Annotated in this window: 40 protein-coding genes (1 of these 40 running past the window's edge); 28 read left to right on the top strand and 12 right to left on the bottom strand. The window is 63.5% G+C overall.

Annotated features, from left to right (window positions below; genetic code table 11):
• The 6 genes in view from ABZ319_RS04215 to ABZ319_RS04190 are tightly spaced (at most 9 nt apart) and all read right to left on the bottom strand, a layout consistent with a single transcriptional unit that may run on beyond the window.
• Nucleotides 1–3,498, bottom strand: partial view of a MupA/Atu3671 family FMN-dependent luciferase-like monooxygenase gene (locus ABZ319_RS04215; RefSeq protein ID WP_354984853.1) — the 5' portion only. The gene continues 579 nt to the left of window position 1, outside the view; 3,498 of the gene's 4,077 nt are visible here — the first part of the coding sequence; its start codon is at nucleotides 3,496–3,498; its stop codon lies beyond the left edge, outside the window.
• Nucleotides 3,495–3,746, bottom strand: a complete 252-nt coding sequence (locus tag ABZ319_RS04210; protein ID WP_354984852.1) for a phosphopantetheine-binding protein — start codon at nucleotides 3,744–3,746, stop codon at nucleotides 3,495–3,497. Before ABZ319_RS04210 ends, ABZ319_RS04215 begins: the two co-directional genes overlap by 4 nt.
• Nucleotides 3,734–6,652, bottom strand: a complete 2,919-nt coding sequence (locus ABZ319_RS04205; RefSeq protein WP_354984851.1) for a condensation domain-containing protein — start codon at nucleotides 6,650–6,652, stop codon at nucleotides 3,734–3,736. Before ABZ319_RS04205 ends, ABZ319_RS04210 begins: the two co-directional genes overlap by 13 nt.
• On the bottom strand, nucleotides 6,649–7,620 hold the full coding sequence (locus ABZ319_RS04200; RefSeq protein WP_354984850.1) for a TauD/TfdA family dioxygenase: 972 nt from the start codon (nucleotides 7,618–7,620) through the stop codon (nucleotides 6,649–6,651). Before ABZ319_RS04200 ends, ABZ319_RS04205 begins: the two co-directional genes overlap by 4 nt.
• Before the next feature lie 9 nt (nucleotides 7,621–7,629).
• Entirely contained in the window at nucleotides 7,630–9,351 is a 1,722-nt protein-coding gene (locus ABZ319_RS04195) for a non-ribosomal peptide synthetase (RefSeq protein ID WP_354984849.1), read from the bottom strand.
• A complete protein-coding gene (locus ABZ319_RS04190; protein WP_354984848.1) occupies nucleotides 9,348–10,181 on the bottom strand; it encodes a hypothetical protein in 834 nt (277 codons plus the stop codon). Before ABZ319_RS04190 ends, ABZ319_RS04195 begins: the two co-directional genes overlap by 4 nt.
• Before the next feature lie 526 nt (nucleotides 10,182–10,707).
• Here ABZ319_RS04190 and ABZ319_RS04185 point away from each other — a divergent pair.
• Both ABZ319_RS04185 and ABZ319_RS04180 read left to right on the top strand, forming a co-directional pair.
• Nucleotides 10,708–12,000 (top strand): hypothetical protein, encoded by a 1,293-nt coding sequence (locus ABZ319_RS04185; RefSeq protein WP_354984847.1) that lies wholly within the window; start codon nucleotides 10,708–10,710, stop codon nucleotides 11,998–12,000.
• Complete coding sequence (locus ABZ319_RS04180) at nucleotides 11,997–13,319, top strand: MFS transporter (RefSeq protein ID WP_354984846.1); 1,323 nt, start codon at nucleotides 11,997–11,999, stop codon at nucleotides 13,317–13,319. The genes ABZ319_RS04185 and ABZ319_RS04180 overlap by 4 nt, the downstream gene beginning before the upstream one ends.
• Here ABZ319_RS04180 and ABZ319_RS04175 read toward each other — a convergent pair.
• From ABZ319_RS04175 to ABZ319_RS04160, 4 genes are all read right to left on the bottom strand, one after another.
• A complete protein-coding gene (locus tag ABZ319_RS04175) occupies nucleotides 13,237–15,045 on the bottom strand; it encodes an acyl-CoA dehydrogenase family protein (protein WP_354984845.1) in 1,809 nt (602 codons plus the stop codon). The two genes, ABZ319_RS04180 and ABZ319_RS04175, sit on opposite strands and share 83 nt — an antisense overlap.
• Before the next feature lie 440 nt (nucleotides 15,046–15,485).
• Nucleotides 15,486–16,070 carry a hypothetical protein gene (locus tag ABZ319_RS04170; RefSeq protein WP_354984844.1) on the bottom strand — a complete coding sequence of 195 codons (585 nt, stop codon included), beginning with the start codon at nucleotides 16,068–16,070 and terminating at the stop codon, nucleotides 15,486–15,488.
• Nucleotides 16,071–17,354: 1,284 nt separating this feature from the next.
• A complete protein-coding gene (locus tag ABZ319_RS04165) occupies nucleotides 17,355–18,503 on the bottom strand; it encodes a pyridoxal-dependent decarboxylase (protein ID WP_354984843.1) in 1,149 nt (382 codons plus the stop codon).
• Between the two features lie 142 nt (nucleotides 18,504–18,645).
• On the bottom strand, nucleotides 18,646–19,293 hold the full coding sequence (locus ABZ319_RS04160) for a MerR family transcriptional regulator (RefSeq protein WP_354984842.1): 648 nt from the start codon (nucleotides 19,291–19,293) through the stop codon (nucleotides 18,646–18,648).
• Between the two features lie 716 nt (nucleotides 19,294–20,009).
• On the opposite strand from ABZ319_RS04160, the gene ABZ319_RS04155 reads away from it, so the two are divergent.
• From ABZ319_RS04155 to ABZ319_RS04070, 18 genes are all read left to right on the top strand, one after another.
• Entirely contained in the window at nucleotides 20,010–20,909 is a 900-nt protein-coding gene (locus ABZ319_RS04155) for an ROK family protein (protein ID WP_354984841.1), read from the top strand.
• Between the two features lie 113 nt (nucleotides 20,910–21,022).
• On the top strand, nucleotides 21,023–22,153 hold the full coding sequence (locus ABZ319_RS04150; protein WP_354984840.1) for a GAF domain-containing protein: 1,131 nt from the start codon (nucleotides 21,023–21,025) through the stop codon (nucleotides 22,151–22,153).
• Between the two features lie 67 nt (nucleotides 22,154–22,220).
• The gene (locus ABZ319_RS04145) at nucleotides 22,221–23,222 is read left to right on the top strand and encodes a conjugal transfer protein (RefSeq protein WP_354984839.1); all 1,002 of its coding nucleotides are present in this window, start codon (nucleotides 22,221–22,223) and stop codon (nucleotides 23,220–23,222) included.
• A 14-nt stretch (nucleotides 23,223–23,236) separates the two neighbouring features.
• Nucleotides 23,237–23,500 (top strand): hypothetical protein, encoded by a 264-nt coding sequence (locus ABZ319_RS04140; protein WP_354984838.1) that lies wholly within the window; start codon nucleotides 23,237–23,239, stop codon nucleotides 23,498–23,500.
• Nucleotides 23,500–24,018, top strand: coding sequence for a hypothetical protein (locus tag ABZ319_RS04135; RefSeq protein WP_354984837.1), 519 nt, complete (start codon nucleotides 23,500–23,502; stop codon nucleotides 24,016–24,018). Before ABZ319_RS04140 ends, ABZ319_RS04135 begins: the two co-directional genes overlap by 1 nt.
• 2 nt (nucleotides 24,019–24,020) lie before the next feature.
• Nucleotides 24,021–26,540 (top strand): ATP-binding protein, encoded by a 2,520-nt coding sequence (locus ABZ319_RS04130; RefSeq protein ID WP_354984836.1) that lies wholly within the window; start codon nucleotides 24,021–24,023, stop codon nucleotides 26,538–26,540.
• A gap of 86 nt (nucleotides 26,541–26,626) precedes the next feature.
• The gene (locus ABZ319_RS04125) at nucleotides 26,627–28,882 is read left to right on the top strand and encodes a hypothetical protein (RefSeq protein ID WP_354984835.1); all 2,256 of its coding nucleotides are present in this window, start codon (nucleotides 26,627–26,629) and stop codon (nucleotides 28,880–28,882) included.
• A gap of 12 nt (nucleotides 28,883–28,894) precedes the next feature.
• Nucleotides 28,895–29,800, top strand: a complete 906-nt coding sequence (locus tag ABZ319_RS04120; RefSeq protein ID WP_354984834.1) for a hypothetical protein — start codon at nucleotides 28,895–28,897, stop codon at nucleotides 29,798–29,800.
• Nucleotides 29,801–30,048: 248 nt separating this feature from the next.
• Nucleotides 30,049–30,918 carry a transglycosylase SLT domain-containing protein gene (locus ABZ319_RS04115; protein ID WP_354984833.1) on the top strand — a complete coding sequence of 290 codons (870 nt, stop codon included), beginning with the start codon at nucleotides 30,049–30,051 and terminating at the stop codon, nucleotides 30,916–30,918.
• 113 nt (nucleotides 30,919–31,031) lie between these two features.
• On the top strand, nucleotides 31,032–33,401 hold the full coding sequence (locus ABZ319_RS04110; RefSeq protein WP_354984832.1) for a hypothetical protein: 2,370 nt from the start codon (nucleotides 31,032–31,034) through the stop codon (nucleotides 33,399–33,401).
• A 702-nt stretch (nucleotides 33,402–34,103) separates the two neighbouring features.
• Complete coding sequence (locus ABZ319_RS04105; protein WP_354984831.1) at nucleotides 34,104–35,522, top strand: hypothetical protein; 1,419 nt, start codon at nucleotides 34,104–34,106, stop codon at nucleotides 35,520–35,522.
• A 203-nt stretch (nucleotides 35,523–35,725) separates the two neighbouring features.
• Complete coding sequence (locus tag ABZ319_RS04100; RefSeq protein WP_354984830.1) at nucleotides 35,726–37,021, top strand: hypothetical protein; 1,296 nt, start codon at nucleotides 35,726–35,728, stop codon at nucleotides 37,019–37,021.
• Nucleotides 37,018–37,353, top strand: a complete 336-nt coding sequence (locus ABZ319_RS04095) for a hypothetical protein (protein ID WP_354984829.1) — start codon at nucleotides 37,018–37,020, stop codon at nucleotides 37,351–37,353. The genes ABZ319_RS04100 and ABZ319_RS04095 overlap by 4 nt, the downstream gene beginning before the upstream one ends.
• The gene (locus ABZ319_RS04090) at nucleotides 37,350–38,078 is read left to right on the top strand and encodes a hypothetical protein (RefSeq protein ID WP_354984828.1); all 729 of its coding nucleotides are present in this window, start codon (nucleotides 37,350–37,352) and stop codon (nucleotides 38,076–38,078) included. Before ABZ319_RS04095 ends, ABZ319_RS04090 begins: the two co-directional genes overlap by 4 nt.
• Complete coding sequence (locus ABZ319_RS04085) at nucleotides 38,071–38,463, top strand: hypothetical protein (RefSeq protein WP_354984827.1); 393 nt, start codon at nucleotides 38,071–38,073, stop codon at nucleotides 38,461–38,463. The genes ABZ319_RS04090 and ABZ319_RS04085 overlap by 8 nt, the downstream gene beginning before the upstream one ends.
• 24 nt (nucleotides 38,464–38,487) lie before the next feature.
• Complete coding sequence (locus tag ABZ319_RS04080; RefSeq protein ID WP_354984826.1) at nucleotides 38,488–38,793, top strand: hypothetical protein; 306 nt, start codon at nucleotides 38,488–38,490, stop codon at nucleotides 38,791–38,793.
• Between the two features lie 62 nt (nucleotides 38,794–38,855).
• Nucleotides 38,856–40,919, top strand: a complete 2,064-nt coding sequence (locus ABZ319_RS04075; RefSeq protein ID WP_354984825.1) for a hypothetical protein — start codon at nucleotides 38,856–38,858, stop codon at nucleotides 40,917–40,919.
• 141 nt (nucleotides 40,920–41,060) lie between these two features.
• Nucleotides 41,061–43,559, top strand: coding sequence for an AAA family ATPase (locus ABZ319_RS04070; protein ID WP_354984824.1), 2,499 nt, complete (start codon nucleotides 41,061–41,063; stop codon nucleotides 43,557–43,559).
• Between the two features lie 102 nt (nucleotides 43,560–43,661).
• On the opposite strand, the gene ABZ319_RS04065 is transcribed toward ABZ319_RS04070, so the two are convergent.
• Nucleotides 43,662–43,904: a hypothetical protein gene (locus ABZ319_RS04065; RefSeq protein ID WP_354984823.1), complete on the bottom strand. Its 243-nt coding sequence runs from the start codon at nucleotides 43,902–43,904 to the stop codon at nucleotides 43,662–43,664.
• Here ABZ319_RS04065 and ABZ319_RS04060 point away from each other — a divergent pair.
• From ABZ319_RS04060 to ABZ319_RS04045, 4 genes are all read left to right on the top strand, one after another.
• The gene (locus ABZ319_RS04060; RefSeq protein WP_354984822.1) at nucleotides 43,903–44,454 is read left to right on the top strand and encodes a hypothetical protein; all 552 of its coding nucleotides are present in this window, start codon (nucleotides 43,903–43,905) and stop codon (nucleotides 44,452–44,454) included. The two genes, ABZ319_RS04065 and ABZ319_RS04060, sit on opposite strands and share 2 nt — an antisense overlap.
• Nucleotides 44,455–44,467: 13 nt before the next feature.
• Nucleotides 44,468–46,213 (top strand): type VII secretion target, encoded by a 1,746-nt coding sequence (locus ABZ319_RS04055; protein ID WP_354984821.1) that lies wholly within the window; start codon nucleotides 44,468–44,470, stop codon nucleotides 46,211–46,213.
• Nucleotides 46,214–46,694: 481 nt separating this feature from the next.
• Nucleotides 46,695–47,609 carry an NlpC/P60 family protein gene (locus tag ABZ319_RS04050; RefSeq protein ID WP_354984820.1) on the top strand — a complete coding sequence of 305 codons (915 nt, stop codon included), beginning with the start codon at nucleotides 46,695–46,697 and terminating at the stop codon, nucleotides 47,607–47,609.
• Between the two features lie 112 nt (nucleotides 47,610–47,721).
• Nucleotides 47,722–49,554 (top strand): hypothetical protein, encoded by a 1,833-nt coding sequence (locus ABZ319_RS04045; protein WP_354984819.1) that lies wholly within the window; start codon nucleotides 47,722–47,724, stop codon nucleotides 49,552–49,554.
• 12 nt (nucleotides 49,555–49,566) lie between these two features.
• On the opposite strand, the gene ABZ319_RS04040 is transcribed toward ABZ319_RS04045, so the two are convergent.
• The gene (locus tag ABZ319_RS04040; RefSeq protein WP_354984818.1) at nucleotides 49,567–50,523 is read right to left on the bottom strand and encodes an NlpC/P60 family protein; all 957 of its coding nucleotides are present in this window, start codon (nucleotides 50,521–50,523) and stop codon (nucleotides 49,567–49,569) included.
• A 158-nt stretch (nucleotides 50,524–50,681) separates the two neighbouring features.
• Here ABZ319_RS04040 and ABZ319_RS04035 point away from each other — a divergent pair, with 158 nt between their 5' ends.
• The 4 genes from ABZ319_RS04035 to eccCa form a co-directional block, all read left to right on the top strand.
• Complete coding sequence (locus ABZ319_RS04035; protein ID WP_354984817.1) at nucleotides 50,682–51,749, top strand: hypothetical protein; 1,068 nt, start codon at nucleotides 50,682–50,684, stop codon at nucleotides 51,747–51,749.
• Between the two features lie 858 nt (nucleotides 51,750–52,607).
• Complete coding sequence (gene eccA / locus ABZ319_RS04030) at nucleotides 52,608–54,368, top strand: type VII secretion AAA-ATPase EccA (protein WP_354984816.1); 1,761 nt, start codon at nucleotides 52,608–52,610, stop codon at nucleotides 54,366–54,368.
• Between the two features lie 6 nt (nucleotides 54,369–54,374).
• Nucleotides 54,375–55,928, top strand: a complete 1,554-nt coding sequence (gene eccB / locus ABZ319_RS04025; protein WP_354984815.1) for a type VII secretion protein EccB — start codon at nucleotides 54,375–54,377, stop codon at nucleotides 55,926–55,928.
• Nucleotides 55,929–56,035: 107 nt separating this feature from the next.
• Nucleotides 56,036–57,671, top strand: a 1,636-nt coding sequence (eccCa, locus tag ABZ319_RS04020; RefSeq protein WP_354984814.1) for a type VII secretion protein EccCa, incomplete at its 3' end; no start/stop codon positions are given.

Here is a 57,671-nt window from a genome sequence, read left to right as displayed (position 1 = left end):
GGTCGTCAACCGAACTCGTTCCCCGACACCGTTGACATCCGCGACGCTACGGCCGCGCCACAGGTCACGAACCTTCTCGATGTGTTCGAGTGTGATCGCTTGCTTGTCGCGGTAGCCGGTCTGGTTGAACACGAAGTCGATCGGTTGGAAGCCTGGAGCGAAGCCCAGACCCACGCGGCCATTGGATAGGTTGTCGACAACGGCCCACTCCTCGGCGATCCTCGCCGGGTGATGCAACGGTGCGACGATACTCCCCGACCGCAGGTGAATTCGGCGCGTGATGGTGGCCAATCCCGCGGCCAGGACCGCGGGATTGGGGTGTAGCTCGCCGAACCTGTGGAAATGGCGTTCTGGCATCCAGAGTGCGGTGTAGCCGAGTTCATCAGCGGTGCGGGCACATTCGCGGATCAGCGCGTACCTGTCCTCGGACGCCGACGCCGAGGCCAGGAAGAATAGGCTCATCTGCAGGTTGGCGCCGGTCGCACGTGTGGTCGAGTTCGGTGCGCCCTTCGTCGCAAAGACCGTCGAGCACTCCGAATCGGTAGCGCGGGAGCGGGCCGCCCCACACGACGTGATCTCGGAGTGGTCCGGACCGTTCGTGACGGCAAGCCTGCTCGACAGCAAATCGACCAACTGTGCGACGGAGGGGTTATCGACGAAATCACGCAGCGAGAGTGGGCAATCGATCTCATTGCGCAATCCCAATACCGCCTGAACTGCGCTGAGCGAATCACCTCCGACTTCGAAGAAGTTCGCCGAGTCTGCGACCGAGGCGCCGATCACCTCGGTGTACGTACGTCGTACCGCGTTCAGAAAAGGGCCGGACGTGGGGGAGAGCGCACTTTCGCTGCGGCTGAGCGGTTTCGGCGCGGCGGGGTTTCCGGCCGCGGGACCTGGCGCAGTCGTCGGTTCGGGTTGCGACGTCGGCCAGAAACGGTCCCGCTGAAACGGATAGGCAGGCAGCAGCTGGGGTCCAGAGTGCGGCCACAACGCAGCCCAGTCGATGTTCACGCCGGCTGCCCAGCCAGCTCCGACCGCGCGACAGAAGTCCGTCACTTCCGCTTCCCGTGCGCTGGTCATCGCGGACACCACGCACAGGTTTTCAGGTTTGTCGGGATGGCGTGTGGCCAGGCGCGCCAATCCGTGACCGGGCCCAACTTCCACCAGTAGGTCGATCGATGACTTCAGCATCGTGCTCAGGCCATCGTGAAAGCGAACAGTCCCGCGAGACTGTTGGCCCCAGTACTGTGGGCTGAGGGCTTGCTCATCGGTGATCCAGGTGCCGGTGAGGTTGGAGACAAACGGGATCTGTGGCGGGTGCAGGCGCGCCTTCGAATACGCTTCACCCAGCGCGCCGAGTTGCTCATCGAGCATCGAACTATGAAAGGCCCTGGATACCGCGAGTCGTCGAAACGCGGTCCCATTCGCCGCCAATTTTTGCTCGACAACCGCCATGACCTGAATCGGCCCGGACAAGACGCACGAACCGGAGCTGTTGACCGCCGCGAGGTCAGCTCCCGGCTCCAGAAACTCCGCAACATCCCGCTCGCGGATCGCGGCTGCCAGCATCACGCCCGCAGGCATCTCGTGCATCGCTCGCGCACGTGCTGCGACAACACCGCACGCATCCTCCAGACTCATCACGCCCGATAAGGTGGCCGCGGCGTACTCCCCGAGGCTGTGACCGAGCAGGCAGGCCGGTGTGATCCCCACCCGCGCGAAGAAACGTGCCAATGCGACTTCGACTGCGAATAACGCAGGTTGAGCGGTCAATGTCTGTTCCGAAGTCATTCCCTCGGGGTCGAGTAGTGCGGCAACCGGCTGACTGCACGCTTCCGACAGCATCGCGAGACACTCGTCGTGCTCTCGGCGAAATTCGTCGAACTCCGCGCGGAGCCCCCAAGCCACCGCGCGGTACCCCGCGCCCTGGCCCGGGAAGAGAAAGCCCACTCCGGCGGAGTTCTGGGCCGGGATCATCGTCCCCGGAGCAGGGGTATCCACCAGGGCTTGGATCAAATTGGCCCGTGAATCGGCAATTACAACTCGTCGATATGGCAAAGACCCATCGCTGGTCCGCGAGCTACCCGCCAGGTCTTGTGAATCAACCTCGGGATCCTCGATCAAGATCTGTCGCAGATCGCGTGTCCGCGCCGCCACCGCCGCAGGCGAGTGCGCGGACAACGTCACCATGTGCGTGCGGTGGGCTGTCCCGCTGCGCGGTCGAGCGTTCCAACCCGACACCACAACGTGCGCGTTGGTGCCGCCGATCCCGAGGGCGTTCACACCGCACACGCGTTGCCGAGGCGACTTCGTCCACTCGATCGAATCGGAATTGACCATGAACGGGGTCCGGTCCCACGCGACGTTCGGGTTGGGACGGGTGAAATTCACCGTCCCGGGCACGATCCCGGTCTCCACGCACAGGACCGCTTTGATCAACCCGGCTACTCCGGCCGCTGCGTCCAGGTGACCGATATTGGCCTTGATGGACCCCAACAGGCAACTCCTCCCGACCGCGGGTCCCTCACGATGCAGTCGAATCGCTTCGGCCAATGCCGACACCTCGATGGGATCGCCGATCAGTGTGCCGGTGCCGTGTGCCTCCACGAAACCGATATCGGCGCCGCTGACTCCGGCTTGCCGCAACGCCGCCGAGACCGTTCGCACCTGGCCCTCCCAGCCGGGTGCGGTGTATCCCACTTTGAGCCGACCATCATTCGCCACAGCAGAGCCCAGAATCAGCGCTCGGATCGGATTGCCGTCGCGCACAGCGTCTTCGGCTCGCCGTAGGACCACGGCGGCGACGCCGTTCCCGCCCACGGTGCCCGACGCGGCCGCGTCGAACGGCCGACAATAGCCATCAGCGGACAGGATCGCGCCTTCGACGTGCTCGACCGGGAAGCCCTGCGGCACAGTAATGCTGGCCGCCCCGACGACCGCGACGCCGCAATCGCCGGCCGCAAGGCTTCGCGCAGCCATGTGGACAGCCACCAGCGAGGAAGAACACCCGGTCTGCACGTTGATACCCGGCCCACGCAGGTCCAGTTTGTAGCATGTTCGGGTGGCCAGGAAATCCTTGTCGGTAGCGAGCATCATGCGGTGCTTCTCGGTCGAGTTGGCCGTCACGAACCGAGGCAGCAGTGGGCCGAGCAGATATGTGGTCGTCGAGGACGAGGCGAATACGCCCGTCTGAGCGCCGAACCGGTGCGGAGGGCATGCGCCGTTCTCCAGGGCATGCCAAGCGGTTTCGAGGAAGAGTCGATGTTGGGGGTCGAGCATCTCAGCTTCAGCGGGAGAGAATCCGAAAAACCCGGCATCGAAGAGCTCGATGTCGGACAGCACACCGAACGGACCAGTCAGAGCCGGCGGATCTCCTGGGTCGGGCCGGGCTATTGATTCTTTGCCGAGCAACAGGTTGCTCCACAACTGGCCGACGTCCGCGGCACCCGGAAACCTGCCGGCCATGCCCACCACCGCGATCGCCCCTCCGAGGTTCATGACTTCACCCCGTAGATGTGGTGGGTGATCTGAGAGATGGTCGGATGCCGGAAGAACGCCACAAGATCTGTCCGGACACCCAACATCGCGTCGAGGCGATCCTTGACCATCAGCAACTGAAACGAGTTACCGCCCGCATCGAAAAAGTTCTCTTCATATCCGATCGCGTTCCGAGACAGCACGCTGCGCCAGGTCGCGGCGACGGCAGCCCGTACCCGCTCGAGTTCTTCGGGTGTCATGGACGCCATGTCGCCAACTCCTGCAGAAAGGTTCGGATAAAACGCTGAGCGGTACAGTCGACGAACAGATCGGTGCTGTACTCGAGAATCCCGGTGGGACGGTCGCCATCGGCGAGCTCGATTGTCAGGTCCGTGCGTGCGGTGGCCGGCAGGACTGCGAAAGGCTCGAGAACCGCCCCGGACAGCTCGAGATCCTCGAGTGGCTGCGGTCCATAGGTGAACACCGCGGAAAGCAGAGGAACCGCGGGACTTCCGGATCGACTCAGCTCATGGACGATCCGGTCCAGCGGAACATCCTGGTTGGCGTACGACATCAGCAGTTGACGCCGTACTCTCGCGAACGCTTCATCCGGCGGGGGGTTGCCGACGAAATCTGCTTTGACGGGAATCGTATTGGCGAAGTACCCGATCGAGTCGCCCAAACTCGCGCGTGTTCGTCCCGTTACCGCTGTGCCGACGATGAACCGGCCTTGGCCGCTGACCCTGTGTAGCATCGTTTGAAACGCGGTCATCGCCACCATGTGGACGCTTCCACCCAGTCGTCGCGCGGCCGCTCGCACTGTGTCCCAAACCCGCTCGGGGACAGTGAAGGCGATCGAAGCGCCGGCCTGACTGGGCGTCCCGGGCCGGGGTCGGTCAGTCGGCAGTTCCAGCAACGGCCAATCTCTATGTGCGCTATGCCAATACGCGATCTGAGCGCCCCATTGCCCCGAGTTCAGGCAGTTGTGCTGCCACTCGGCGAAATCGCCGTACTGTATGGTCAGTGGTACCAGGGGTATCGGATCGCCCGTCAAGTACGCGTTGTAGAGCTGGGAGAGCTCGCGGGCAAACACGCCGAAGGACCACCCGTCGGACACCGCGTGATGCATGACGATGACCAGGACTTGATCGTCAGAACCAAAGCGACCCACATGTAATCGAATCAACGGTAGTACGGAAAGGTCGAACGGAACGCTGATGACCGAATCTACGAACGATCGTGCGTGGTTGCCGGACCAAGCATCGCCGAGGTGGCTGACCCCGACCTCGATTCGGGACTCGTCCTCGACATGCTGTTCCAGCACATCGGCATTCGAACGCAGACGTGTGCGCAACACTTCATGTCGAGCCGCAATATGGCCGATGGCTCGCCGAACGAGCTCCACGTCCAGCGAGCCTCGAACCCGGACGGCGTAGGGCACGTTGTAGGTCGACGAGCCGGGAAACATGTTCTGCATGAACCACATACGATGCTGACCGAAGGATGCTCGTGTCGGTTTCCGCGTGGCGGCCACGATAGGGTCCCGGTCGGCTTCGGCGCCGTGGTACAGGTGTGACAGTCCTGCGATCGTGGGCACGCGAATGAACTCCGACAGCTGGAGTTGGGTTCCTGTGCGGACCTCGATACGAGCGAGCAGTCGGACAGCCAGTAGCGAGTCGCCCCCGGCGCTGAAAAAGTCGGCCTCGACGCTCACAGGTGCATGCCCGAGCACACTCGCCCAAATGTGTTCGAACACCTCCCGGAGTTCGCTGGTAGCGGTGCTCGCCGGAGGCTCGACGACTTCGCCACTCGCCTCCTTCGGAGGCGTGATGGTGCGAATCGCACGGTTCGCAGCGAACACAGGTGCGTCGGGATCCGCAATCGCTCGCGCCAGTACGCTATTGAACGCATCCACCCACTTCGAGGCGCGATGTCTCTCCACCAGTGTGCTGGGATAGAGGAGGTAGCTCAGTATTGTGTTCCCGGTGTCGTACATGACCAGGTCGATATCGGTGTGAGCCCCTCCCGAGGGTGCAAGCACCATGTGGTCGATCTCTACGCCGGGCAAGCGAAGCTGTGCCAGCGGATGAGCGCAGAAGGTGAGAATCGCCTGGAACAACGGGGTACGAGCCGAGTTTCGCGGTGGATTGACCGCGCGCACGATCTCGTCGAACGGGAGATCCTGATTCTCGTAGGCGCGCAGTGCGGTTCGTCTCACGCGCTCGAACAGGATGGTGAAACTCGGCGTGGTCGAGCAGTCCGCTCGCAGAGCGATGGTGTTGGCGAAGAATCCGATCAGTTCATCCACCGCGGCGGAGCGGCGACCCGTGACCGTTGCGCCCACGGTGAAGCGCTCCTGGCCGGTGAGGTCGCTCAGGAACACTTGGAAGGCGGTCATCAGCGCCATGTGAACGGTGCCGCCCAGTCGACGCGCCAAAGCCCTGAGCTGTTTCACAGTCTCCACGGACAAGGCGAAAGGAACAGCCCCACAGCTGGAGTTCCGTACCGCCGGGCGGTTCGAATCTATGGGTATCTGCAACTCCAGTGGCCACTGCGACAACTCCTGCCGCCAGAACGTGCGCTGATCGTCGAAACGCCCTGAGCCCAGTACATCCCGTTGCCATTCGGCGAAATCGCCATATTGAACGCTCAGCTCGCCGAGCTCGGGTGCCTGGCCCGCTGCCAGCGCTGCGTAGGTCTGTGACAGTTCACGGCTCAGGATTTGGAATGACCAACCGTCGATCACGGCGTGGTGTGCGTTGATCAGCAGCAGATACGACATCGCAGCCGTGCGTACGAGCGTGACACGAAGCAGCGGACCGCATCGCAGATCGAAGGGGGATATGGCGAAAGCATCGATGAATTGCGTCGTTCCGGCTGGAGTCCAGGTGCGAGCGTCGAGAACCTCGATGGAGACTCGCGTGCCGTCCACGTGCTGCCGAGGGACACCGTCATCGTCGACAATACGCGTACGCAGAGATTCGTGACGATCGACGACCACATCGAGGGCGCCTTGCAGGCACCTCATTTCGAGCGGGCCGTGCATCCTCGCAACGAACGGAGTGTTGAACAGCGGCCGAGCGGGCTCCAATTTCTGGCTGTACCACAACCGTGCTTGCCCGAACGAGGTGTCGTAGGAAGGAAACTCGGTGCCATCAGAAGGGTCGCCGATCATGTCATCGCCACCACGACTCGTCGGTCTCCGCGGAACGGAGTCCGGCCATGGGCAATGAGCACATTGTCCACGATCAGCAGATCGCCACGCCGCCAAGGTATCGTGACCGTGCACCTGCGATACGCATGCTCGATCGAATCGATATCCGAGGCCGAGATGCTGGTTCCGTCAGCATGGAAGACATTGCGTGGTAAGCCGTTCCGTGAATACGCACCGATGAGTGCTTCTAGCACATCCTCTTCGAGAGCCGATTCGTGCCATAGGTGTGCCTGGTTGAACCAGATGTCCTCACCTCTGCGGGAATCCACCAGGGATGACCGGCGATAGGCGTGGGTACGCAAGGCGTCGTCGGTCCGGACAAGCTGTTGATCATGGGTTCGGCAGTACTCGGCCACCTCTGTCAGAGAGTCGGTCCCGAACGTATCCTGCCAACTCAGGCCGATTCCCTCCCGGAAACTACGGATGTAGAGCACCCCATCCTGGAATCGCTTTCTGATCGCAGGATCGATCAGTTGGTAGACCGTACGACTGTCGGCTATCGGGGTGTGGCCGCCCAACGCAGCCGGTTCGATGCACAGAAAGAACAGCAACTGCGGCCAACGATCGGTGTACGAGTTCTCGTTGTGCATCCGTATCCGCTGGTCGGCCGGGTATTCGGTGGATGTGTACACCTCGCCGTGCACGCGGGAGCGCGGAGTCGAGGCTTCGGTGTAGGGCAACATCGGTCCCCCGATCGTGTGTACGATCTCGGCGAACAAATCCAGATCAGTAGGAAGACCACGCAGGAGCACCGCGCCCGTGGTGTCGAGGACGTCGCGTAGCAGGCGTCGATGCTCGCGTAGCCATGGCATCAATGTGGGTACGTGCGGCTCGGCCGGGACAACCGCCACCCCGGAGTAGGCACTCCCGGCCATCCGCCCCGTGACCGAAGAGAGATCGACACAGTCGATTGGCTGCCCGGCGCTCATAGTTCTCCTTCAACGCGTGAAACTCGGGCCCAGAACCTTGCGAACAGTGCGATTGCGCAGCACGTCGGTGAGACCGAAGGTGAATCCGTGTGCCCGGGCTCTGGTGACCAGCCGTGCGGCCGCCATACTCGTCCCGCCCTGCCCGAAGAAGTCGTCGTCCGGTCCTAGATTCACACCACCGAGCACGTCGCTTGCCAAGCGGCACAACATGTCTTCGTCAGCGGTGAGTACGGCACCGGTAGCGGACGCACCGGCCGGCACGAACTCGCGGGACAATGCCGCCACATCGGTCTTGCCCGTGTGGGTCAGTGGAATCCGGGCGAGTATCACGACATGTGCCGGCACCAGGTGCGACGGCAGGCGCTCGGCGAGAAATGCTCGCAGTTCCATCGGGCTGCACCTCGCGCTCGGCTGAACGGTCACAAACGCCACGAGTTGTACTGCGCCGTAGTCTGGTTCGTGCGAGATCACCGCCGCCCTCGCTACCCCTTCCGCGCACATCAGCGTTGCCGCGACCTCCTCCGGCTCGATCCTGAAACCGCCGATGGTGATCTGCCGGTCCGCACGGGCGACGTACTCGAGTACTCCGTGTCGTCGTCGCACCAGATCGCCGGTGCGGTACATGCGGCTCCCCGAGGTGTCGAACGGGTTCGCCACGAATCGGCTCGCGGTCGCGGCGAACCGCCCCAAATACCCTCTGGCTATTTGAGGTCCGGCGATGTATAGCTCGCCGAAGTCCGCAGGCTCGAGTCTGTCGTCCAGGACGTAGGTTTCGGTGCCGAGCAGACCTCCACCGATGGGCACCGAACCCGATTCGAGAACCTGACCGGAGTCGACCACGTGGAGGCAGCATCCGACCGTGGTCTCGGTGGGACCGTACTCGTTGACGATCGTGACATCAGGGTTGGAAGCGCGCCATGGCGCGAGCACCGACGCGGTAGCTGCCTCGCCCGCCACCATCAGTGTTCGTGACGGCCACCACCCGGGAAGGTAGTGCCGTACCAATTCCAGATGTCCCGGCGTCAGCTTGACGAAGGTGTACTTCTCGTCGGCGGGGTTCGTGTCATCGAGATCGGCGTCCGTGCGGACCACAAGGGTTCCGCCCGATGTGAGTGCTCCCAGTAGGCACGTCAGCGAAAAGTCGAACGCCGGCGACGAATGCACAAGGACCCGGCCGTCGAGGCCTGGACATTCCCGGGTCGCAGCAAGCAAATACGACGCCAGAGCGCCGTGCTCCACCAGGACGCCTTTCGGTGAACCGGTCGAACCCGAGGTGAAAATCAGGTATGCGAGGTCATGGTGCGACAGTGTCACAGGTGACAATGTCGAACCGGCACTCTGTCCCAGGCAGGCACCGCCCACATCGATAACCGGGACTGCCGCGGACACAGGGCAGGATCCATCTCGCGTCAGGCAGAGTACCGGCCGTGCCGCAGTCAGTAACGACTCGATTCGCTCCTTGGGATCGCGAGGATCGACGGGGAGGTAGCAACCCCCGGCCTTCATCACCGCGAGCAAGGCGACGACCAACTCGAGAGAATTCTCGATCAGCACGGCGGCCAGGTCACCCCGACCTATGCCTCGTCGGCGCAGTTCTGCGGCCAGACAGGTCGACCAGCGATCGAGTTCGTCGTATCGGCAGGAGCTCATACCGTCGACAACAGCGGTCCGGGACGGTGCCCGGGCCGCCTGAGCCTGAAAGATAGTCAGGAAACTCGCCGCCGGTGTCATCGCTCGACTCCACCCAGCAGAATGTCTCGGACCAAGCCGGCGATTTCGCGCGAACGAAGCAGATCGTCACGTCTGACCCCTGTCCGGATCACAGTGCCCGTGATGTCTGCCAGCGGGTCACGATCCGCGGAGAGGATCGTGATCGCCGGGGACCACTCCGCTCGTGTCGCCAGGCTCTGCGCAGCGCGCAAGTACCTTGTGTACGAATCGAAGACAGACACCAGCTCGGCTCCGGCGGATAGATCTATGCCGGCTCGCTCGAACGCGACCCTGCTCGCCCACTCATAGGCAGCTACTACCGAGTCGACCATGCCACCGAAGTCGCCGCCCCATCGGTCCAGTTCCGAGGTCACACGCGCCGTGAGGGCCCCATGTTCCTGTTCTGACAGCGTTGCCAGCGCGATGACCGCCCGGCGAAAATCGTGCTCCAGCGACATCCGATCGGGTCGTCCCGGATCGAGGAGAATCAAGGACGGACGCGTGCCCTGGCGATCGGCGATCCGGTTGGCCAGGGCGGCAGCGAATACGCTGCCGGAGCAGAAACCCAGCACGGCCGTTACCGGTGGCGGACTGGGGAGGTCGAAACTCCACCACCGAAGATATGCTTCGGCGGAGGCGCTGCCATCGGCGGTGACGGGCGGGTGGACACCTTGCCACAGCGAACAGCCGACCGGAAGCAAGGGAGCGAAGTCCGGGAAGCCCGCGATGGGCCTGGCGCTGAGCTCGCAGTCCAAAGCCAGGACGGTCCATTCATCACCATCGACGAGTGGTCGCCAACCGATACGTCGATCGCATGCGAACTGCCGAGTTGTCTCCAGGTCGGATCCCATAGAGCCTCATCGAGTGAAGGGGCTGTTTTCCCCAGGAGACCACAGGCGCGCAAGCCGTCCGGTTCCCATGGCGTGGAACACGACTCCCCGGGAATAATCCCTCGGCAGAACGAAAAAAGCTGCGCCACATACCAGTTCGAACAATCTGACCATGCCGGCACCATGGTGTGTGGCGCGCCGAGTCTGCCACCGGCAGTGATGATCCGGTGCTCCGGAGTACACCTGCTGCGTTATATCCCCACATTGGGGAAGTGGTTCGATATCACGGTCAAGGTCGCTCTGATACCTTGCCCGGCATGCAATTTCACGGCCGTGCTCGGCGGAGCACGGTTTCCGCGGTTGCACCTGAATTTCTTTACCGGCCATTGATTTGCGAGAGCACGACTCCAGATGGCATCCCATTCGCGGACTTGCCAGGTTGTCGGGCAACCGCTCGAACTTCGCAGCGTCACACATCTGAACAGAGGTTGCCGCATCGGGCAACCGTCCCGATGTGCATACGCCACTGGAACAGTAGGGAGCGAACGTGGTAACCGTGGTAGTCGCAACTCGCCCGCAGGTGGCCGCCCTGTATCTGGCTCGCCTGAAAGGCCCTGTTCATTGCCTTATTCCTGTTGGGACAGAACAGAGTTGGCGTGCAGCTGTACCGGAAACACCTGTTCATGCCGTCCCCTCGTGGACGGACTACACCGCACTCGCCGCAGCGACGGCCCGGCTTCCTGTCACTCGAGTCGTCGGCACCGATGAAATGACAATCGCTGCCGCCGGGTACCTACGAACTCTGTTGGGAATTCCTGGTCAAAGCTGGTCGCAGGCAATCGCTTTCACCGACAAGGCGACAATGAAGAGCGCCCTCCATGCGGCCGGTATTCCTGTAGCCCCGTGGTCGGTGGCACACTCTCTGCAGGACGCCGTCACCATTGGTGACGAGCTGGGCTGGCCCATAGTGCTCAAGCCACGTCGAGGCTTCGGTGCAGTCGGAACCACCCGGGCCTACTCGCCACAGCATCTGTTCGACCTCGCCGCACAAGGCCATTTCGAAGGACACGATCCGCTGAGCGACGCGGAACGTGCCTTTCAGACGACGGGGATCTACAGCGGCTTGCTCTCCTCGCCGAACGGATTCCAAGTCGAGCGGTGTATCGATGTCGCAGCAGAATTCACGTGCGATTGTGTGCTCTGGAACGGGGAACCGCGGTTGACGCTGGTGACCAGGTATACGGACACTGTGCTCGACGCGGTGGAACAAGGTGGCGCGTGCGAGTTCCTCACCATGCCTGACGGCGACCCCGACACGCACGCTGTCACCGAGTTGACCCGTCGCGCGATGACCGCCCTGCAGCTTCAGACCGGGCAAGTGCACTGTGAAGTGTTCCGCACGGCGGACGGTAAGCATGTTCTGGGCGAAATTGCATGTCGCGCAGGTGGTGGTGCGCTGCCGGCACTGTCGGAACTGTTGTTCGGCGTCAACACCTTGAGTGTCGGTGTCGACCTCGGGGTGGGTACCGAACCGAAGGCAGCCCAACCACGTGCTCACACCGCACTCGGGGTGGTAGGAATCCCCTTTCCCGCCGGAATCATCGAGCAGGCGCCGACGGAGGAGGAACTGGAATTGCTGCCGGGCGTCGTGCGCGCAGACGTTCGTGTACGCACCGGTGACATCAGCGGCGGCGGATTGGGCTCGGTCGGCGCGGCCGCGTACCTGTTCATCGAGCCACAGCCCGGTCAGACTGTACATACACAGATGAGTATGGTCCGCGCCCTGGCGAAACCTCGATTCCGGATTGCTCCACTCGACACCGAGCTGGTGAAACAGTGATCGCTCGGATTCCCCCTTCGACGGCGGCGCCGCTCGATCAGTCGCGCCGCGGGGAAGTCGTCGCGATGGCCCTGGGAGCAAGCAGCCTCGCCGTCGTGGCCAGCGGTATCGTAGCGCCCGTTTTGCAGCTCATTCGAGATGACCTGCATCTGACCACCACCGCAGCCGGACTGGTCGTAGGCTCGAACGGTGCGGTGGTGGCGCTGGCAAGCCCTGCGATCGGGCGGGCGATCGACCGCTGCGGCGCCTGGAGAGTGCTCGGTATCGGATTGCTCGCCTACGGCATCGCCGGGGGCATCGGCGGCCTTGCCACCTCGCTGACTACGTTGCTTGCGAGCCGCCTGTTGCTGGGAGTCGGCGTGGCAGCGGTTTTCTCCGGCACCACCGTCGCTCTCCTGGGCTACGGTGCCGATAGCGACCGCGTCGCGGGGTGGCGAACCGCGGTAATGACGGCGAGCGGACTGGTATGGCCGGTCGTCGCCGGCTTGCTCGGCGGGTTCGGCTGGCGTACCAGCTTCGTGATCTATCTGATCGCTGTGCCCCTTGGCGCGGCGATCCTGATCCGGCCGATCCCGATCGTGGACCAGAGCTCGAGTACGGGGAGCGCGCGTGGACTACTGAGGCACAACCGCATGGTCGTTCCATGGTTGCTTCTGATCGCGGTAACCAATTCGCTGGCTTTCACTCTGCTGATCTTCATGCCTCAGCGATTGTCGGAGCTGGGCGTACATGCGCCCGTTGCGGTCTCGCTGTTCATGACGCTGTTCTCCGTTGCAGCCAGTACCGCTGGAATCGCGTATCCGAAGGTTCGCAGGGTGGCCGGTCCAGTGCTCCTGCTTCGTGTAGGCACCGTATGTTGGACTGTGGCCCTGGTGATCCTGGGGGCAGGCCATCAGCTGGTGGCCGTGTTCGTTGCCGCTGTCATCGCAGGGGTGGGCTCGGGCCTCGGATTCACGGTACTGACGCTCACGATAACGCGGATGACGCCACCGAACTCGCTGGGTCGAATCACAGCGCTGTCGACAACGGCGATTTTCGTCGGCCAGTTCACCGGGTCACTGTCACTTGGGCAAATCGCAGACAGAGTGTCGATCGCCGCTGTGTTCTTTATCAGCGCGGCCATCTCGTTGGCCGCGTTTCTCATGGTGTTACTCCTCGTTCCAGACCTGGAGCACGGAGGCGAAACTGATCGTTCGATCAACCCGTGTAACAGCAGATACCTCGAAATCCGAACGCTCACAGGTTGTTTCGATCGGCAGGAAAGGACGCTCGCGCCCAACCGGCATACTCCATCCATGCATCGATGTAGTCACCGCTGAACAGCGGCCCGGGCAACGCAGGGGTCGCGAACGCTGCCACCAGAGATGAAAGATGCTCGGCGACAACACGAAGGTTGCGGTCCAGTTCCTGTGTGATCAACTCGGCGCGCGGCGTGTCCAGTTGGTCGTTTGCCGCGTACCAGGTTCCGCGGTCGTGCACGCGGCCGAGTGCGTAGGCGGCTGCTGCCGACTCGAGCAGCTTCCGCGCAAGGGGGTCCGTGACCGAGTGCGCTTCGGTCACCAGTGCGGCTACCGCGAGCCTCTCACCGGTCGCCGTCGCCAATTCGATCGCCCGTGCATCCCGGCCACGCGCGGGGACACCATGGCCGGCCCGTCCTTGCGCCAACACCCGTTCCCGATCGACGAGCATCCCCATATACCAGGGCATGTCGACCTCCTGCCCTGGCAACCGCAGGGCAGGCAGCTCCGCGCCCCGCCGACCAGCGACGACCTGCATGATCTGGTTCTCTCCTTCGGCTGTCCGCATCGCTGCCAGATTGCCGATCCAGTCGACGAGGTGATTGATGCGCAGGGCACCCTGCGCGGCAGCCCGATCGCGACACATCATGAGCACCTCGAGCGCCGTATTCGTCAACAACGGCTTGGCCAGCATCGACCACAGCACCGGTTCCGTTCCAGACTGACTCACACGCATATCGCGCAACCGCCGGCCCAGCGCGCTCATCGCGTACACCGCGGCCGCCGCCGCGGCCAGATCCCGCCGGACCGCGTCACGGTCGACCAATAACGTACCGTCACCGGGACGACGCTGGCAGGCGTAGTTCACCAATCCCGACAGGCTCGCACGAGCGCTCGCGATCGCCGCATTCGCCAGATCGAGCCGCCCATCGCCCAATACCCCGATCGCGCGATGAAACCGCACCCGAGGAGGGAGCCCGCTCTCCACGCGGCCGTTGACGTCGATACGCGCGAAGTCGCCACCCAGCAGCGCATCGCGGGGGAGCCACACGTCGTCGAACCTGATCAACCCGTGATCCATCGGCGCTGACACCTTGTCGGGCAGACGTGCCACGTGCACGCCGTCAGCCAACCCTCGTCGGGTACGCAACTTCAATAGGAAAGGCAGCACCCCCTCGTCCCGGCCGTCGACAATCAATCGGGCTGTGACGACCGCTGTCTTCGGGATTGCGGGGTCGGCCACATTCGGCATCATCTTCACTGCCTCGGGGCCGGGTGTACCGAGTGTGAAACCCTGCGACTGTCGATCCCAAACCGCCACGGTTCGCTGGTCAGCGCCATTGGTGCCACCGAGTTCCGTCAGCATCAACACGCCCAGCGCGGCACCGGTATCAAGCTCGGCCAGGCACTGTTGTTGATACGCCGAGCCATTGCCCAGCGAGAGTATCGCGCCGATCGCCAGATCGAAATGACCTGTCAGTACGAGGAGCAATCGCGGTGCTGCCACCTGCGCCCAGTCGCACAATGCGCCCCGCATCTGAGCATCGGAGGAAATCTCACGCGCCGAGCAGCCGAGTGCGGCGATTACTTCACGCAGCAGGCGAGGACCGCGCGCGGCTTCCTGATCGAAGGTAACTCCGGACGGAGCGATATCGGCAAGTCCGACGACAACGTCTCGAACCCGCATGTGCAAGTCGAGCTGATCACCGAAGATCACCTCGAACAGCGCTTTCTCCGTGGTCGAGATATCTCGGCGGCGTGTGGGCCCACAGGAGGATTCACCGGTGGAAAGGTCTGTAGTTGTCATTGCACTCACCTGATACTGCGTGCCGTGCAATCCGATAGCGGAAGACACGGGTGCTGCGCCCAGGGGGTCATACCAGCCGCTGCCCGGGCCTTCTTCGATACTTCCCGCGCGGGCTACTTCATCTACCGTCTCACCTGGCTTGATTCGGGATCACGCGACGACTGCGGATTGAACTGTGTTACCGGACAAGCACGTTCCGGAACCGGTGTCAAGGGGCATCGAGGCGATCGAGCGCATTCGGGGGAATGTCGAGCGGAGGACAACGCGCTGTCAATCACGCTGTACGGCAATTGCTTTCGTCAATAGGGCGAACAGTGAAGCCAGGATAGGCGGGCACACGGCGGAGGAGCGACGCCGAATTCCCGCGGGTGGCAAGTGGGAGGCCGTAAACGGTCTGTACCGACCTGTGGCCGAGGGGCTCGCTCCACCGATAGCGCCCATTATGATCGTGCCGACGACTTACGCGACGGCCATCGCAACGCGAGCTTTCGCGGACCGAACAAGGGGTCGTCATCGCTGGCGAACACCAACTCCGCCAGCGCGACCGGCCAAGGGTTCGCAAGTGCCGAGTCCCCGTACTGGGAGGCGAACGTCTCGCTCCACACCATTCCGTACCGTTCGGATCTGCGGTCCACGAACGTCCATTCGGTGGATCCACCGCGCGAGTCTTGCGCGACCACACCCACTTCATTCGCACTGCGGCGGAACACGCCGCTCAACAGCAGGTTCGGGTCAGGCCATGCAGTGTTCACGTGGGAATCGGGCGGGCCGATGATCACCGGCAGAGGATAACGACGAGCAGTGATCGCGGTCAGTGCCAGATCGGTGGGCCAGTCAGGGGCGCGACGAGTGACCGAGGTGAGGTGATCGTCGATGTACTTCTTCGAACAGCGCATCAACGGGATCCGGTCGCCACGGTCCATGGTGAAACGATATGTTCTCACTTCGCGGTGCTGATCTGCGACGGCGAGATCGACATTGTTGTCGTCGCACACGACAACAGATCGGAACTGGAACGGCGACATCGGCCCCAACCTCACAGTGAGCTCTGCTGTGAGACAGCACAATCGAGAAGCCGCCGTGGCTGATGCTCGAGCATTCTCACCGCTGGTGAGCGAGTCGGGACAGGTTCCTCAGCTCAGGACACCGTCGAGGCAGTTGCTCGAGCTCCTCCAGGTGCCGTCAGCGACAGCATCGCCCCCGCTGTACTGCCACTCCCGAAGTGGCGCCGCGTATTTCCATTGCAGAAAGCCATTCGGATGTGCCACCACCTGGTACACATCCTCTGATCCGTCGATAAGCTGGCTTCCGACGCAATAGTCGTTATACGACGTACCCGGCTGGCGAGCACCCGGACTGAAGTGTCCCGCGGGATTGGTCACGGCGCCCGGATTCGCGACGGTACTCTCCGATTGTGTCCGCTCACCTCTGATCCACACGGGTGCGCCCCAACTGTCCGTGGCGCACGTGAAGTGCCAGCCGCCCGCAACCTCCTCGGCTCCGCGGGGGTAGGCAACGTCCGCCCAGAGGCACGGCGCACCGTCCGGAGCGGCCTGCGCCTGCGAGATATGCGTGGGTGCCAAGCCCAGCGCCACCGCGCCGGCGCACAGAGCGAGCGTGCGCCAACAGGGTTGCGCCAAGCGCCTTGTGATCCGTCCAAACATCGCAACTCCCTGTGTAGCGCTCGGAGGCTGTGGTAACTCCACATTTAATGTACCGCTGCATAACGGGCCGTCTTCTCACTGCTGGGACTTGTCGGCGCATTCGAGCAGGTAAGCGGGCATCGATCCGCTGCTATCCTCCAGCTGCTCCCATCGACGGAGGGTCGAGACGCTATATAACGGTACATAATTTGAGTGAATTCGCAGTCACGGCCCGTCCGAGGCGCTGTGAGCGATCGCGCACAGGAGTGCACCCATGGCCATAAATACGACCGAGATTCGGTACTGGGCAGGTACCGCCCTCATCGCCGGACTACTCTTCGCCGTACTACCCACAGTCATCGCGGCCGGTGGCGCCGATGCGGACAGTTCGCGAGGGTCCGGATACGGTTACGGCAACAATTCCTACGGCACCCGGGATCGCAGCGGGTACCACTTCCATCACGGATCCACCGGGCAGAGCTTGCATTGGGGAGAAGGCCCCGCGCCCTCGGTCCACAGTCGCGATGGCGCCGGGCGGGCGGGCGGGGATCGTGCGGGCGGTTCCTACGTCTGTCGTCCACAAGCTGTTTGGTGCCAAGGGAAACGCTGATTTCCAGGTGCCGTGAGGTTGGGCGGGTGGCGCGAAATACTGCCCGCCGAACCCGATCAGGTCATGTGCTGAGCCAAATCATCGGCGATCGTCCGGCAGAACTCGTCGATCAGGTCTTTCGTCACGTGTCCCACCGTGGTGACAGCGGCACGGGAGCCGGCGGTGGTCAAGTGGTAACGCTGACAGATCCACTCCGCGGGGCGGTCGAACGAGACCACGATCGACGACCCGTGCACCACAGGATCGAGCCCGAGCAGTGCCAGAGAGTCCGCCGCGTAGGCGGCCGTATCCAGAGCGCGCCACGCATTACGCGCCAAGCCCGCGGTGCCGCTACGTGCCAGCGCGTACCAGAGGAGCACACCGGGCGAACCGCTGCGCGACCCGCTGATCGTGGCGTCGCTCGACCCGGCAAAGCCACTTGCGTCAGCATCGAGAACGTCTGTGCGGCACAGGGCGACCGCACATTGCATCGGCAAGCCCAGCACGGTGTGCGGGCTCAACGCGATACTGCCGACATTCGAGTGTGCGAAACCCCAACGGCTCCGGTCACTGGTGAACGGCGCGATCAGCCCGCCGATGGTCGCGTCCAAATGAATGTGGACATTGCCCGCGCCCATCGCCGCGGCGCCGATCGCGGCAACGTCGTCGACAGCGCCTTCCAGCGGGGTCCCGACGGTGGCAACGACAACAGCCCCTTCGCCGTCCGCGGTCCGGCACAGTTGCGACAGATGCCGCATGTCCATCGCACCGCTGGCGTCGCATTCCACGAGCACGAGTTCCCTGCGCATCAAACGCGCGCATGCGGCGATCGAAGAATCCGCGGCCTCGCTGCAGTACACCCTGGCGTCCGGCAGGATGGTACAGCCGCGATCGATTCCGAACTGGTTCGCTTCGCGCACACCGGAAGTGATGTATCCGAAGGTCGAATCCGGATCACCGTTGGACAACTCGGCCAGGTACATGACGACCGCCAGCTCCATCGCCATGGAAAGTGTCGGTGGACGACCTGAAACACCGAGATCGCCTGTGTGACAAGGGAATGCATTGAGCAGCGCGGATAGGTGACTAAAACTGACATTTCTGTTCACGGAAGGGCCGAGGGTGTATCGGTCGTCAACACGCGATTCGTCGATGATGGCATCGAGATGCTCGAGAAGTTCGTTCTCGGAGGAGGGAAACCGACCAATTCTCAGTCGGGATTGCATAGCTCTGTTCACGCGCACCGCCTGAATTGCTGCTCAGATCGTCCGTACGAGCCGTCGATGAATACGACACTAGCAATCGCGTGGCACACCATCGGTGCGGCGACTTTCCTGTGGTGGGAAAACCGCCAACCCTATTCGGTGCTCAGTTGCCTGGTATCCCGGGCGGCGAGTCGCAGTAGCGATCGATGGCACGGTCGATGAGTTCTGCGGCGGCTTGTGCGACCACAGTCCTGGCCGCAGCCCGCTTCGCCTGCAGTCGGCGTCGCTCGCCCATCGATCGCGGCACCTCTTCGTGTGCGGCACCGAGTAGCCGCAGCAGCAGTTCGTTGGCGCAATGCTCAGCCAGCCGGCCGCAGTCCTCCGCCAGCTGCTGGAGCAGACGCTCCACATCCGATGGAGTCGCGCCTATCTCCGTCAGCCGCGCCGATAACTCCGTACACCACGGAGCCGGCGCGTTCGTCACGGATTGCCAGAGTGGTTCGAACTCGAAGGTGTGGCCACGGTCAGGCGGGTTTTCGTGAGTCGATGTCACACCGAGTACTTCGCCCAGCCCGTCGCCGCGGTCCCATGCTTCCAGCAGTTCCCGGATTCCGTTCAGTCGCATTCCACGTCCCAGCAGACGGCTGATCGTCTGGAGCCGGTGAAGGTGATCACTATCGTAGTAGCCCACGCGACCACGTACCTCAGGTGACGGCAGCAGGCCCCGTTCGTGGTACACGCGGACGCTGCGGACCGTCGTGTCCGCAGCGCGTGCCAAATCATCGATCGTGTACTCCGACTCGCCAGCCATCTCTCTACGGTAGCTAACGATGTGACCGTATCCAATGATACGTACAAGATTGTGCCGTTAAATAACGGCTCAAAGTATTGCGTCTCGTTGTGAGGTCGGTTACGGTCCGAAGACCAGCCGATCGGCTGGGGTTCCCGGGGACTGTTGAGCAGCCCTGACGAAGGCTAAACGCGGGGCGCGCTGCCAATCGCGCTCCAGGTACCCCGGAGATGGCGATGAACACGAAACGAAACCGGTGGTTGGACGTCGGATCATCCGAGTCCGAGAGTGCTCCACCTGTGAACACCCCAGCCGCCCGACGGCCTCCCTGTGCGGACAACCCCGACACCTGGGACCTCGATACCGGCAGTCCCGACCTGTGGCGAGTGGCGACACAAATCTGCCACGAGTGCCCCCTGCGCGCCGAATGTCAAACTCTCGCAGAGACACTCATATCGCGTGGCGAGGGTCCGCGAGCGATGATCTGGGCCGGGATCGGCTACGACAATGCCGGCAAGATTGTGCTGAACTTGGAACGCTACCGAGGGGCGCCGAGCGAGAGCCGCCGACCTCTGCGGATCATTCGCACCGGCACCGAGCCAACGCGTTCCGAACTCACGTTCGCCGCACCGGCTCGACGGATCGTGCTGGGCCGGCAATCCCCGCTGCGACTGCCGCGGACCGGTACCGATGACTGTTGAAATCCGCTCCGCTCGGCCGCGCGTACGGGCAACCCGATGACGATCCTGGCGCTGGAGATCGGCCCGTCACGCTTCGCGGTCGGGCGCATCAGCGAAACCGAAGGCACGCAACAGATGCGCGTGATCGCGCCGCCGACGCGGGATGTATGGGCCGCTTGCCGTGACCTGCTGATTGAGGTCGCGGGAAACGATCGCATCACCGCGGTCGGCATCGGCGCTTCCGGACCCATCGACATGGCGGCGGGCATTATCGCCTCTGCTGCCATACCCGAATGGAGAACCGGATTCGCCATCGCCGCCGCCGTACGGGAGGTGTTTCCGCACTGCGTGGTCATGCTCGCACTCGACGGTGCATGTCACGCGATGGCGGAAAGCAATCTCGGTTCCACCCGTGGCGAACTCGATACGCTGACCGTCCACGTCTCGGCCCGTGTCACCGGGGGTCTCACCGTCGGAGGTCTCACCGTCGTCGGGCGTACGGGCAACGCCGGGCACATCGGGCATGTACTGGTCCCGGGCTTCGACGATATCTGCGAATGCGGTGGCCACGGATGCCTGGAAGCGGTGGCCGGCGGAACCGCCATGGTGCGTTGGTCCCGAGCCCGTGGGTGGGGCGGATCGAGTGAATCGGCTCTCATCGACGCGGCGGAGGCCGGTGACCCGACCGCCCTGGCCGCGCTCGAACGCGCTGGGACTGCTCTCGGTCGAGCGATCGTCTCGGTAGCGGCCGTGCTCGATGTCGGCTTGGTCGTGGTGGGTGGAACCGTCGCTGATGCCGGCTCTGCCCTGTGGAGCCCACTGGGCCGGGCGATCTCGGACCGGGCACGCCTGGGGTTCCTCTCCGGGCTTCGAGTGGTTCGTTCCGAACTCGGCGAGGACGCGATTCTGGTTGGCGCCGGCCTCATCGCAGTGGCTGTCAAGGCGAGCAGCCAATAGATGATCACCTGTTGAATGAACCGTCCATTAACGGTACATTTCAAATAGGCTCGCTTCTAGATGTGCAATAGCAGGAGCGTCCGATACGGAGTGAACGCGACGAGAGAAGCACGATGGTGATCCCATGGTTGACACTGGAGACACTGGCCGCGGATATCGTTTCGGTGGCCTCTCTGGGTGACGCCCCCCGTAACTTCGCCAGCTGGTACCGCGTGGTGCAACGTCTGCTCTCGAAAATTCCCGCTTGCTATGACACCCTCACTACCCGCGACATAGCTGACAAAGTACGTGCCACACGGCAGCGCGGCGAGGGGGTCGACCTCACGATCCCCACCAATTCCGGCCGATACCGGCTGTTGACTCGGCCGATCTTCGGGCCGACCGGAGAGGTGCACGCTGTCCGGGTGTGGCTCGGGCCCGCCAACGTCACAGTTCCCACTCCTCAGCCGGCCGTTGGGGTGATCTGGGACCTCGACACCCAGACAATCCTCCAGCCCGACACCGTCACCCAGCTCACCGGGGTCGGAGGGGAGGCCTACGTGCCCACTCTCTCCATCGCCGAGCTTTTTCACCGCGCGACCGTCTTCGACCAACACGCCGAATTGCTGGAGCTGCTCTATGATCCGGACAGTGGTGGCCGACTGCAGTTCGACGCCACCATCCGAGACCGCCGTGGGCGAAACGGCGTATGGCGCATAACTATTCGAACCCGAGTCGACCATCGTGGACGGGGCGCGTGGTGGCTGATCGAAGATGTCACATCCACGGCCTCTGCGCCAGAACGGGCACCGTTGGAGAGTGTCGGACTGCGCGAAGCTCACAGACGTGCCGGCACCCATCTGGCTCTCGTTCAGGTGGAGTGGACCAGCATCGCCCACTGGCTGACTGATCCAGCGCCCTGGGTGCGGTGGGATTATCTCTACAGGCCGGTCGATGTCTTTCATCCCGATGACCGCGCACAGCTGATGGAGCTCGGGGACCAGCTGCGGTCCAACGACACCGCCGGTATGACAATCCGCACCCTGAACTACTTCGGGGAATACACAGCCACGCGGTTACTGCTGTATCCCCACCCCGGCTTCCCGCAGCGTAAATCCGCGCTTGCGCAACTTACTTGGGCCGCATGCGATTCGGGGGCAACCACCCGCATATCTCGCCGCAACAACAATCCGTTTGCTCCGGAACAGCCATTCGGTTACGACGCTGAGCTGCGCGAGATAACTACTCGCGACCACGCCAGCTGAACACGGTTCCCACCCGTGGGAGCACTCACGATCAGGCTATCTCGCAACCTTACCTAGCATTTCGAAGGTGCGGATCTCAAATCGAAGATCGCTCGACAGCGGCGATCAGCTACTACGCCGAATGGCTGTGCGGCGTCGCCGGGAGAAGGTCGGCCTGACGTTACTGGCGACACTCGCCGTCGTCGGTGGCGGTCACACCATCCTCGATGTGTTCGCCAGCGACCCACCGGCCATCGTCGCCGAGCCTGCCGCGGTCACCGTCGGACAAGCCCAGCTGGTCGGTGCCTTCGCACAACAGTTCGTCGTGGAATACCTCAATACCGTTGCCGGACAGAAGGATCACCTCGACGCATACGTTCCCGCCGGCCAAGGAATCGACCTTCCCGCCGCCGCGGTCCAGGTACGGGACCCGATCGTCGTATTCACGTCGCGGGCCGTCACAACCAACGACCTGGACGTATGGGCTGTGACAGTGTCGGTGCGCGCCGGCCGCGCTGGGACAACCGGCGACATCCGGCTGTATTTTCGCGTCGGCGTATCGGCAGCGCAGGGGCAGCTACGCGCGCTCGCTCTGCCGTCGGTGGTCAACCCTCCCCAACGCGGCTTCGACCTCGAGTTGGTCTACCGTTCTTCCTGCGCCACGGGAACTCCACTCGGTGACGTCGCGATGGGGTTCATCACCGCATTCCTCACCGGCACAGGTGATGTGAATCGATACGCGGCGGTCAACTCCGGAATCACGGGACTGCAACCCCCACCCTTCGCTGCGATCGAATCCACGGGTGTCACAACAGATGACACGACCTGCGGAAACTCCACCAGCACCGCGCACGTGCTGATAACGGTCAAACCCAAACTCGGCGCAGCCGGCTTTCAACCTCTGAGCTATCCGCTGACCCTGGATCGAACCGCGGGCCAATGGCAGGTGTCCACAATCGACGCGATCCCGGCACTGTCCATGCCACTGGCCGTGGTGGACGCACAGGGGTTCGGAGCCCAACCTCCGAGCGCGACCACCGTGCCCTCACTCACGAGCACCGTGCGGGTCCCGCCTGCCACCCAAAACTAGCGAATGGAAATCCGATGGGCGCCCTAGCCACCTTCCTCACCCGAGCATTGCTGGAGTTTCGCTGGCTGGGGACGATCATCCTGGCCTTCATCGCCGGAGGGGTACTGATCGCTGATGCGGCGAAATCTCGTCTTTCGCCGGGCAAGATGCTCCTGACGGTCGGCTCTGGGCTCTTGGCGGTGGTGTTGTTCTGGACCCTGCCTTCTCTGATCAACTACGTGCGTAGCGATTCCGGCAACATCGTGCCGAATCAGCCTATCGGGAACTACCGCCGCTGATGGCCGCCGTAATCAAGGTCTTCACACCGGTCAAGCGAGTACCGATCATGATCGGCAAGGCGCAGAACGGCCAGAAGCTACCGTTCGGGCCCTACACTCTCCCGCAGATAGCAGGCGGAGCGGCCCTGTTGCTGGCGACCTCGTTGTGTGCCTTGACTTTTCCGGTCAACGCTGCAGTCACCTTCATCACCGGTCTCTGTTTCACCGTCGTCGTCGTCTTCGCCCTGGGCCTCGTTCCCTACACCGGGGTTCGCCTGATCTCGCGAGCATGGTGGATTGCGCGATTGCTTGTCGCACGGCGACCCGTATCGGCGTCAGGTGTACCGATCACCACCGACTCCAATCCCCACCTCGTGCTCATCGATCAGACGGTGGTATTACTCCTGCCCGACGCCAGCCGTACGCAACCGAGCACCCCGCGCTTCGCAGCTGCGGGCAACTACTCGGCGACCCGCTCCGCCGCAGCGGAAATATCGTGGCTCGGTGGCGATCCCGCGAGTCCGTCAGATCGGAACTGATCATGTTCGGACGTGACCTCCAGCCAACAGCGGCTATCCGCGGGAATCTACAGTTCACCCACGCGGGGTTGGTCACGGCGACCTACTTCATCCAGCCGATGGGCTACGGATTGCGCACCGCCAGCGACAAATTCGACGTACTGGCAGCCCACCATGCTTTGGTGAACCACCTCCCGGCCGGATCACTGCTGCTGGGCATCCAAGCCCGCCTCGATACACTCGAAGCCCTGAGCAAGATGGTCGAAGGCATCGACCTCGATCTGTGCGACGACTACGCTGCCGAGGTCATCGGTTCCTACGAGCGAATCCGGGCGATCGAACCCCGAACCCGAATCCACCTCCTGTCCATCCCCGTGGGATCTGCACACCTGGGGAACTCCGCGGTCACTCGAATCTGGCGTAACGGCAGCACCATCGATCCCGCCGCGATCACTCGCGCCGACCTGGAACGCTACGAGGAAACCGCCACCGCGGTGCTGTCACGCGTCGGCGGTGAATTCGATCCCACTCCTGTTCCCGCGGCACTGTTTCAATGGCTGTGGGAGCACTACCTTGCCCGTGGCGCCGGCGAGGATCCAATCGCTCCCACCCGCGTCGGCGCACTCGACGACGCCACCGCGGCGGTCTTCCGCTCGGCCGCACTGGACGAAGGAGCGAAAGCCGACAATTCCCGGCGCATGCGCCCGTCCTTCGCCCCCGTCGTCAAAGTAGTTCAAGAGCAGTCAGGCAGCGCACCCTCGTATCAAACGATGCTCACTCCACGCTCATTTCCGTACGCGGGCATGAATTTTCCCGGGGGGAGCGAGTTCCTGAACGTCCTGGAAGGTGTCGAGGGCGCGACGGTCGACTGGGGCATCCGCGTCTCGACCACCCCCTCCGAGGCCGTGCTCAAGAACAACGAACTCAGTTTGCGTCGACTCGGTGAACAACTCGACCAACGCGACCAAGAGGTCTCCTTCGCGCAGAACACCCTGATGTCGAAGGCACGCATGCTCGGTGAGTACAACCAGCATTTCGAAACCAACGCTGGTGAATCGGAAGTCAGCTTCACCACTGTGATCGCGGTCGGCAGCCCCACTCGTGAAGCGACTCTGGATGCGGTCAACGTCCTGCGCCGCCGCTACAAACGATTTCAAATCGAGATGACAGCGCCGGTCGGAGCGCAGGTCGACCTCTGGTCGCTGCTGATTCCCGGCAGCCCATCTCGCAGAGCCTTCGAGGACTACGCCCACATCATGCCGTCGGATATGTGGGCGGGGTTCGTCCCCTATACAACCAACCAGATCGGCGACGACTCGGGACCCGTTATCGGCCTGAATCTCATGTCCGGCAACTTCGAACCCATCCACTTCGGCATCATGGAAGCCGCCCTCCACGACCTGTCGGCGTCCTTCGCGGTGACCGGCGAGCTCGGGTCGGGCAAGTCGTACTTTCTGAAACTCATCGCTGTGCTGGTCCACGACATGGGCGGACAGTTCCTGGCCATCGACCGCAGTCAAGTGGGGGAGTGGGCGCACTTCGCGGCCGCGATCGACGACGCGGTGGTCATCGATCTCACCGATCCCTCGGTTTCACTCGACCCGCTGCGCATGTTCGACCAACGCGTCGCGGGTGAGTACACGATGGATTGTGTACTGCCACTGCTGGATATCTCACCTACTTCGGGGGCCGGCACCGCGGCTGCCGGTCTGCTCAGTCCTCGTGGGCTCGCCGAACACAGCGTCGCGAGTCTTCCCGACCTGGTGCGTGCCGCACGCGACCTCAGCGCAACCTCGGACAGCGGTGAGGACTTCCGCGAGCTCGCCCTGCGCCTGACCTCTCTGATCGACCGTGTACCGGTGCTGTTCGATTCACAATTGCCGCCACTGCGACTCGATGCCGCTGCCACCGTCGTACGCTCCCATCGGCTGGCCCTGCCCACCGTCGAGGAGCTCACCACACCTCATCTCTATCACCGACTTCCCTTGACCAAGCGGCTTGGGACAGCGCTGTACGAACTCGTCGGAGTTGCCGCCAGGACAGCCTTTCTCAGCGATAACGGACGATTCGGGTTGTTGATCGGTGACGAAGCCCATCACTTCACCCAAACTCACGTCGGAGCGTCGGTCACCTCCGACTTCAGCCGCGACGGCCGCAAACACCTTGCTGCCATCGGACTCGCTTCCCATGACCCGGCCTCGGACTTTCAGGGCGCCGCCCACAATCTGATACCCAACCGATTCGTCTTTCGTCAACGCGACGAAACGCTGGCCAGAAACAGCCTCGAGTGGCTGGGAATCGATCTCACCAGCATGCCGTTCCTTTTGCAGATCCTGCGGGAAGAAACCTCACCACCGGTGGGACTCGGACGGCAAGTACCCGACGAACGCCGCGGTGAGATGTTCATGCGAGACGCACTCAATCGAATCGGGCGCGGCAAGGTTCTGGGTCCCGCACGCTCCGACCGCGCACACGCCATCAGCAGCACCCCAATCTCGAACAACAGCACACGTTCACCTCGGCCACACAGCGTGTTGCCATGATCGCGTTCCGATGGCTGGGCCGGCACCTGCGGCGACGTGTGCCGAGTACTCGCACCGTGTTGCGGGTCCTTGCGTGGACCGTGTGCATGACCGTGACGCCGGCGATCGTGGGCGCGATCGCCACCGCCTCCGGGGATACCCCGGGCACCTTGCCGACCAACGGTGGAGCGCTGAGTTGGCTCCGCGTCACCGATTCCCGGGGAGTTCGGCTCACCGATTACGAACTCGTCATAGATCACGGCGGGATCTTGAATCCCGGCGACACCGCCCTCGCCGTCGTGATCGACCTGGAATTCATCGGCTACATCGTCATGGTCAGCTTCGCGATCTGGTTGATCGGCTACATCTTCTCCTTCCAATGGCTCGCCTACTTCAGCGACCCACTTCACGATCTCGGCGACGCGCTCGCCGAACATGTTGGGACACCGCTGCTCCTGGCGGTCGCGGTCACCATAGGCGGTCTCATCGTCGCGATGTTCGTCGTCACCGGGCACTACGCGAAAGCCGTGACGCAGACCGCCACGATGCTCGTCGTGGCGGTTTTTCCGATCTTCATGATCAACCCGATTGCGGACATACTCGCTCCCGACGGGCTGCTCTCGCAGGGCCGCGACGTCGGCATGGCGGTCGCGGCAGACATCTCCGGCGATCGAAGTCCCGATTCGGCCAGCCTAGTTGCCAGCGTCCAGCAGCGTCTCGCCGATGGATTCGGACGATACCCCGCTCAAGTATGGAACTTCGGCCACATCGTCGACGACAGTCCCGCCTGCGGCTCAGCTTGGTCACAAGGTATGAGCAGCAACGACTCGAATCGACTCCGGGACGGTCTGCGTGCGTGCGGTGATCTCTCGGCTTATGCGGCAACCACCGACCCAAGCCTCGAACAAGTCGGCGCGGGCGTCCTTCTGCTCATCGCTGCTGCAGTGATCCTGTTCTTCGCGCTCTACCTGTCGACCCTGGTCGTCAGGGCGGTCCTGGATTCGATCTACCACGCAGTCATGGTCTTCTTGGGCTTCGCGGCAGGCGGATTCATCTATGGGCCGCCACAGGCCATGTTGGTCCGTAACCTGCTCGACGGTGTGATCACCGCCTTGCGGATGGCCGCGTACAGCATTCTGCTGGGCGTTTACGTTCTCTTTCTGGGAGAGATACTCTCGCAAGCGCGGGAACAGGTCATGCCTGTCCTAATACTCACCGCCATCGCGATGGCAGTCGGTGTCCTGCAGCTACGACGAATGAGCGCGGGCATCGACAAAGGGAACCAATGGATCGCCAATTGGGTCGCCTCCGCCCTGCAGAACGGAACACCCGCTGGCGGCGGCCATTCGTCATCCGGAATGGGGGCCGTCCGTGCGGGCAGCAGCCTCTCGAGTTGGGGGCCGCTGCCGCTGTTGGCTGCTGCCACGGTCGTCAACAGCTCGCCGATCACCGAGCAACTGCTGCGCCGACGCGGAGCGTTGAGCCCTAATTCCAGAGTTAAAAACCTTGGTGAGCTGAACAATTGGTCAACCTGGGCAGCACTCGGTCCCGACTGGGCCAACACCTACTACGACCGCAGACAAGTCATCAGAGCAGCGGACCGAGCGGTACAAACCCGTCAACACTTCAGCGTCCCAGGCGCACAGCTCGCCGGGCGCCTTGACCTTCCCACCGCAGCAGGGCTGGGTGGAGCCAACACCGTGCGGGGCGGGGCGGCAGCCATTCACGGCATGCTCTACGACGGGGGAGGCGACATCGGAAAAGCGTGGGCAGCACTGATCGGAGCACAGTTCACCGACGAAGCAATCATGCAGGACGCGGTCGCCGCGCGCGCCTACGTTCAGCAACACCACGAAGACGAGCCGCGCGTACACAAGCAACTCGCCTACGCGGTCGCCGCGATGCGCGGCTATCAGGAATTCGGCACACCGGCCCGGCTCGCCGAGATGGAGATGTCCATCCTGCGCTACCGCGACAGCTTCGATGACATCGTCCCCACTACCACTCACCAACAGCGCGTCATCGACGACTACTTCGCGGGCCCGAGCACCACCAAACTCGAAGCCATCGGAGCGATTTCACGCGGCACCGCCGGGGATATCAACGGGCTGAACTACACCCCCCGTGATGCTCAAACGATCATGGCGGCCATCGGCACCGAACATGCCAACCGAGTGGTGAACGCGCTCGACGACATGCTGTCCTTGACTCCCGATCAGCTGAGCACCGGCATCGGCGAGCGGCAATTCGCCGAACTGCGCGAAGAACTGGTCATGAGCATGGAATCCGACCTCTGGTCCTCGGGCATCCGCCGCTCGACGGTGAATTCGGCACCACCGTCGCTCGACGAATTGAACCGCTGAAGGAGCCTCGACATGGTGTTTCGTCTTCTGCTGTTGAACCTGCCGGCCCTGGCCCGAACGATCCCGAAAACAGTGTGGATCGCGGTCACATGCCTGCTCGTCTGCTGCGGCCCCACTGGTCTGCTCCTGGGATTTGTCGGTGTCACAGCCTCACAAAGCGCCGACTTCGTATGTCAATGTGACGCTGCGCTCGGTCCTGACAAAACCTCCACCTGTCAGCAGGAGAACGGCCGGAACCATTCCCGCCAGATCCCCACCGCAAATCCATACGCCGAGTTGAGTTTCTCACCCACCGACGATCACGTGCCCGATCGCGCCAAGGCCTGCGCGCAAGCGATGCGAAATGCCCCGTACCAGCTGGCACCGATAAATACCCTCGCTGTGGGACGATCCGCCGACTGTGCCAACCGATTAGCGCTCGAACTCACTCGTCGAACAACGGCGACCGCGCATGCCTCGGACAGCGATTCCGCGCAATGGGCGGCCACCCTGCGCGACATCATCCACACTGCCTCCCTTGCACCCTTGCTGGGCTCGTGCGAACAAGTCTCGAGTCCACACATTCAGGGCAGTTGTGCTGGAACAAGTGCGACAGCACCGATTACGTCCCGACGCTCAATAGCTCTGCCTGCGACCGTGAAGGACCAGGCGCTGTGTGGACAGATCGTGGACCCATGTGCCGTCTCCCCGGGAGACCTGGTTTTCTGGGCTTTCGAGAACGACGAGGCCACACGGGTCGGAATCGCGGTCCGCGATGATTCCAGACCGGGACGCAACAGCACCACATGTGAGTCCTCCGAATCCACAACGGTCCAGGTAGCCGTGGTGAGCTTCGACATCACCACCGGGATTACGCGCCTGTTCGCCATTCCCCCGAGCGTTGAATCCCGCATCAAACGGGTGCTTCCGTCCGAGTAGACCTGCGGCCCATGACCACCGAAATAACGCCGTCCCGGACCGCTACCGGACCCGCGGACTCGAACGCGTCCCAGAAGCGTGTCGAACCGCATAGCAGGCACAACGCACGAACCGCGCCTTCACCTGTTCCGGTGACCGATCAGCGCACCGCTCCAGCGCACAGCCGATTACACGCGCACGCTGGAAGAGCCACCACGGCAGCGAAGGGCCAGGACGCGGAGTCGGCTGCGTTCGCCGCGCCTACTCTGATGGCACTGATGTCGATGGCAGGGCAGTTCGGCACACGGGCCGCACCACAGCGCCCGCCCGAGCCGCCGATTCCACACATGACGGCAGCGGCGCCGGCTCACAGCGGAGTAACAACTACTGCCTCGTACCAGATCATCCGCACCGAAACCAGCACTCGTGCCGATGCGCTCGCTGCCGTAGATGCGGAACTGCTGAACATACTCGGAGCGGAGGGACATGACAGCCTGCGAGACAGAAGCGCCATCCAGTCCTTGATCGCCGAAATCAACGCGGCGGTAACCGCTCTCGGAACGGTAGACGAGTTTCGCTCAGCGCGCCCGAACCTCTCTGGAGCTCTCATAGCTGCGCTGGCACGCGCGGAATCCATTCTCGGCCAAGCCAGATACTCCGCCTCGACGCGTGCAGCGCAGGTGACTGCTCTCGTTGACCGCTATCTGGAACGAACCGCCCCGCGCTCACCCCGGCCGGCCCGGCCGGGCAGTCATGCCGGAACGGTGGCACCGATGCCCGCCGGAACCCAGCGACAATGGATCGACCAGGCACTGCGTGTGCTGGCAGCCAACGGATATGACACCCGATCGATCGATCCCGCCCTCATCGGCGCCATCATCGACCACGAATCCAGCGGAAACCCGCATGCGATCAACCTGTGGGACAGCAACGCGGCGGCCGGCACGCCGTCCAAAGGACTGATGCAGACGATCGACTCGACCTTCGCCGCACACGCGCTACCAGGTCATACCGACATCTGGAACCCGGTGGACAACATCATTGCCGGGGTGCGCTACTCCATCGACAGATACGGTTCGGTCGACAACGTCCCCGGCATTGCGGCCCTGCGTTCAGGCGGCCGCTACGTCGGCTACTGACGAACCGGAGACAAACGTTGTTCGAACACTTCGCAACAACATCTATCGGCGGATTGCCAGGGGTGGGGATATCTCCATTGGGTGGTGAAGCATGTCACACCCATACTGCGTGAATGACGGAGGAACGATGTATTCGGTTCGGACCAAACGGTTTTGAACTCTGGACACATCAGAGCTCGCTGACACACCTTCTGGCCCTTCGGGTTCGCCGCCTGAACGCCTATCTGGCCGACCACCGCGCACTGCGCCGCTCGGTCACATTGATGGCCACCGTGCTCGCCCTCATCGTCCTACCTGCGATCGTCGGTGCGGTCGCCATGGCGAGCGGAGGTAGCGGGGCGTCGGACAGTTCGACCATCGATGCCCTCAGCTGGACCAACATTCGCGACAAACGCGGAGTGGCGCTCTCGGACTACGCGTTCATCACCAACAACGGCAGCGTCATACGACCGGATCACACGATCGTGTCCCTGTTGCTGAAACTCGAGTGCACGGGATATCTGATCATCGTTATCCTCGCCATCTGGCTGATCGGCTACACGCTGAGCTTCGAATGGATGGACGCCGTCGCAGGCCTGCTGACCGCGGCAGCACAGAACTTCGCGTTGAACATCGCCACCACCGAGGTCCGGGCGCTCGGGGTGTGCATCGGAGGCTTCATCGTCGCCATAGCTCTGACCCGTGGCTTCACGAGTCGGGCAACAACGCAGACACTCACCATCATGGCCAACGCGGTCCTCGGCGTGTTGGTGCTGCCCAATCCGCTCGGTGAGACGTTCTCGTCTCACGGACTACTGGCTCAAGCCCGCAACCTCGCACTCGCGGTATCGGCGGGCCTGCACGGTAGCTCGGGTCGGAGCACCTCCGCGATGATCCCCGCGCTGCAAACGGAACTCGCCGACGCCTTCGCGAGCCGACCGTTGAAGATGTGGAACTTCGGTCATTCGATTCCTGACGACAGTCCGTGCGGCATTGCGTGGTCCACGGGCATCAGGACCGGGTCGAGCGACTCGGTCAAGGACAATCTGCGGCGGTGCGGCGACCTCTCCGCCGTCGCACACGCCGACTCTCCCAGTGTCGCTCAGATCGGTACCGGTGCGTTGCTGATCGTCACCTCAACGCTCCTGCTCGCGTTGGCCGTCTACATGGCGGCGAAGGTAGTCGGCGCGGCCCTGGATACCGTCTACCACGCGTTCAAGATCATCTTCGCTCTCGCGTTCGGTGGCTATATCCCCGGACCAACCCAAACAACCCTCATACACGGGATCGTGGGCGGGTTGGTCGCCGCCGGAAAAATGTCAGCGTTCACGCTCGGCGTCAGCATCTATACATTTATTCTGATCGGAATTTTCGACAGTGCGCGCGGCCACGAGATGAAAGCATCCTTCTTGGCTAGTATCGTGGTCCTGGCTGCGCTGTCGCAGGCTCGACGGTTCAGTGCCGCACTGGATCGCAGCAACGACGAAATTACCAAGCGGATAGCGGCTATGTTATCGCATTCCAACGGTCGCTCCGAAATGATACCATCACCCAGCGGGGTGTCGCCGATGATGCGATGGACAGCTGCGATGACCGCCATGAACGCGTTCAATAGCAGCCCGGCGGCCGCATGGATGCTGGGGCGGCGCCTCGGCCCTTTGAACCCGCGATCCAGAATCAGACAAGCCGCCGAGAACAACACTATGCGACTAGCCGCATCGGGTCAGTTACTCGAATGGCACGCGGAGCAGGTCGCGGTACGTCGAATTCTTGACCTTCGCATGCTCGAAAAGGCAAATGACAATGGTGGCATGGCCAGTGACATCGGCCGTGCATTCGCGTGGGACGCGCTCGGCGATCACGAGGCCGATTACAAAGGTAAAATCGGTGCCATGGTGCGCGCCGGCGTGCCTGACTCTGTCATTTCCAGAATAGCCACGGTCGCGGCGGTTACCCGGGCGACCACGGACTCCAACCCGTTCGAGTTCCGGCCCAGAGTCGTCGCTCAAGCAGCACTCTCCGCAGCCTCCGAGAATGGTCGACGAACCGGGCCATGGGCGGGGCAGTTCAGAGGTTGGGCGGTCGTCACAGCAGATAATTTTGCAAACAATACACCCGATCCGGCCATCGGAAGTGTGACTGACCAACGTTTACTGAACAGGGCGCGGAACGCATGGAAATCGGGAGTCATGCTCGACGAAGCGCTCGCGCCGCAAGAGTGGGAAAATGCTTCGATCGACACGCTCAAGAACATGGGAAAAGAGTTGTCGGTCGAATATAGAGAACGTGTACGCGCTTGGGCTGAATCGTCCGAAGAAAATGCGCGCAGAGGCATCAACGACGACCCCGAAGACCGCAGAATGCTCGCTGAGGCATTGCACATGTTGGACCAAAGCCGGGTATTCGAAAATGTTACGGACGAGCTCCCCAACGATCCATGGCCTGGGTCGCGTGTAGGAGTTAAACCGCCCGGATCGCTCTCGGAGGCGGAGCCTGTTCCGTAAACAACGACGGCGGGCTCATTTGCGCCATACTGACTTCCCAAGGTTGGGGACGCTCCACAATTGAACCGTCGCTGACGGCGTTGGTTGGAAAGGAGCCATGATGGGCATTTGGGCGGAGGCAGGTGCGTTTGCGCTGCAGGCCGGTGTGCCTGCGGTCGCGACAATGCTTCTCGGGCCAGCGGGCGGAATAGTCGGTGGCTCGCTCGTGAACTTGGGAGTCCAATGGGCGGAAGGCAACCTCAATAGCTGGGATGATGTCGGATGGGCTACGTTGGGTGGCGCGGCCGGCGGGCTTTCCGGCTGGGGTCTCGGCGGGGCACTGGCTCGAAGACTCGGGACCAAAACAGCAGAAAGCGCAGTTCGCGCACTGGCTAAGAATAAACTAGTATTTCGCGTTACGGGGGCTGATGCCGTAACAACCGGTAGAGGTATCGGTTATGGTGTCGGAAATTATGCGACGCAGATGTTTCGAAACACGCAAGAACCCGTACCCCCGAGGGATGCCGTCAAAGGTGACTGGGTTGGTAAGCCGCCTCGCGAAATCGAAGGCGAGCGGCCCTATGTGCCTCCGCCTGGAGAGACGGGCGCATTCTTCCTACCACGCGGAATGGACTCGAGGTTCGTCAGTAATTGGTTTACTAATGATCCCAAATCTGCCCTTCACGCGATATCCAACACGTAGGTGTACTCGTGTCGCCACCTATGAATGCTTCGACCAAGCCTTCGGGGTCGAAAACTCTCACCGAATGGATCTTCGAAACCCGGATGTCCTTCGGCAGGCCGCCTGGGGCGGAGCTTGTACTCTCGCGCCTTTCTGCACTGCAAGCCAGGCTCGTCGCGTCCGACATCGACATTCCGCTTTACAAAAAACTCGTCGACGATCTCAATGCGGCAGCCGATCGATTCATCGGTTTCGACCGAGGAGTCGAAGCGACAATCGCAGTGACAGAATCAACCAACGTTGTGGGCATCGAAAACTTGAGCCGCCTTGTCACCGAAATGAACGACGGTGCGCAGGCTGCATATGACCAAAGCGCATTCGTCGCCACCGTACTCGGGTCATTCGACAAAGTCGGAACGATCCTGGCCGATGCGACGGGGGCTCATCAGAACACGGCGAATGATGTCGATGGCCTCACAAAAGAGCTGGAGGCGGAGAAGCGTGCTCGTGCGCAAGCCGAGCAGGCCCTCGAGGACCTCGAAGCGCTGGGTACAGCTGACGACAAGAACCCTCCACCGCCCGACCCGGACCGGCCCGACCGGCCCGACCAAGACCGTCCGAGCCAACCGGACCAGCCGCAAACTCCGGCGCCCCCTGATTCTCCGTACAGCCCCGCTGATACGGGCGGTGGCTTCGGCGGAATGGACGGACTGATGTCCATGCTCCCACTGCTGATGCAGCAGGGCGCGATGCAGCGGGACTATGATCGCGACCTTTCCGACCGCCGCGACCGCCTGACACCCCCGGAACCTGAGCGACCCCGCGAACCCGAACCCGCCGCAGCTCCCGCACCGACGGTGTCCCCGGGCACACCCTGGTCACCCGGCTCCGCCCCCGCGGGCCCGGCCGCCACCAGCACGGCACCCGTGACCGCCACCTCGGCCGCCAACGCAGCCACACAACCTGGCGCACCAGTCCCCAATGCCGACGGAAAGGTCCTGCACACCTTCCGAGACTCGCGCACCGCGTGGGTCTCGCCAACCGTCGATATAGCTTTGACCGCGGCCGAGTCCAATAATGCCGGCACCAGCGCCCAAGCGGCCTACGCCAACACCCCTGCCAAGTGGGAGCGTCCCGAGCAGGGTAGAACTGAGCGCCCCGGCCGACCCGTCGACCCCTACGAACTCGTCACCGGCGACGTCGCCACCTGGACCGGCCGTAGCGCAATCGTGGTGCTGTTCGACACCGACGGAGACGGTTCGCTCTGGATCATCGCCGACGGCGCCCTGACGCCATTCGACGCGGTAATGCAGGACAGCGACGGTGATTTCGGTGATTTCGCGGGCTTCGCGCACCCCAACGCCATCGACGCGGTCGCCTCTCAACCCGGCAATGCCGCAGGCGCCGCGCCGAGCGACCCGCTCGCCCCCGTTCCCGGACCCGCTGTGATGTCAGCCTGACCCCCCAACCCTCCCGCACCGTGTCGAGATCGAAAGCGAGCGAGACAATGCCACTCCAAGTTGAACCACACATTCTCGCGACCATCGCTGCCGAGCTCTCCCGGACCGCGCACGAAACCGCGGACGCGGTGCCGCGAGGTTGGCTCACTCCCGCGGGCGCCGACACGGGCTCGACCGCGGCCAAGAGAACGAGCGATCGAACTTTGCTCGCACTGCGCACCGCATTGGCATTCGCGCTCAACAAAACTCAGCGCACCGCATACGACATCGGAACGGCCGCAACGCAGTACAGCACCACCGATGATGACGCTGGTCGCGCCCTCAACGGCAACGGCGCGCCCATCATCGTCAATCCCGTTGCTGATCAACCGATAACACTTTCGCAGGAGCCCCCCGCCGCATCACAGGCTGCCGGGCCGGTCGATCCTCTGACCTTCGCGCGTCAGCTCCACACGGGCCCCGGCACGCACGCGTCTCGCCAGCTGGCACAGGACATCACCACCTACCTGCAGGGTCCGCACAGGCAGGCGATAACGGCGCTGGCACACGCGGCAGACCAACTCGAGGACTGGACTCCCGTCGGCGCCGCGGCTGCGACGAATATTCGCAGCCACCGCCAACAGCTGGACGAGGTCGCCACCGGCCTCGCGGGTGTGTCCCGGGGCATTCTCGATTACGCCGCGGCGTTCGACTCAACCCTAGCCAAGCATCCCACGCCGCGGGAATTGTCCCAGGCTCGGCAAGACCTCATCACCGCTCTCAAATCCGGTGACGACATCGCGATCCAACAGGCACTGACGAAGTACGAACAGCTCAAAGCACGCTCGCACGAGACCGCCCGCGACTACTTCGCCGACATCGCTCGATCCGCACCTGCTGACGAGGACACCCAGACTCCGCCGGGTGGTGGCCAACAGCAGAACTCCGGAGGCATGAGCGGGCTCGAAAGCATGCTGCCGATGCTACTGAGCACCATGGCCTCCGACGCCTTCTCTCCTACAGCCGATGACGCCCCCATCTCCGAGGACGACCTCTACGTTCCGGAGGACTACTACCCGGACGAATACCTTCCCTCCGCGCCCTACCCCGGCTACGGTTCGCCGGGCGGACCCGTTCCGAACGACCCTTCGCTCACCGGCGCCCCGTTGCCCTCGCCCAGCATCGCCGGCCCCATGCCCCTGGTCGCCGCCCCGGCCGGCTCGGGAAATGTGGCACCGCGCGCGCCGGTGATCGACGCCTACGGCGCCCCCGCGAACACCACAGCGGCTTCGAACAGGGCCGGATCCGGCTACATGCCCTACATGCCGATGGCGCCGGGCGGTGCGCCAGGCGGCAACGGCAACGACCGCGGCCGCGTGGTTGCGTGGCATCCCGATCGGCTGATGTACGTCGACGACACCCCGCACACGGACCCGGTCATCGGAGAGAAACCGGCCATTGTCCCCGCCGTGACGCCACCGACGGCGGCCGCTCCCGCTCACCATGGAGGAACACCATGAGCAACATCCACCCCGACGTGCAAGCCGCCCTCGACATGGCTCGCGACCTGCGGCACCGCATCGCGGATCTGCGCGACCGCATCGACGGCATAAGAGCCCGACGACCCTCACCCAGCGGCGCGGTAATCCCCGAAGTCGACGCACTGGGCAGACTCACCAACCTCTACCTCGCGCCCGGCACCACCGAGCGATTCACCAGCGCCGCACTGACCACCGAGATCATGGCCGCGATCACCGAAAGCACCGCCGATGCCGCACGCCAACACCATGCGATCATGAGCGAAGCCGTCACCACCGAGACTCCCTCCGAATCCGTCGGCGCCTCGGCATGACGGTAACGACCGCGGACACCATGCGCTGGTTGCACGACGAAGGACTCGTCCGCCTCGCCGCTGTCGGCGACCGCTTGCACGATCCCATCAGCGCCTACACGATCGCCATCGCAGACGGCACCGTCACCGCCCATCCCGCCAGCGGCAACGGACTCGGTGCCAACCCGATCACGATGGCAGCGGATGATCTTCCGCCCCCCGCAGGTACACGCAAGCGCCTGCTGATCGCGGGTATCACCAGCAACGAAAGCATGCTGATCATCAATCTCGCTGCGACGCATACGATTTCAATCATCGGCGAGAACGAACGCGCCGTTGCGCGGTCCTGGATCCTGCAACTGCTCCTCGACCCAGACTGTACGGTTACCACCAACAACGAAGCCCTGACCGTACCCACGGAACCGCGATGCCGACTTGCGTTCATCCCCGGAGCCGGCACCGCGGTGTTCACCGCTGATGACCGCCGTCCCCCGCCGACGACGGTCACCCTGGGTTCGACGGAAACGCTGCCCGACCGCCTCGAGATCTCGACCGGCGGCAGCGGCGGCATGTATATGAGCGCTCGATATTGGCCCTTGCGCACGATCCACCGTATCCGCGACCAGTCGTGGACAGCGCTTTCCGTCAAGATCACCTCCGCATTCCCGCTGTCCACCCCGGCAACGCACACACCCAATCTCGATCGCGCGACCAGCGCTCATACCGTCGGGAGTTCCCGTGACTGAGGCAACCAACCACACGCCGCAATCCAGCTTGGGCACAACAGATTTGCCGGAGCTCAACAACGCCGAGCCACTCGCCGGTGGTTCCGCCGAATCGCCGGTGACCTTCGAGGTCTTCAATCCCGACGAGTCTGTCGGAGCCGCCTGCAACCGTGACGGGGAAATCATCGGACTGCACATCAATGATGACGCGCGCGACAACGGAGAGATTTGGCTAGCGCGCGAAATACTGCGAGTCGCGCACCTGGCCAACCTCAAATCACGAGTCGGATTGCGTTCGGAAATGGAGGCGAACGGCGTACTCGGACACACCATCGATGCGTTCGGCCTCCCCACCCAGGCGGCGTACACGGCCGCCGAACAAGACGAATTCCGAGACAGGGCCTGACCTTTCGGCGCCAGGAGCACAGTCATGCTGGATATCGGCTCACCGATAGACATCGCCGCCGCCGCGGAGCGATTTCTCGCTGCCATATCGACGGCGACCGACACGGTCATCTCCACCGCCGAGCGGTTGACCCCGGACCACACGACCGGCAGTTCCCTCGACAGCCGCATCGTCCACGATCTGGCCCTGCTCCGAGCGGCTCTGCTGGACGCGGCCCAACAACTCCGAGAAAGTACCTACTCGGTCACCCGTACCGCCGAGGACATGGCAGCGGAACTGGCTTGGGCCGACCATGATTGCGCGCATGCCGTCGGAAACGCCGGCCGGTGACTCAACCATCACCCGCGGGGCCGACGCACGAATGGCATGCGATCGTCGCCGATGACTGGCCCATGATCGCCCCAGCTCGATGGAGAGAACTCGCGGACGCTGCCCGCGCCGGTGCGGTCCAGCTCGACAGCGCGGCAGCCGTCCGCGCGAGTCGTGAACTCGACCAGCTCATCGGCTCGAGCCAGGGACTCGGCAACGTCACCGATGTGGTTCGCCAGCACAGCCTCTTACCGGAAGCCTTCGCCCGGACCCTGCTCGCCGCCGCGGACACCCTCGACGCACTTGCGGGACACGTCGAACGTACCCGTCACAAGATCCTCGACATCGTCGACGGCTATCGAGCCGCGGCCGCGCGAGAGCCCGCCGGCGAACACCCGTCGGACGAGCACGTCGCCGCGCTGACCGAACACGCTCGTGCCGACGTCGAGGACCTCGTCAAGGCGGCAATCGAGCAGATCGGCCCGACGAACCTGTTCGACCTCACTCAACTCGTCCGACACCCGATCCGTTCCGTACAGCTCGATGCCGCCGACACTCCGACGGGACCCGCACAGCTGTCGGAGACGGAGATCGCTCCCCTGCAGCACGAGCGGTCGACCGGCCCACCGCCGCTTCCAGCATCCACCTCAGATTCGCAGGTACAGGTGGGCCCGCCTGTCCGACCATGGGGTACGTCCGACGTGAACACTCTGTACGCGACTTCCCTACATGCTTCAGCCGATTCCATCGTGACAGGCGGCCAGGATGCTCACGCGGAGCCGCCGACGCGACCGGAGCACATCGCTGCGGACGCTGCGGCGTTCGCGCCATCTCGGCAGGTGCGCGATGAGAACCCGGTGCTGTCGGTACCCGAGAGAACCTCCGAAGTAACGCCGCGGGACAGCGCCACTGTCACACCGGTGCTCGCGAGCCTGGCGGCAACCACCGGACGTCCCTTGATCCACCTCGACGGTGCCGCACAGCCGGTGACGCTGCAGCGTTCCGAGCTGAAAACGCCAGCGATCAGATCAACAGAAGCAGCGAGAACTACTGAGAAACAACGTATCTCACAGAACAAGGCAGGGTCGTCCGCGTCGGAGTCTTCTCGTTCCCGCGCGGGACTTGTCTCAGCCAGGCCTCCCCAATCCCCCGCCAGATCACACGAGAGCGATCGTGCCGGTGATGCGGTGCTGAACTCCGCACTCGCCGCGGCACTCGCGGCTGCGGCCGCACCCGCGCACAACCTCGGCCCTGCGGTGGACACCGATCTCGTCCTCGCTCGAACGCTCGTGGCCAGCATCGCAGCAGCCATGCCTTCGACACCTGGGCTTGCCTGCGCAATCGCCGTCCTGCAGCACGGTAGACGCGTGAGTGTCTTTCTGACCACCAACGAAGGACAAGGCTGGATTCCCGGCGGGTTCTACCTGCCAGAGCACCTGGGCAGTCCATGGAACTGGAACGAAGCCGACCCAGGCTGGACCAGCTTCGCCGACCCGGCACAGATTCTCGCCGAGTTCGCGAGCCGCTGGAGCCCACGCCACGGTGCCACGATGTCCGCGATCGCCTCGACACATCCCATCGATCTCGACCTTCGCATGGACGTGACAGCAGCGTCATTCGCCGAGTCCGTCCGGCCCGAACCCATCCTCGACCTCACCCGGTCGGCGCCCGGCCTACTGGACCGCTTCGCGTTCGCCGGCAACCGAGAACCACACATCCTGCCTCGTTTCGACCGCGCGCAACTGCACCGGGACCGCCTGGGCCTTGTCGCACGATGCCTCACCGCGGCAGCGATGCCCTCCTCCCACACGAGGACCGGCCTCGACGAGCTGAGTCAGCTGCGTACCACGATCGTCGCAGCCCTGCGAGGAGCGCGCCCAGTCCCGGACCGATGGTGGGAGAGTCTGTACGCCGGATACGGCCTGCTCGGTGCAGACCTGATCACCCAGCGCCTACACGCCCGGCGAAACCGCGACGCGCGCTACACCCCCGACCGGCATATCCAGGAGTTACTCCTGAACCGACGACGCACTGAGCTTGTTCTATTGCTACGCAATGAGCCCACATTGCGGAATCGCCGCGAGCTGCAGTACGCGTACGCCCACTGCCGCACAGAATCGACGACACCACGTGGCGGTGTGAAGTAGCGTCGTCGGATGCGACAATAGCCGCCCTCGACCGGAATGCGAGATCCCGGCAGAGGGTGACCGGTTGCTCCCCGGGACGGCGAAAGTATGTAGAACATCATGCGAGAGACTCCACGTAGCAACCCCCCAGGGCTCGGGGCGGTGAGCGAATTCATCGGACGTCATGAGGAACTCAGGACGCTCGTCGAACTCGAGCATTCAGGCAACGCCCGCCTCATCACCGTGACCGGACCCGCCGGCATCGGAAAGACACGCCTGGTGGGGGAAGTGGCCCGCCGAAACTTGGACGAGCCCGACACCGCGGTGCACTGGGCGAGGCTCAACCGCCTGCCCCCGAACGCCACCACCGGCGCTATCGCCGAAGAGGTGGTCCGCTGGGTCGCCACCATCGACACCACCGGCCGGTCCGCGTGGGACGTGCTGATGGACACCCTGACAACCCGCGAACCGCGCGTCCGCACGGTACTGGCCCTCGACAACTGCGAACATCTTCTACCTGCCACCGCTACCCTGGTCACCAACCTGCTCGAGAGCCTCCCCAGCTTGGTGATCCTGGCTACCAGCCGGGAGCCGTTCGGCTGGTCCGACGAGTACATATTCACTATCCCGCCACTGCCGATCGACAGTGCCATCGGCCTGTTCAAGCGCCACGCCCGTCTCACCCGCCGCCCCATCCCCGACGATCCACATCACCTCGAAGTCGCCAGGGAAATCTGTCGACGAGTCGACAACAACCCCTTGTTCATCAGGCTGGCGGCCGCGAGACTTTCACATCTGCCGATCGAAACGGTTCTGCGTGAGCTCTCGGGCAAGCCCGACGACCAGCGAATGCAGTGGCACCCGCAAGATCTTGCCGATGTCGATGACCACCACCGGGCGGTACGCGACGCGATCGCGTGGTCCTATGACATCTGCACTCCCGCCGAACAGCTACTGCTGGAACGATTCTCGGTGTTCGCGTCCGGCTTCGAATCCACCGATGCCGATGCCCGCGGCGGCGGAGCCGAACTGCGCGACATACAAGCGGTGTGCGCCGGCCCGGACCTGTCTCCCGAGGACATCACATGGCTGCTCGAACGACTCGTCGAACGTTCGCTGGTGTCAACGCACTTCACCGCGACCACCGTCCGGTACTACCTACTGCACAGCGTTCGCGCTTTCGCCGCCCAACGGCTTGTGGGCCGCGACCCGACCGCCCCCGCGACGTTGCTCGCACGCCACCGCCGCCACTATCGGGACGCGGTCATCTCACGAGAAGCCGGATGGTTCAGCGCAGGGGAGCCGGCATGGTTGGCCTGGGCGCGAGGAGCGTGGGAGGACCTCCTGCAAGCGATCGACACCAGCTTCGACCACCCGGCAGAAGCCGTCGTCGGTCTCGAAATCGCCATCCTGTTGATGGGCACCCGCGCACCGTTCGTACTGGCGGCCAACCGCATCATCACCCGCCTGGCCGAACAAGCTCTGGACACCACGCGCACCGCCAGCGTGGTACCGACCAACCTCCGCATCGCCGCTACCGCTCTGATCGGATGGAACGCGCTGTGGCAGGGGCGACCCGACTACACAAGCATTTTGCTCGACGAATGCGCACGCGCCTGCCTGCCCGACGATGACGTGCGTGAGCACTGGCGGTCGACCGCTCGAATCGACATCGGCCTACCCGCCCCCGTCGAATTCACCTGGGGATTCGACATGCTCATGCAACTCGACCCCGCCGCGATCGACGTGCTCACCCGCGCGCACAACAAGTTCGAGCAGATCGGTGACAAGGCAGGCGTCAAACGCAGCAAGCTCTTCCTGGTCCTGGCGGGCGGCCTGTTTCATCAGCCCGCTCAAGCCCTCTATACCGCATATCAGTACTTGAAGAACGCACAAATCTCGGGGGCGGCCGAAGAAGTTTCCGGTGCCGAGCTGACCTGGCTGATCACCCTGACCACTCACGGTGACCCCAATGCGGCCGAACGAGCCGGACGTGATCTGGTGCAAAAGCATCAAGTCGGTGGGGACCGCTGGGTCAGTGGAATGGTGGTCCAATACGTTATGGCAGCACGCGCACGTGTGCTTGCGACCATGGTGGACGCACAGGCTGCACACCCGGCGCAGCACCTTGCCGCCGTCGCTATCGAAGTCGCGACCCTGCAGGGCGGCTTGTCCACCCTTCATCGTTCCATGGGTTTCGGATTTCGAGATACACCGTTGATCGCCCGCGAGACCGACAATGCGATCAACGTCGCTACCAAGGTTCTGGGCCGCGAGGCCTATGCCTCGATGGCGCGGCGCGGCGCTCTACTCCGACCCGAAGCCGACGAGTTACAGCGCTTCGTGCTGGGCGACTTTTCCCTCGATGATGTGGCTCCCGGTTCGATCGGCCCGGCTCGCGCTCTTTCACGCTGGCGCGATCTGACCCCGGCGGAATCCGAGGTCGCCACCCTGGCCGCAGCGGGCTGGCAGAACGCGGCGATCGCCGAACGACGCGGCTCCTCTATCCGCACAGTGGACGCCCAAGTCGCGGCGATCCGCCAAAAGCTCATGATCACCACGCGATCCGACATCATTTGGCACCTTCCACCGGATCTCGAGGACCGCGTCCACCGCGAGACGCAGCAGTGGCGAAATCAGGCCATGGCACGCAAGACATAGCCGATACGCGAACAGTGCTGCTATACATTCGTACAGGTCTGCGCAGCCGCGGGTCGGGAACGGGACTGCGAACCGGTTTTCGTGATGTACCGACCTCCGTCATCAGTTCCCGGGACCGCTGACGAGTGCCGCTACCAGTCGGCGGGTTTCCCGGCGCCAGAAGTCCGCCAGTTCCTCGATCACCTCGTCGAACTCACGATGATCGTCTTCGGACCACATAGCCCACTCGCGGCCCAATCCTCGTGTCATCAGAAAATTCAGGTAGGCGGAGGCTCCGGCACGATCACGAACGAAACAGGTCTCGAGTTCCACCTCGATCGGCAGAGCGAGATCGTCAAAGCACATGTCCACTCCCTCGTTGTTGCACCGAGCAGGGAACCTGCTGCCCTCGGCCCAGATGCTTGCTCGCGCCACGGAATCCGAGTCTCACACCTTCCCACCTGCGAAAAGCCACTCCCCAAGCGTGGGGAGCTTTCACAATGTGGGTAACGCAGGAGAGAAAAGGGGAGTGCCCACGATGCGCGAGCAATTCGACATAGATACCGACGAACTACGCAGGCGGGCTGCCCAACACGCAACAAGCGCCCTCGAAACGCGAGCGTGGGCGCGTCCCCCTACCTGGATCGACACCTTCATCGCGGACAACGGCGTCATCACCGCGCAATTCCTCAACGATATCGCGGATCCCTTCTATCGCACCGAACGGGTCGCAATCGCGGAACGTGTGGCGTGCACCGACGAGGACACCGCCGACCTGCTAACCCAAACCGCTCGCGTGCTCGAGGCGCTCGACGCCGATTCGATGGCACAGATCCGTGCGGCGGCCACCGCTTGGACCGACGCTCGCCGAACCGACTCCGCGGCAACCGATCCAGCCGATCCATCGTCGAGGTGAAGGAGGCACGCCCGTGACCGACAATCTCGATCTCGATCCCATGGCTCTGCGCCGTGCGGCGCTCAACCACGATCAAGTCGCCATCGACACCCGGGACTGGGCCGCACCACCGAGTGACTGGTTGGCCGCGTTCCCCGAGGCTTACGGTCCGATCGCCGAGCCGGTACGCATCGCGCTGCACAACTTCTTCAACGCACGCAAACAAGCGGGCGATCGTCTCGCCGACGCGCATGACCAGACCGCGGCAACACTCCGCGAAGCAGCGGACGCATACGAACGTGCCGACCGTGACGCCGCGTTCACAATCCTGCGCACCGGCACCGACACGACCAGCGCCCAACTCTCCGCTCCCACCGGCACCGCGATGCCCGATGCTTCCGCCGGCACGTCTGCCCCGGCCCACAGCCTTGGTGCAGGTCAAGACCAGCGCCAGGTTTCCCACGCCGTATCGCAGGACGAATCTGTTCATCAGGTGGCCCCGTCCGGTCCGACCCCGACGACAATGGCGGCCGCTCCGGCGCAGTCGAGCACCGGCGGCCCGTCCAGCCTCTACACGGCGACATCGGGGACATCGTCACGGGGCTCGGTGCCAACAACGGTGGGCGGTGACCGCGTCACTTCCAACGGCGTCAGCGGCCGTTTGGATACGCCGCCACCGACACCATTCCTCGCAGCCGTCGCCGCGGCTCGTGACCATGCGGCGGAGCCTGTGCATGTGCTGGGTGAAACAGTCAGTCAAGACTTGGTGATCGCTCGAACCCTGCTCGGTTCGGTGCTGGCAGCGCTGGACTCGAGTGCGATCGGGATGAGCTGGGCTGTATCGGTCATGCGTGGACCCGCGGGCCTCGGCCTGTTCCTGACTTCGAACGAAGCACGGGGGTGGCTGCCACCCGCGGTGTACCTGCCGCGAGAAGCATCGACACCGTGGAACTGGACCGAATTCCTGGCGCGTGAGGCCGAATCGGGAGTAGCCGGCTGGGAAGGCGTCTCCGACCCCGCTCGCATTCTGGTCGAGTTCGCCCGAGAGTGGGGACACAAAGCCGGTGCGCAACTGAGTGCACTCGCATCCTCCGGTCCCATCGACGCACAACTGCGCGCGATGTTGTCCGACGTCGCCACCGCCGAACACGTGTCCCCCGAGGCCAGCGTGAATCTGCGAGTATTCACCGCCGATACGACCGACCGGCTCGGACTCACCGGAGCGGTGGAATCGTTGGAGTTCATGGCATCGGTCGAAGATTCCGCTGTCTTCGAACAGTGCCTGCGACTCGCTAACGACGGGCATCGCCGCTGGGGTCGTGCGCCGGTGACCTCCGAAGCGGGCATGTCCTACCGTATCCGCGAACGCATACTGGACACTCTCGCGGAGAACCGTGATGTCAGCGAGCACCTCTGGCAGGCCCTGCACGACGCGGATGCTCTGCTCGCGGCCGAAGTGATGACCCGGCGGCACGACACCAGCCGAGTACCGTTGGGGCACTTGCGCCCCAGCCACGATCCGGTCCTGCACCATCTGCAATTCGAACGGCGGTGCAACGAGCTGTTGCTGCCGTTGGCCACAACACCGACCCGTCAGACTCTGCGCGACGGCTTGTATGCCCATGCCCAACTCATCCAGCATCCGCGCTTCCGGCCCGAAGCCACGACCGCCGCGACCGCCATCGTGCCGGGCGGTGCCGCGTCGTCTCCAGCGGTGAAGCCCATCGCCATCACCTCCGCGCCGACGGACATGCCGCCGCCGACAACACCGGCAACCTGACGGCGGGACGGTTCTGGTGACCCATGCGGAGACTATGACCGCTTCCTCTCCCGACTCCTCCGGCACGGGCGAGTCGGGATCCGAGTGGCACCAAGGGGAGGCTCCGGCGCCGCGAACCGATCATCGTGTCAATCCCACTCCGTGGCAGCTGAAGCGAAACCCCGCCGCCGCGCCTCCACTCACCGCGCCCAGTGTCTCCGAACCTCAATCACCTGGCCTGGCAACCCTCCCCGACCCCCGGACGCCGATGACGTACTCCTTCGGGCCGGTGCTCACTTCCTCTGCAACCGGCGGCCTCTCGACCGCAGTCGGTGACCAGCAGATTGACGTCCCATCGGCATCGACGCCTGCGAAAGAGCCCGGCTCACCCGCCGCGGAGCCCGAAGACCCCGACACGCGCCCCCCGCCCGTCCCAGCGGCGCCACCGATCGACCTCACTCGACTCGCTGAGGTCGCGGCACCTTTCGCTGCCACCGCGGCGATGGTGCTGCCCATCCTGGGGCAAGCTCTCGGCGGCCTGCTCGGCGGAAACTCCCAACAGCCCGCAGGTGGGGGAGTATCACCCGAAGCCGCTCGCGCGTTGCAGGCGATATCGGATATCGAGCGGCTGTACGGGGCCGGCGGCGACATACCCGCCTCTCGATCACCCGCCACCGCCAACCCCGCAAACGGCGTCGGCGGACTCGACGAGTACCAGCGAACCGCCCTGTACCAGCGCAATGCCGCTAACTCCTACGACAGGCTCGACGGCCAGCTCAACAAGTATCTCTCGGAGCTCGCCGCGAAGAACAAGGCTGCAGCGAGCGAGCTACGGGAGATTCGCGCAGATGTGGTGACCCGGATCCGCGCACTGAACTCAGCCGCGCTCACCCCCGCGGGGCGCCGACAAATCGACCATCTCATGGTGCAGGCTCTCCGGCGGGCGCACACCATTGTGGGCGACACCCAAGCCACCAGCGCGGAAATAGCCCGGGCGGTGGACCGACTGTCCGACCACTACCTCTCGGATCTTGTCCGGACCCGCGACAGGGGCACCGTCGCGGGTGAGGCTGCCGTCCGCACCGCACTCGCCCAGTTGGGAAAGAAGTACGTATGGGCCGCGGATGGCCCATCGACATTCGACTGCTCGGGATTGATGAAGTATGCCGCCGCACACGCTGGAGTGAGACTTCCGCACAACGCAGCCCAGCAGCTGGCTGCCACCCGGCGTATACCTGCCAATAAAATCAGGCCCGGAGATCTGATCTATCCGAAGAATCTGTTCAAAGGTTCGAGGCCCGGACATGTCATGATGTATATCGGTGACGGAAAAGTGGTCCATGCAGGAGGTCCTAAGCCGAGTAAAGTTCGAATAGCTTCGCTCCCGAAACGCTATGTGGCCTCACGCTGGACATGACTGCCAGCCATGGGGATAGCCGAGACTGGCAGCAACGGCGCGCGCTCCCGCGCTACCCTCTCACCGGCATTGCTCGACAAGTAAGCGATGTTCGAAAACCAAGGTGACCGTGATGTCTGAAGCAGAAATCCATGCCCGATACTCCGACCGCCTCATGGTTGGGCAAGAGCTCGCCAGTTTGCGGTCCGGCAATGGCGAGTACACGCTGTCGTGGAACGAGAAGGGCGGCCTCGCTCTCGTTCGAAGCGACGGCTACATCACGTGGTCGTCCGGACCCGCGAAATTCGACGGAGAGCAATGGGCCACACTCGGCGATGATGGCTCCTTGAAAATAGTGTCACGGGCATTCAGTAGCACATTGTGGTCTACGCAGACACGCACTACAAGTGCAGCCAATCTTCGAGTCGGCGACGACGGGAGCATTGCGCTCTACGACAAGAATGGCTCACTTTTGTCGTATCTCGTACCTGCCGACGATAAGAAGAAGCATCTATTTCGAGTGTCTCTGTTTCGGCCCAACGGGAGAAGTGACACGCTGGACGAGATCATCCGATTGAACGAGATAGCCCTCCAGATGCTTGTCGACCTGCTGGGTGCGGGCACTCCTTCGCGTGGTCGTGAAGTGACGCAGATAATATCGAGGAGCTTCGGCTCGGGCACGATGGAATCCGCCATCAACGAACCCTATGTGGAAAACGAGGGAAAAATCGATAAATTGATAGACGAGCTCGTCGTGAAAAGTTCACAGATTTCCGGAGCTGCCGAAGGTATAGTCGCTAAGGTTCAGAAAGAGTCACATGACATACGCGAACTTCTCGCAAAGCTGGACACCGAGCTACGTGCGGCGATCACCAAGGTAGAGGTCATTGACAACGTGTGGACGTACTCACTAGCCAAAGAAATAGAGAGCGGTCTCATCACCGCAATCGAATCCACGCGCAACGCGGTCGAAGCGAGAATAGGCAGCGTGCACGACTTGGTCGCCGAGGCGTCCAAGAAGTTACAGACCACTCCGGGCACAAAAGCGGGAGGCAACGCCGGAACCGCTACTGCGGACGATACGACCGATGAGAACCTGAATAGCCCTGGTGACTGGGGCGAGACCTCCCCGAGCGATTCGGACTTGTTGAACCAGCTCGGATTGGGCGGTGACCTCGATTCCGACCCGGACCAGCTGCGGGACTCCAACCGCGCGCCTGATCCCGAACTCAGCGCCGCTTTGAAATCACTGGCTACAAGCATCGCCAACGGTGCCGCCACAGGAACGGGGACCTCCTCTCCTGCCGGCAGCGATCCCATGCAGAACCCGATGGTGATGTCGATGCTCGCGCAGGCGCTAGCGGGAAAAATGGGCGGAAACAACAACACGACCCGCCGACCTCCCCGAGACGAGTCCGCCACGACCGAGACCGAGCCGCGCGAGGATCGAGTGATCGAGGCCCCGAACGACACACCACCACCGCAACCCGACGCAGCACCGGCCCCAGCAGTCCAGGCGGACACCCCCGGCGCACCGGCTGCCGCGCCCGACCCCGCCGCCGCGCCGGTCGGACCGATAACGATCACTCAGGCAGATGGCAGCACCGTGCAGGTCGCTGGTCCACCGGTCGTGGCAGAGGCGCTCAACCGGGAACTCAACAACGCCAACGGCAGTAACGCACACGCCGCCTACCAGGGAACCACCGGCGAGAACACGCAACAGCACCCGTGGGCCGAGCTGGACAATCCCGCGGACCTGAGCACCGGTGACGTCGTGCGATGGGAGAACCGGACAGGATTGATCGTGCTGAAAGACGGTGTGCCTCACACCGTCGCCAGCACCAAACTTGTTCCACTCGACCAGCATTTCCCGGTCGACGACGGCCACGGCGACTACGGTCAATTCGTGGGCTTCTACCGCCCCACCGGCGCCGGCATCGGACTCGAAACGGCAACGACGACCTGAACCCGACCGAAGTCACAAGACCCGTACAACCACCGCGTCCGCGGGCATCGGCATTCTCCTCACCCGAGCCCCGGTATATGGCGCCTCGATCACGCCGCCCTCGACCGCCAACTGGACATGCTCAGGACCTCTCGAACCCCACGGATCCCGCGGAAAAACCAGATCTCCGGGGCGGGCATCACCGGGATGGACCCGGACCCCACTGTTGATCTGATCGTATGTCGTCCGAGGCAGCACCACCTCACCATTGGTTGCTTGAGCGATCGCGTATTGGGTCAGACCCGAACAGTCGAATCCGCCTCCGCTGGGACCCTGCGCACCGCCACCGCCCCAGACATACGGGGTTCCCAGCCAAGCCGCAGCCGCATTCTCGGCGCGTGCACCCACCGAATCGCCAGTGGTGCCGCGACGACGTTGCGGACCGCGCACGGCTGAATTCGGGCGATCCCTCTGACCCGCAGGCACGACCCTGGCCACCCTCGATCGCCGCGGAATGCGCCGTCGCCGAACAGGGGACGGCGATGCGGAAATCTGGGCGGCCTGCCGCTGCGCCGCGATCGCGTCCGAATTCACTTGGGAGCCCGCCGATGACAACAGCCGATTAGCCGAATCCAAGAGCGCCGGAACACTCAGACGAGTGTCGGCGATCGCCGCGATCGCCTGAACCCGCGATCGAAAATCAGCGACGTGGTTGTCCAGCGCCACCCGCCCGACGATCGTTCCATCACCGACGGTGCGGGTTACCGTGCGCACGTCCTCGTCTCTCGACGCGGTCGTGTCGAGAGCATGTGTATGGGAACGAACCATCTCGCCATAGGCGGCGATGCCGAACGCCTTCGATCCACCTTCCGGTAGCGGATCGATTTTCGTGCGGGGAGCGGAAATCTCCAGCCCACGAGGTCCGGCCGTGCCATACAGCCCACGCAAAGCCCGCAAAGCGTAGTCTGCTTGCTCTGCGTAGTCCATCATCTGACCAGGCCATTCTCTGTGATTGATCGCCGCGACGGCCGGATATCCTATTTTCACTCCTGCTCGGCGAGACTGAATTCCCACCAGAGAGAGGTAGCCCGTTTCCCAGTCGCAGGAAGCAGTGACAATTGAGGAAATCGAAAGGCGGGCGCTGGAGAATGGTGTCAAGAACCGAGGAAAACGACGTCGATCTCGATACGCTGGGCACGCGCACGGACCTTCACCATCGTGCGAAACCGCTTGTAGCCCCCGTTGGTGCCAGCGCGGGGCTGAAGAAGGTCATCGCCGCGGCTGAGGCCGCGCGACTGTTGGCCGTGAACATCCTGGGCCGGGGACCGACATGCCCGCCCCCACGGCGAACACAGCCCTACTTGGTGCCACCGAGTTTGCCCGAGTCCGGATCCTCGGGGCAGGTCGTCGAAAAGTACACTCAGACGCTTGATGGCTTGGCCGGTCGGATCGTGACACTCGAGCAGCTCGATGACCAGGTCGCGGCCGCGACTCTCGTCGTCGGCTCCGGACGAGTCAAAGCCCTCGCGGCGGTGAACTCGATCTTTACCACCCTTCAGCACAAGTTCGATCTGGCTCAGAAGGGCGCCGATCCGAAAACAAAACGTCTCAGCGCCGCGCAAGAGTCCACGCTTTTGGCCGAGATCTCCGATGCCATCCAGGCCGCGTTCGAGCACATCCGAAAGGTGCTGCGGGTCAACGAGGAAATGGCCGGCGGTGCCGGCAGCGGGACCGCAACTCCTAGCGGCACCGGTGGGGAAGCGGGCGGTGGGGGCGGGGGACTTGATATCGGATCGATCCTGCAGGGAGTACTCGGCCTCGCCGTACCGATGCTCGCTATGCTGCCCACGCTGCTTCCTGACAACTCCCAGCAGGAGAAGAGTGACCAGGAGCGGTCGAACGAGGGCGCAGATACAGACAAGAGACAGTCGGTGGACCCCCGCCCGAGCTCACCCCCCGCGTCTGCGCCCGATCCTGTCGCGCCACCCCAGCCTGTGCTGTCGGCTGACTCCGCACCTCCGGTGCTCGTGCCGTCGACCGTGGACGCGCCACCCGCACAAGAGAACTCAGCGCCCGCGGTGACGTCACCGGGATCCGTCGCTCCAGCCGCACCCGGCCTGCCGAGCGATCGTAAGAGGCCCCCGGCGGTCACGTCGCCGGACGAATCGGTTCAGGAACCAGAGGAATCATTGGTGCCCGATCAGGGCGGCGTATGAACGTGCGGCTCGGAGAGGGTGTCCGGCGGGAGTATCCGAGCCCGCGCCACGGCGACGACCGGCGAACGGGCAGTTGTTCGTCGGTCGTCGCTACGGCTGGGCGACCTGCCGGGGGAGCAGTGCGGATCTGACAAGCCCAGGCCCATGCGCTTCTGGTCCTGCGCCGGGCCAGTGACGGCTGGATCTTCGAGAAGCGAACAACCAACCGTCACGAGAGTATCGTCAAATAGAGGCTCGCTCAACAGCGGCTTATTGGACGAGGATCGGCCAGCGCGCACTCTCGCGAAGAATCGGGCACGATGTGATGAGCCGCCACCAATGCTCGGAAGGCCGCGGTTTTGTCGGGACACGAGCCGACCCGGCATTCTCGATGCCATTGCATCAGCTCGTGTGCCCGACGTAGCTCACCCGGTGACAGCAACGCCGCTGCCGCTGTCTTGTCGTCCGCTTCATGATGCGAAATTGATTCGAGCTCAACTGAATTCGATGTCGTAGGTGGGGCATCTTCGCCACGAGCGTGGTGAGGGTAGGGGCGAAGGCAGGCCCCGGTGACAATCAGGCACAGTAGCGTAGTCCCCGCCATTGCGAGGAAATGCCAGTCGAACATGAGGAAACCGTCCCTTCCACGACGGTGATCTAAGGGGTCGGGGAGCGTTCCGCTCGGGAGGTTCGTCGACTCCGCGGATCAGTGAGTATTGAGCACTCAACGATACGTTGTTTAATGAGCCAATAACTGGCGGCATATTCATGTCTGGGAATAGGTCGGCTGCTTCTTCCCACCGGTGGGAGTGACCCGGGATGCGGCCCGCAACGCCCTCGATATCGTTCAGCCAAGCGAGATCGGCGGAAGGATTCCGAGTGTCAGCGGCCGAAGACGCCTTCTATACCGGCGTGCAATGCCTAGGTTTGGTAGCCGGCGGCGTCCGCAACGACGAGCGCGCCGGAGCGGCATTTCGTGCCGCCACCGACCTGGACCCGGACATGTGCGATGCGTGGCTCGGACGCGCGATGGCCGGCGAGATCACCGCCGAAGTCATCTATGGCGCGTACCGATCCGTACACAACCTTTACCGCGACCAGCAGAAGGCGGGTCTCGTCGAGCGGACGCTCTGGTGTCAAGCCGAGATACGTGTCTTCGGCCTCCGAATGCCGATGGCGGACCGGGATCAGATATCCATCGCCCAGGCATGCGAATACGCCGATGCGGGGGAGTGGGGCGAAGCCGCGACGATGCTCGCGGAGATCCGAGCGGATGAGGTCGCCGAGTTCGTACGCATGACCCTGGACTTTCGCACCGGTCGATGGCCCGACGTTCTGAGCACACGCGCCAAGGCGCCTTCGTTCAGCGACCGTCTTCTCGACATCGCCGCGGAACTGATGGCTGCCCAATCCCTGGCCCACCTCGGAAGATTCGGAGAAGCCCTGCCGCGCGCGAAACGAATCGTCGAGGAAAGCGCAAGTGGCAACCTGTCCTACATCTGGGCCGACGCGCATTTTCTGCTCGGTATGATCCTGCGCCACACCGGTGACCACGACACGGCCGAACGAGTCCTGGCGGGACTCCCCGGATCCGCACTCTGGTCCGATCGATCGATCTGGCAACAAGCTCTGCGAGACAAGGCCTATCGACTCGAGGTGACCACGCCTGACGTGATCGCATCTCGAACCGACCGCTGGGACCCCGGTTCCGGGGCCGACCCCGCCGAGGTCATGGCCTTCGCGGCCAAAGAACAGCGCAGCGCGCTACTGCGCGAAGCCTCCACCTTGCTCGACGCGCAAATCGGTATGCAGTCGGTCAAGGAACAAGTCCAACGGTTGCGGTCGGGTATCCAAATGGATCGCGTACGCGCCACCCGGGGATTGGCCGTGGACACCAAGTCACAGCACCTCATTTTCTCGGGCCCACCCGGAACCGGCAAGACCACCATCGCGCGAGTGATCGCCAAGATACTGGCGGGGCTGGGCGTGGTGGACAACGCCGACGTCATCGAGGTCTCCCGTCAGGACATGGTCGGAACACATCTGGGGCACACCGCACCGAAGACCAACGCACTCATCGACTCCGCGCTCGGAGGGGTGTTGTTCATCGATGAGGCATACACCCTGATCCAAGAAGGTCTCTCGGGCGGAGACGCTTTCGGAAAAGAAGCGGTCGACACACTGCTGGCGCGAATGGAGAACGACCGCGACAAACTCGTCATCATCATCGCCGGGTACGAAGACCAGATCGACCGATTCCTCGCCTCCAACGACGGGCTCGCTTCACGATTCACCAAACGAGTGCGTTTCCCGTCGTACGATCCGGACGAGTTGGTTTCCATCGCCGACCACATCGCCAAGGGCAAGGACTCCGTGCTGTCGGACGCTGCCCGCGACATCCTGCGCGAACGTTGTGAACGATTGGCCCGACACTCGCGGCAAGGGCGACGACTGATCGATCTGGCTGGCAACGGACGATTCGTACGCAACGTCATCGAAGCGGCCGAATCCGAACGTGACTACCGCGTCACCCGCGACCACCCCGACGTGTCGGAACTGACCGACCTGGAACTGATGACCATCGACGCCTTCGACATCACCACGGCGCTGGCGGGACTGGCCCCGTCCGACTCGGAGTAGCCGGCTGTGGCCCGCTTTCGAGTCGTCACCCGACACCAGATCTCGGGCTGGCGCTTCCTGCTGCGCCGACTCGAACACGCGCTCGTTCGCCGCGACACCTCCATGCTCGATGATCCGGGACGAGGCCGCTCCACCGCGCTCACCATCGGTATAGCTCTGGCCTGCGTGTGCATTGCCGCCGCGGCGGTATTGGCCTTCTTCAAGCCCGCCAAGCTCATCGGCAACGCACGTGTCGTCGCAGACAAGGACTCGGGCGCCGTCTACGTGCGCATCGGCGACCGGCTCCACCCCGCTTTGAATCTCACCTCGGCCCGATTGATAGCCGGCTCTCCGGACAAACCCGTTCAAGTCAGCGGCGCGGAAATTTCCAAGTTCCCCCGAGGACCACTGGTCGGGATCCCGGGTGCACCCGCCACTCTTGTCGACCAGCCTGACACCGAATCCACCTGGGCGGTATGCGACTCCGCGCAACTAGGCGCAGCCGCACCCGTCAATCCAGAGACCGGACTGCCCACCGCGGCGCGAGCGGGAGTGGTTACCACGGCGATCGGAGCACCGCTGAACATCGATCAGAGCACCGGTCGACAACTGCAAGCGGATCAGGCGCGCCTGGTCCGCGGAGACGATACAGTCTGGCTGATCTACCGCGACCCCGAAACCGAATCCGGAGTCGTACGCGCAGCGGTGTCCCTGACCGACACCCCCGTACTCCTCGCGTTGGGGATCGACGCCACCGCGCCCGTTCTCACGGTCTCCAGAGGTCTGCTCGACGCGATTCCCGAAGCGCCACCCTTGCGCGCCCCCGAAATACCCGGCTTCGGAGAATCGATGACCTTGAGTTCGGGCTACACCGCGCCGGTCGGCACAATCCTGGCCGTCTCCAACCCCGGCGCAGAAGCCTCCTTCTACATCCTGTCCAACTCCGGCGCCGTGCGCGTGAGCTCTGTACTCGCCGCGATGATCCGCAACGCCGACACCGCCGGAACGTTGTCCACCCGCACCGTCGGGCCGGGCCTCGTGGCCACCGCACTGCGACCTGGGATATGGCCGGGCACAGCCAAATTCCCGCCGCGTCCCATCGACCTGGTCGATCCCAGCACCAATCCGGTTACCTGCTATCAATGGGAGCGCCGCGCCGACGACGCAAACGCCACAACTCACATCGTCGTCGGGACACAACTACCGCTACGGGAAAACGAATCGAATCAGACCGTCGCCTTGGTCACCGCGAACGGTTCCCGCGGCCGCACCGCCGACGCGGCTTACCTCCCGCGCACAACGGGGCAGTTCGTACAAGTGACCGGATCCGACCCGGCCTCCCCGCGGCGAGAGTCCCTGTACTGGATCACCGAGACCGGCATACGCCACGGAATCGATACCGCAGCCGACAACGCCGACGCGACCCTGCGGGCCCTCGCATTGCGCGTACCCGTCCTCGCCCCGTGGAGCATTGTGTCGCTGTTCGCTGTCGGACCCACACTGTCCCAACGTGACGCTCGCATTCAACACGACGGAATACCGGTCAACCTCGGAGGCACCGGGCTCGGAGGCGGGTCGTGACCACCCGGCGTTTCGTGCGACCCGCGCGAATGGTAAGCGGTCCCAAAGCGCCCGCGGTCGCCGAGTTGCGACTGCAACCCCCCACCGAACTGCCTCGACCGGTCCCCATGTCCAAATTCCGCATGGTGCTGCCGGTGGTCATGGTCGCCGCGATGGCCGGAATGATGGTCATGATGTTCAGAGGCGGAGGCGCCGGAGCTTCTCCGATGGCGATGTTGTTTCCGCTCATGATGCTCGTGTCGATGGTGGGCATGATGGGTGGCGGAATGGCCGGTGGCGGGGGTGCGGGATCCGCCGGCCTCAACGAGGAACGCAAGGACTACCTGCGGAGCCTGGCCGAAAGCCGCAAAGGCGTGCACGAAGCCGAAAGCGAACTCCACCATTACCTGCGCTACATACACCCCGGCCCGGCAAGCCTGCACCATCTGGTGTCGAGCAAACGCATGTGGGAAGTGCAGGCCGCCAGTCCACAATTCCTCCGAGTTCGAGTCGGGCGCGGGCGCATCGCCAATCAGGTACGCGTCATCGTTCCCGAAGCCGCCCCAACTTCCGACCTCGACCCCGTCGGGGTCGTCGAGGTAACCCGATTCGCGAAGGCCTATTCAACGGTCGGGGGCATGCCGGTCGCGATCAATCTGCTGTCCACACCCCAGATCAGCCTTGCCGGAGACCCCGGGCGGGTAGCGGCGCTCGTGCGTGCGATGGTCGCCGAGGTCACGGTCCTGCACGGCCCCGATCAGGTCGCCATCGCCGCGGTGGTGTCCGATCCGGATTCCGCTGACTGGTCGTGGCTCAAGTGGCTCCCGCACAGCCAGCACCACACCGACACCGACGCCGTGGGTTCGGCCCGCATGATCTACACCAATGTCGCACAGCTCCGCTCCAAGGTGCTCGCGGGTCTGAACCGGGGCCCGTTCTCCGCGAACTCCGAACCGGCACAAGACCGCAAACACTACGTGGTCATCGTCGACGTCGGCGGATCCGCGACCGAACGCGATATCTCCGGCATCGACGGATGTACCTGGCTCAGACTCGGACGTGCCGATCAACTCCTGCCCCGTGCGCTGCGGTTCACCGTCGACCCGGACAGAACCATGCACGAGGTAACCGCACGCGGTACTCGCAAGGTCGGAATCGCCGACGCGCTCGACCTCTACTCGACGATCTGCCTGGCCCGCCGACTGGCGCCCCATCGGCTCTCGACCGTCGTGGAGGCCGTAGCCGCCGACCGGGCCAGCTCCGGAACCAGTTGGTCGGAAATGCTTTCGCTCGCCGACGCCGCCACCTTGCGGCCGGACCGGCAGTGGCCGCATCGCCGCGAAGCCGACCGTTCGCGACTGAGCATCCCGTTCGGACACGACCCGGCCGGTACGACGCTGCTCCTCGATATCAAAGAATCCGCGGAGGACGGCATGGGTCCCCACGGAATGTGCATCGGCGCAACCGGTTCGGGTAAATCCGAGTTTCTGCGCACTCTCATACTGTCCGCGGTCACCACTCACTCACCGGACGCCCTCAACCTACTACTCGTCGACTTCAAAGGTGGCGCAACCTTTCTCGGCTTCGATCAGCTCTCTCATGTAACAGCCGTCGTCACCAATATGGAGGAGGAAGCAGACCTCGTCACCCGCATGGAAGACGTCATCAACGGTGAGATGATCCGCCGCCAACGCGTCCTGCGCGACGCCGGGAACTTCGCCAGCGTCGCGGACTACGAACGAGCACGCGAACAAGGCGCCGGGC

It is taken from the genome of Nocardia sp. NPDC005978, from assembly GCF_040614455.1.
GTDB lineage: Bacteria > Actinomycetota > Actinomycetes > Mycobacteriales > Mycobacteriaceae > Nocardia.
This window is presented reverse-complemented; position numbering and strand designations above follow the sequence as displayed.

Excerpts from the sequence above, each read along its gene's own strand:
- ABZ319_RS04210 (WP_354984852.1), bottom strand. The coding sequence starts at position 3,746 with ATGGCGTCCATGACACCCGAAGAACTCGAGCGGGTACGGGCTGCCGTC.
- ABZ319_RS04205 (WP_354984851.1), bottom strand. The coding sequence starts at position 6,652 with ATGATCGGCGACCCTTCTGATGGCACCGAGTTTCCTTCCTACGACACC.
- ABZ319_RS04200 (WP_354984850.1), bottom strand. The coding sequence starts at position 7,620 with ATGAGCGCCGGGCAGCCAATCGACTGTGTCGATCTCTCTTCGGTCACG.
- ABZ319_RS04195 (WP_354984849.1), bottom strand. The coding sequence starts at position 9,351 with ATGACACCGGCGGCGAGTTTCCTGACTATCTTTCAGGCTCAGGCGGCC.
- ABZ319_RS04190 (WP_354984848.1), bottom strand. The coding sequence starts at position 10,181 with ATGGGATCCGACCTGGAGACAACTCGGCAGTTCGCATGCGATCGACGT.
- ABZ319_RS04175 (WP_354984845.1), bottom strand. The coding sequence starts at position 15,045 with ATGACAACTACAGACCTTTCCACCGGTGAATCCTCCTGTGGGCCCACA.
- ABZ319_RS04170 (WP_354984844.1), bottom strand. The coding sequence starts at position 16,070 with ATGTCGCCGTTCCAGTTCCGATCTGTTGTCGTGTGCGACGACAACAAT.
- ABZ319_RS04165 (WP_354984843.1), bottom strand. The coding sequence starts at position 18,503 with ATGCAATCCCGACTGAGAATTGGTCGGTTTCCCTCCTCCGAGAACGAA.
- ABZ319_RS04160 (WP_354984842.1), bottom strand. The coding sequence starts at position 19,293 with ATGGCTGGCGAGTCGGAGTACACGATCGATGATTTGGCACGCGCTGCG.
- ABZ319_RS04155 (WP_354984841.1), top strand. The coding sequence starts at position 20,010 with ATGACGATCCTGGCGCTGGAGATCGGCCCGTCACGCTTCGCGGTCGGG.
- ABZ319_RS04150 (WP_354984840.1), top strand. The coding sequence starts at position 21,023 with ATGGTGATCCCATGGTTGACACTGGAGACACTGGCCGCGGATATCGTT.
- ABZ319_RS04140 (WP_354984838.1), top strand. The coding sequence starts at position 23,237 with ATGGGCGCCCTAGCCACCTTCCTCACCCGAGCATTGCTGGAGTTTCGC.
- ABZ319_RS04135 (WP_354984837.1), top strand. The coding sequence starts at position 23,500 with ATGGCCGCCGTAATCAAGGTCTTCACACCGGTCAAGCGAGTACCGATC.
- ABZ319_RS04130 (WP_354984836.1), top strand. The coding sequence starts at position 24,021 with ATGTTCGGACGTGACCTCCAGCCAACAGCGGCTATCCGCGGGAATCTA.
- ABZ319_RS04125 (WP_354984835.1), top strand. The coding sequence starts at position 26,627 with ATGACCGTGACGCCGGCGATCGTGGGCGCGATCGCCACCGCCTCCGGG.
- ABZ319_RS04120 (WP_354984834.1), top strand. The coding sequence starts at position 28,895 with ATGGTGTTTCGTCTTCTGCTGTTGAACCTGCCGGCCCTGGCCCGAACG.
- ABZ319_RS04115 (WP_354984833.1), top strand. The coding sequence starts at position 30,049 with ATGGCACTGATGTCGATGGCAGGGCAGTTCGGCACACGGGCCGCACCA.
- ABZ319_RS04110 (WP_354984832.1), top strand. The coding sequence starts at position 31,032 with ATGACGGAGGAACGATGTATTCGGTTCGGACCAAACGGTTTTGAACTC.
- ABZ319_RS04105 (WP_354984831.1), top strand. The coding sequence starts at position 34,104 with ATGAATGCTTCGACCAAGCCTTCGGGGTCGAAAACTCTCACCGAATGG.
- ABZ319_RS04095 (WP_354984829.1), top strand. The coding sequence starts at position 37,018 with ATGAGCAACATCCACCCCGACGTGCAAGCCGCCCTCGACATGGCTCGC.
- ABZ319_RS04090 (WP_354984828.1), top strand. The coding sequence starts at position 37,350 with ATGACGGTAACGACCGCGGACACCATGCGCTGGTTGCACGACGAAGGA.
- ABZ319_RS04080 (WP_354984826.1), top strand. The coding sequence starts at position 38,488 with ATGCTGGATATCGGCTCACCGATAGACATCGCCGCCGCCGCGGAGCGA.
- ABZ319_RS04075 (WP_354984825.1), top strand. The coding sequence starts at position 38,856 with ATGATCGCCCCAGCTCGATGGAGAGAACTCGCGGACGCTGCCCGCGCC.
- ABZ319_RS04060 (WP_354984822.1), top strand. The coding sequence starts at position 43,903 with ATGTCCACTCCCTCGTTGTTGCACCGAGCAGGGAACCTGCTGCCCTCG.
- ABZ319_RS04065 (WP_354984823.1), bottom strand. The coding sequence starts at position 43,904 with ATGTGCTTTGACGATCTCGCTCTGCCGATCGAGGTGGAACTCGAGACC.
- ABZ319_RS04050 (WP_354984820.1), top strand. The coding sequence starts at position 46,695 with ATGGTGCTGCCCATCCTGGGGCAAGCTCTCGGCGGCCTGCTCGGCGGA.
- ABZ319_RS04045 (WP_354984819.1), top strand. The coding sequence starts at position 47,722 with ATGTCTGAAGCAGAAATCCATGCCCGATACTCCGACCGCCTCATGGTT.
- ABZ319_RS04040 (WP_354984818.1), bottom strand. The coding sequence starts at position 50,523 with ATGATGGACTACGCAGAGCAAGCAGACTACGCTTTGCGGGCTTTGCGT.
- ABZ319_RS04035 (WP_354984817.1), top strand. The coding sequence starts at position 50,682 with ATGGTGTCAAGAACCGAGGAAAACGACGTCGATCTCGATACGCTGGGC.